Genomic DNA, 57,671 nt, shown 5'->3' on the forward strand with positions numbered 1-57,671 from the left:
CGTGCTTCCATCCCGTTCGGATGACCATGGAATCCCCTGATCGGAGAAGAGCGTTCGGCTGACTTTGCAAATCAACCCTTCCATCATCTGCCGATGGGGCTCGTTCTCGATTCCTATCTCATCCTTGTGCGCATAGAGGTTCGCTGCGAAGCGCATCAGCACTTTGCGCATGTCCTCCTCGTTGGCCGCAACGGCAAGGAAACCTCATGAAAGTTCGCCACGGTGTTCCTTCGCGGACAGAATGAAACCTACTGAAGTTTGGTCGGCTTGCTGGGATGCTGTTTAGCGTAGCGGATGCGCTCGCGGAGAGCCTTCAGGCTTTCGAGGGCATCGAAAATACCAGCCTTGTCGACGGCGGCCGCATCGTCGCTGTCGAAGATGTCGGACGTAGGGAACACGCCCTTGTCCACCTGCTGGAGCGCGTTCAGGAGGGAATCCAGATCGCTCACGCTCGCACCCAAGCGCGCCTGGGCATCGTAAGCGTCCAGGGCCAGCTCGAAATCGGGAATGGCCCGGTTGCAGAAATCGGCGATGCCCTGGGCCCCCGCCAGGGTGCAGGCCCTCTCATCGAAATCGTCGCCGTCAAGCTCGACCACGTACTTGTACTGGGAGGCCGTAAAAATTTGCTGGCTGAACTGGCTATATCCCAAGAGCAGGTTATTGAGTGCCACAATTAGATCTGGGATGGAAACCCTTTCGCCCAGCGCGCGGCGAACGGACGTCCGGGATTCCAACTCATAAGGCTTATCGGCCTCGACGCTCGCAGCAATACGCAGTACCAAAGAGCGCACGGCCTCGATATCGGTATCTTCCGAATAAGCGAGCACACAGCGAAGGAAATCGCTGTTATCGCTGGCAAAGGGCATTATTCCGAACTCGAGGCCGTTTGCCCCCTCACTCCGAATAGCCTGCTGAAAGACAAAGCACCGCGTGTTGACCGCTTCCACCTCGTCGCTCCAGACAAGCACAGGCCTCATAGCGCTGAGGCCGCTGTCATCGCTTCGACCGTAATAGGTTTGGAAAATAAGGGCACGCCTTATGCATTCGTGGGCATAGACCGCTCGCAGCTCCTCGCTCTCCACATCCCCGCCCATGGCGCTGTAGATAATGCGATCGCGCATGGAAACGGAGCTGGGATCGCCAAGCTCGCCTTCGATGAGGACGAAGGGGCGAATGGTCTCGATCATGCCGCCCTCTTCGTAGTCCTTCAGCACGGTCCAGCCGTCGGGAACCGCCACTTTGAAACGGCGTCCTTCGGCCATCCTTCCCTCGCTGAAGGTGATGTTTGACAGGTCAGCCGCCTGGTCACCGGGGGTGAAGTCGTTGATGCGCATAGCCAGGTCCTCGAGGTCGACAGTCTCGCCCTCGGCAGCGCGCTCCAGCTCGTCAAGGATACCCTGCGGATAGGACACGCCGCCCAATCCCGCCGCAAGCACCATCAGGTTGAGCAGGGCCAGCATCGAGTCGCGATCGGAGGTTTCCTCGTCGCCCTCGTCCTCCTCGCCTTCTTCTTTCTCAATGATTTCCAGATCGACCTCATCAACAACCTCGACAGCTTCCTCGGGCTTGGCCTCCCCAGCTTCGGCTTCCTCTTCTGCCGCAGGCTCTTACACGTCCGCCCCGAAGTCGCACATCTCTATATGGATGGACTCCACGACGGCGCCTTCCACTTCGCCGTCAAAATCATTCAGGTACTGGTCTGCATCGAAGCTGCGCGCATTGGCGAAAACGAGGATAAAACGCATTCTCCCTTTGCCGTTGTAGGCACGCATGTCCTCAACCATGCGCGCCACCAACTTGTAGAATCCAGGAATACCTCGGACAAGCCGCGGATCGACCATGACCGCCTCCACGTTTGCCATAGCCGACGGATGGTCGAGCAGCTGCCCGCAACCAGCCATTTCCAGCACAGACGCCTTGGCTGATTGATTGTCCTCATCCACGAAGAAGAAGGCACGACCGCAGGCCTGCAGATTAAACAGGGTGAGACCAGTAAGGTCACCCTCGCGGATGGCCTTGTGCAGCGCCGGATGAATCTTCTCGCGGGGGACGCGCAGCTTCTCGTCGTCCTCCAACGTCAAAAGCAGATCGCCGATACCCTGGAAGTACATGCCGGGATCCTTCATGAACTGCGGAATCTCGTCTGTACTCGCACCGTTAATCTGCGCTCCCGCGATGCCGTGATGCCGTCCGTCCCAGGTGATTTCACCGTCGTTAAAGAAAATGTGGTCCTGTGCGAACAACCACGCCACCGCCATCGCGTCGATGCATCCGTTCGCTCCCTTGTAGTTCGGTTCCATACGCTGCCCTTTCCTTCGGGGGCATGCCCACCGGCCGCCGCCGAGCATGCGATTCCCTGCCCCGTCTCTCAACGCCCTGAAACGGCGTTAGCAAAATTATTACCCGAAAATGAAGATTTTTGTTACGCAACTATTTGAACTGCTGGATTCCGTACCTTAACCGCGCATCACGCTTTCGGCTCTCCTACACACGCTGCAACGTCTTTACTGAACTGGATAGCCTGGCGCTCATCCATGCGCACGGCCAGAGCGTTAACCTTCTTTATGACGTCATTCAGCAAGTCATTACAATAGGCACCAAGCTCAAACAAATCAATTTTGACCAGGTTATTCGCGCTTTCCATCAGCTTTCGGAACCCATACCAGAAGGCATCTACGTGCACCTGAAAATCGTCGTCCAGAAAGCCGTCGTAGGGCATGCTGTTAAAGGTTGCCATACGTTCGATGGCACGCTTAATCGAATCGCCGCCCTCGTCCTCCTCGACAGAGGATGGGATACCCTCCTCGCTGCACGATCGAGCACTGCCACCCCCAAACACAGCGTAAAAATCGTCGAGATAATACCGGCCGTAGCCATACCTCCTGCAATTACCATAGTCTTTCTGCGAGGAAAACGCCGCATACAAGCCGTTGTCCTGAACCACTTGAGAGAAAGTCTTGAAAGACTTGTCAACCTGCACCGCAAGCTGCTGCAAAAGATCAAGATCCTGAAGTGGGGTAACGCCAACCTGCTTGGTGAACGCCGGCATGTCGTCCAGCACCAGAGCTTTTCCGGCTACCTCCTGCGCCAGCACCTGTCGATAGGAATCACCAGCCTGCATAGCCGCGTCGCAGGCACAGTTGATTCGCTTCCTGAGTGCCTCTTCGCGCTCTTTCTCGGACTCGTATGCCTCCATCGCCAAGCGTTCCTTCTCCGACATTTCCCCGAGGCTCCGAAGAAAGGTCTGCCGCATAAGCATGCCGAAATCCAAAGATGCAATCTCTTTTTTCACCGAAAGCTGTTCCGTTGACTCCTCGGTCGGAGAATCGGCTCGCCGATCGGGCTGGGCCACAATCAGGCCATCCAGAGCACATATGTTGCTACGAAACCCTTCGGCTACATCCAGTACAGCCGCTTGCACATCAATATGCTCCGCCTCCTTTAGCAAGGTGTTAGCAAGATCAAGCGTGCTTTTCAATAACGAGAGCATTTTGGACCTATCCTGCAGGCCCACAAGAGCTTTGTAACGTTCTTGATAGTTTATGGTCCGCGGCATGCGCGGGTCTTTCTGCAAGCTCTCCCACATGTTCGCTCGAGCGTTCGTGGAAACCTCCCTGACAGCCGCTCTAGTTGTCATGCAGATAGTTTCGCGCTCCCTTTCGAATGTGCGGATTGTACGCTCCAACGCGTTGCCAATCTGAGCGGCCTCTTCCTTCTGCCGCTCGAGATCCGCTTGCTCCCGAGCACGTTGGTCCTTTCGCAGCTCGCTCTCATCGAGGCCCTTGGCCAGGGCGCTTCCGATTGCGCTGCCCAGCATCTCAAAATCCAAATCAGTCATACCCGACATCCTTCCGCCCCTCCTACAGGATCAGCGCTTTCTTAGCGGCCGCGACGGCATCCCCCGTGGTGTAGAACTCGGGGCTCACGCTCTCCAACAGCGATTCCGGTATACCCTGCAAAGCGGAAATACAGCCAAGCGGTAGCAGCACTTTCTTCGCTCCGGCATTCTTCGCTACGCGCATAATATCCTCCAGATCGTGGATGTCATCCATTGTGCCCGACATGCGTATTACACCAGGAATGACCATGGAAGCGGCTACGGGACGGCTGCATGCAGCCGAGCACAATCCCACAAACTCAGCTAACGACAACTCTGCAGACATCCCCTTCTTCTGCAAGTCGTTGTAGAACAGCAAGTAATCGCGACTCTCAACATGCATTCCCGAAGCCACACGCCGTGCGTTGTTCCCAAAGAAAGTAAAAGCCGCCTCCATGCTCTCCTTCACTGACCGAGCTTGGCCAATCCCCTCGGTAACCAGCTTGAACTCGCCTGCAACAGCCTTGTTTTCTAGTTTGAAAACAGCCATCTCTCCATCCGTAGTCGCCCCAATGGCGAACACGTGACCCGCCATCAGCTCGACCTCCGGCACCAAAGTGTCGTTAGACTGCTCCGGTACGTAGACCACGTGGCTCTCCGAAGGATTGTCGGAATCGATATAACCCAGGTTCACGTCGATGAACTCCACGCCCGCCATGGTCTTGAGCTGCTCCTTCACACGACGCCGACCCTCGATGGCATAATCCAGCAGCATCCGCACATCATCTTTGGTCATCTTCTCATCAGGAAACAGCAGCTTAGCCATGCCGCTGAATGTCTTGCGCACACCAATCTCGTCACGACGATTGAAATCGCTGTTCAATCGAAAATAACGATCGATCAAGAACGTGTAGTCCCTCTTCCGCATCTCGTGACAGAATTCGCTCAAGCAATCAGTGATCAAGCCGTAATGATCGGTAAGCAAGTCGCTGCGCATCTTGGGGATTTCCCAGCCAGGTAGATACAGATGAACGCGATCGAAAAACGCCGAATCGTTGTTGAACTCCGGTGGGAACGGATCGAACAAGTGCGTAGTCTTGAGCACGTTGGCCACGGAGTCGTTAATATTGCCCTCTAGCACCATGGATGCATCGGCATTCATCTGGTCGTGACCGCGCGCAAACGAACCCGACGCCATATAGTCCTTCAAAATCTGGATGGCGTTCATGTCCTTGAAGCGCATACCCGCCACTTCGTCGAAGGTGATGCAGTCCCAATGCCCCACCAGGCCCGAACGCACCATCGAGTCGGCATAGCGACCTCCGTTCATACGTCCGAACAGGTTCGCCGTGGTAGTCTGGCCGCCGGACAGCAGGATGGAATAGGGGCTAACCTCCTTGTAAACATAGCTTTTTCCTGTACCGCGCGGCCCCAACTCGCACAGATTGTAATTACGCTCAATAAGCGGCACCATGCGAGCAATAAAATGGAGCTTTTGCTTCTCGGTGAGGGCGTCGGGCTCGTAGCCACAACTACGCAGCAAAAGGTCCATCCATTCCTGGGTCGTGAACTCTGCGCGCATGGCGAGCATTCCATCCAGGTTAAGATTCGGCATCTGAATGGGCTTCAGACTAACTACATGGAAAGGACTGTCCTCGGGGCCGCGCTTCTTGGATCCCCTCTTCTTCGCCTTGGGTTTCGGGTCCTCTTCGAAAACATCCGCCAGCGCATCCTCTTCCGAGTTGTCTACACTCAGGTACTCAATGCGCATGATGCACCAAATGCCACCCTGCAAAATCTTAGAGTAATCGCGCACGTACTCAGCTGGCATAACGAACGGCTCAATGGCCAAATTCGTAAGCGTGGCCACGTAGAAATCACCGTATTCGTCCAGCCGCGCGCTCACCTTGTCGATGACGGTATACTGCCCTAGCTCCTTAATCTTCGACTTGATGGTTTCGGACTCATCGGAGCGTACGTAGTTGTTGAGAAGAATCTTGCGAATGCGCTCGATACCCTGCTCGATCATTTCAGGATCGTCGGTAGAGCAGTACATACCCAGCAGGTACTCCAACACAAAGGTGGGCACATTGGCACCACGCTTCATCATTGCCGTCAAATCCTTGCGCACTACCTTACCAGGAAAACACTTCACGGCTTTACGATCGAGCTCGTCAGCGATCGGCGCAAACGTGCTTGCCGCGAAATCGCAAGCCTCCTCGGGAGAACCTGCTACCACAGCGTTCGACGCCGAGCCATTAGCCACCTCGCTCGGCTCGCGGTGTTCATGGGCACTTTCCGAGCCAAAAACTTCGGCCATCTCCTATTTCCTCCTTTACACGCGGCTTGCCACCGCTTCTTCCAACCAGACAGGCAAGTCCTACCAGTCGAATTCCTCCAAGGGCGCGAACGCAATCTCGATGCTGAATGCCTCGCGCCACACGATGCTTGATGTAGTCTTATCGCGGGCAACCAGGTAGTAGGTCGCCCGCGATTCCCATTCAATGCCGGACTTCAACGCAAAACGCACATGGGTTTGCCGCTCGCGCTCGTCGGCTCCCGTCCTGTCGGCTGGCACGGTACGCACGTCGCTCACCTCATTGCCCGACGCGTCGGTAAAACACAGTTCATAGGCTGTCGCCAAAACCTTGCCGCCCACCGCCTCGTTCTGGAAGAAATCCAGCGTGAAAATACTATTGGCGATGCGGCGGTTGGTGGACAGCAACTTAATCGTGGCCGACTGGGTGCTCACAAAGTCCTTCGCACCCGCCCGCGTGTTCCGGAAGCGGATGACGGGGACGCACAGCTCCTGCAAGCTGATGCCGCCATGCACGTAATGCCTGCTGCCAGGCGCCTTGATGCGCAGGCAGTTGCGCGCCGCCCACCAGGACCATTCCCCTCCGTCGAGCCCCTCCATGTTCATATGCAGCAGCAGTTCGGACTCGGCAGCAGCGTCGGAGCGCAGGAACCGGCGGTGCACCTCCAGCGGCTCGCCGCTCACACAGGCGCGCTCCACTGCGTCGAGGGCGGTTAGCCCCTGATGCGTGAACAGGAATCCGTGATCAGCCGTAATGAGCACTTGGCGCGCGCCCATATTGCGCACCGCCAGATCCACCAGGGCTTTCATGTCGCGGACCGCCTTCTCGCAGGCGTCGAACACCTCCGAGTTCGCCTCGTCGGAGTGGCCCGTCTTGTCGATAGTGTTCTGGTAGACGTACACCACGGCAACGCCCTCTGCGAAGGCCTTCTGCTCGGCGGGACGCATAGCCAAAAGGTCGGTCAGCTTGACGGCCTTGCTGTTCTGGCGAACCGACTGCAGCGCCTGCTGCCGGTCCTCGGTCGTGCGCGTGGACCGACCATCCACGAGCACGCTGCCAGTCGCCTCGTCGAAGGCCATGGTGCGGTTGGGCAGCAGCGCCGCCATGCCAAAAGCCGTCTCCGAGGGGAAGACTGCCTGCATGGCGCCCACCTCGGCGTTGCCCTTGGTCTCGCGCTCCAGGCACTCGGCCAGCTCGCAGCCAACACCGTAGCGCATGCCGTCGCAGATGCCCACCACCAGGCATTTGCCGTCCTCCAACGCAGGCAGCACCTCGTCCTGATAGAAGTGGCGCTGCTGAGGGATGCCTTCGACAAAGCCTCGCCCCTCCCACTGCGGAGCCGCAGCAGCCACCCAACAGTCGTTGGTCTGAGCCAGAAACCAGTTCGTGTAAACCTTATCCACCCATTCAGAGAGGTCTTTGGCGGTGTCATCCAATGAGCTTAGGTCGAGCACGCTTCTGCGATAGGCACCGCAGAAACTGCGGTAGGCTGCGTCCATGTGCCACCAATCCTCCAGATAGGCGTTCCACACGTCCACAGCCCGAGCCAGCTCGAAGCCCTGGGTATGCTCCCAGTAGAACGATTGGATGGCCTCGGCCGCCTCAAGACATTCGAAGTACACCTCAAAAGGCTGGGCCCACATCATCGAGCGACGCGTCTCGAGCACCAACCTCATGTCTTCGCGCCGGTCGGAACCGTGGGCTACCGAGCGGAACAGGTCGCGCAGCAACACCTCATTGATGCAGGGAAAGACATCGGCTCCCAGCAAATCGCCCAGGGACAACGCCTCGAAACGCTCCACCAGATTGCACTCCCGCTGCACTTCCTGGCACGCCTCGTACAGCGTCGAGGTCTTAGATTCCCCCGTCTGTCGATGCCATTCGCCAACGATGCGCAGGCAGAACTCGGCGTTGGGCAACGCCATGAACCGCTCCAGACCCCGCAGCTTCTCTGGGTCCATGGAGGCGGCCAGGGCGCTGATGAGCAGATGGCCCAGAAACGCACGGGCGTCGCCAGAATCACCAGAGAAGCCCGTCGTGCGCTTGAGCAACCGGTCAAGGGACTCACGGGCGCCGTACTTGTCCAGGTCGGCCATTAGCTCATCCAGCGAACCAGGCTCCTCCAGCTCGGCGGCGGCGCATTGGGCGTAGGCGCAGACCACCGCCGCGATGTCATCGGACTCCGCCTTCAACAACACGCACAGCACTCCCAGCGCGATATCTCGAGCTGTCTGCCCGCGGGTGAGCTTCGCTTTGAGCTTTGCAGTGCGCTCTTTTGAGCGAAGGAACGCCGAAAACCCTCGCAGCGCTTCGCGTATCTCTGCCGTGTCGGCCGCCTCCAGCTCGTCAATCAAAAGCGACAAATAATCAGCCTGGAAGTGATCGGCGTACAGCTCTACGTCCACCAGCCAATCGCCTTCCAAATCACCACGAGACCTTCTGCGGTACAGGAGCAGATCTTGGCCATCTGACTGACGGTTTATCAGCAGCTTCGTTGCGAACATGGCGCCATCGCGCACGTCAACGCAGCGTACGGGGTGGCCATCAAGCAAGGCTACGCCCTCCTGCCCCTCCGCTACCAACGAGGCAAAAACTTCTCCGAATTCCTCGTCGGGGTCGTGCCAGATCACGATGCGACGGTCCGAACATTCCGGCAATGGCTGGGAAAAACGCTGGGCGAGCAGCCCTATTATGTCGCGGTTAGCAGCCATCGCCACCACGGAGCCATACCCCTATTCCAGCCAGCTCAGCGTCTGATTTGCAGCATCCAGCCTGACGCTGCTTTCGTCGTTGTTCGCTGCGTATTCTGAAACGCCAACCCATCGAGTCCAGCAAATCAGACTCGGTAACGTAACCGAGTTCCCTCAGTCCGAACGCCAGCGTATCCCTGCTAATCTTTCTCAAATACCGCAAGTCAAGCTGCGCAACAACGCAACCGTTGTAGCTTGACTTCGTAACAGCCGTCGTCCCTACGAGTCGAGCAAGTGGCGAATCGGACGAATCGACCAACTCGGTCCCAAGAGTGCCGACCAATGGAACGCTAATTGCGCGAGCACCTCGAAGGTCAGCATAGGCCACCGCCCACCGGCTAGACAACCTCCTATCGTCGTAGCGAATGGGTAAACGGTCACCAACCTGAACCCGCTTAACGCCGCAATCCTGCGTGGCCATGAGCACGCTACAAAGCTCCACGCCGTTTTCCAAATCAAAGCCCACAACATTAGGTGGTAGTAGGCCCCGACAATAGTCCTCCCGCACCACGGTAGACTGAGGGAAAACGGAGCGGCACAGGTCAAGCAGACCCTCAGCACTTTCCGTTCGTATGCTCGACTGTTTGATCAGCGAACTTGTTGGCGCCAAAATACCCAAGAGTTGCAGAGTCCCCTTATTCACATAACCCTTCCACTTGCCGGCACTTATCACGTCGCTCAGCTCTGGGCAGACCTGCATCAACTCATCGATCGTCGAAGGCTTTCGGCAATTGGGCAAATCGCAGAATCGACGCCCGAGTTCGTCTATCGCAGCCTCTGCCTCTTCCTCGGTCACATCGATATATTTCTTCGACGCCGAAACAATACCGCGCTTAACAAGCACTTTCTTCGGGGTAGTCCCGTAAAGAGCCTTGCAACGAACGCCCAACGCCTTGATGGTCTCCTCATACGCGGGGTTGTCACATAAAAGCTCCTCGATAGTCGAAGGCTTTTCCGACGACCCCTCGTACTTTGCGGCCAGGTCATCAAGCATCGACCCAATGGCGTCATCCGAGGAACCATCGCCTGCCGAGCCTTTTCCGCCAGCCAGTAGACCACGTTTTTTTAGCTCCTTCGCAAGCGTTGTTCCAAACAGCTCATTCGCTTTGTTCTGCAGCGTCTTGATAGACCCTTTCAAATCAGGGTTATCAGCGATTATGTCACTGACTTTTTTTGGCAGAGGTTCCCCCTCGTACCGCGCCGCTATCTGTGCAAGCAGCTCCTCTCCGTCACACGCCACCGGCCGACCACCAGAAAACAAGCGAGAAAACCTAAAGCCGTACGCAGCGAAGAAATCATCACGCGAAGCGTAGCCGATTTCCTGCCACACTTCTCCTATTCGATTCGAAAGCCCCTTGTGGCGCGCATTCAAACTCTCTACGGTACCGTCCGGGTAATACTCTCGAAGCTGCACCACGATGCCATCGACCTTCCTTGCGAGGAGAGGGTCGACTATCTCAATCCTCCCTACCATGGCTACTCCTCTCCCTTCGAAAACATAGTTCGGTCTTCTAAGTTCTCAGACAGGAGTCTGCGAACCCCCTCCAAAACCTCTCCAACATCAATGGGCTCCAGATCGAAGCGCAGCGTGAAGTAGGCGGAATCGACGTACGAATCCCGCGATTTCCGAGGCTTCACCTCGGTAACCGATACCTTCAGATGAGGGAGCAAGCAGGCAAACAGCTGCGCAGATGCAAGAGGGCCTTCCCAAGAATTCAGAAACCGAGGAGTCGTTTCCACGCGAGCCAGCGCAACCCCTTCATCGTTGTTGGCGAAAATCGAGACACCCCCCACGCCCATAGGTTTCAGCCAGCGAGCGCAAACCCTAACCGAATCACCAGGAAGCATACGCTCGATGCACTCGATCCCCTCTGCAGACCAACCCATGCAATGGCAAAACCAGGGAAACTGATGCAGGTTGTTCAAAATCAGCCAATCTATATCCTTCAGATCTCGTTCTGTAAGATGCAGCCAATCCAAGCACGCATAACGCGAGTACCCTCCCCCTTCGAACCCCGACACGATTTCGCCCAAAACACTATTGGGCGACTCGTCCCCGTAGATACTCTCGTCGACGCCCTCGAAACCAGACTTGTGACAAATACCCCAAGCAAGGGCCGCCCCCGCGCGCGCTCTTTCGACCAGACCAGAAACCCGCGATGACCCAATAAACGCAAGTGATAATTGATAGGACCCGAGGTCGTCCCGGGACATACACTTATGTTTAATATCGCTGCAGCCCCACAGGGCATGGCCGCCACCATGATGAAGCCCCACGGCGGCATCGATCTTCTCGTATCCGTCAGACTCGTCGGCATCGTAGAACACAACGCCATAGAGCCCCTTCGGAAGACCCCGAAAAAAGGAGTCCAGGTCCTCGTGGTTTGCAACCCAAGCAGTTGAATATAAGACAGAAAGAACCCAAAATGATCCGCGGCGGCTCAAACGGACACATGCGGTATCGCTCATGTGACGCGCTGTAGGCTGGAGGATCATGCCGCTTATGTCCGGAGCAGAACAAGCATTGCCAGTAGATGACTTTATAGCCTCCGAAAGCAACTCCATTTGGGCCAGATACGCTTGGGCGGAATCCGCAGTAAGCCCCGAGTCAAAACCAGCAGCATCAACATCGTCCGGATCTGGAGTGCCCGCAAACGCATAGGGGTACTCGCTGTCGATGAATCCACCCAATTGCTGATACAGCTTACGCACATCATCTGTATAGCGTAAGTAACGAAGCTCAAGACCCGTCTTTTCATAATGAGCGTCAAAATTCGCTGCAAAGCGGATAAGCACCTTGCACATATCTTCGTCGTTGGCAGCTATGGCCAAACAGTTTTTATGAAAATTCGGCATCTGGATGGCTCCTTTCTACTTTACTTTCGCCAGCACATCTTGGAACTTCGCATAGTTCACCTTCACGCCGTCGTCCAGGTCTATCTCGATCATCTGGTCGGCCAGGTGGTGCACCTTCTCCTCGAAGGCGGTGGTCTCCGCTAGCTGCTCGCGCAGCTTTTTCAGTTGCTTCTCCATGCGCACCTTCTGGGTTCGGTCGGCGTCGAAGGAGGCCTCTTCCAGGTGTGCGATCTGGGTGCGGTAGCGTTCCTGCTGCTCGTGAATGTAGTCAGTGCGCAGGCGCGCCAGCAAATCGGGCTGATAACGATGCATGTAGGCGAGCGCCCTGAACCCGTTCTTCTTGCCAGAGTCGAACAGCCAATAGATAGGGCGCTTCTTGTAGGTCTGGCAGTGATCGCCGAAGAACTCCTTCACGAAGTAATCGCGGATGACCTGGCGTGCACTTCCACTGCCACCCAGGGCGTCGGCTATGTAGCGAAGGTTCTCCTCCAGCGTCTCCTCGCCGTAGGCGGCACGCACCCACTCGACGAAGGTTCCCACGATGTCGTCGTCGAAGTACTCGTCGTCGGTGATGGGCAGGATGTTGTCCTCGTCGGGCATGAAGGTGGGGACGGGGACGCGCGCCAGATACTCGGTAACGGTATCGCCCTGGTCGGCAAGGATGAGCCCGTCTTTGTCGAGCGAGTAGCGCCCGAACATGCAGCCCACGGCGTAGCTGATCAGCGACACGATCTCGTCTCGGCGGGTGCGCACGTACTTGTTGCCTTTGAACGACTCGGGGATCTCCTCGGCCGTGTCGAAGATGCGCGCCACCGACACGTACCTGTCCTCCACTTCGATAGGCACCTCCCCCACCATGCCGTAGATCTCCGCGAAGATGCGGTTGAGCTCCTCCTCATTGGCCTTCAGCTGGTCGAAGCGCGCGTTGGCCTCGGCCTTCCACGCCTCGTACTTGTCAGAGATCTTCGTCGCCATAGGAAAGGTCTCCTTCCTGACCGTCGGCCGAATCGCCATCGGAGGTCGCGCCCACCAGAGCAACACCTGCTCGCTTGCAGAGGGAGCGCAGCATGGGCAGCGCGATTTCCACCCCATGCTCCGTCAAAAGCCTGAGCCGTAAATCCTTCTCTCCAACCGGCCCCTCTTCCACCATGTACACCACAACATCGGGAGAGCTGAAGGGGCCCTGCTTCCTGCAGAACAAGGGAACGCCGCAGATGCTCGTCAGCTTCAGCCGCTCGCCGACGTAGCCCGTGGCTATGAGGGACCCGAAAAAGTAATCGCCGCCGCTCGGAAGGCGGTCGCGCAACAAGCTCACTTTGTGGCTGAAGCCCGCCTGGCGCAACGAGCGCACCGAATAAGGGACCCCCGGTTCCATGAAGTCGACGACCGCGTTCACGTAGTCGCGCAGGTCATCCTTTGACACAGGCACGGCTCCCCGCGACAGAACCGTATCCACCCTGAGAAAGCGGTCCTTCATATACTCGACCACGTCGAAGGAGCGAATGCGCTTGTTTAGGGCCGACCGGAACGACTCGTTGCGGAACACTTCAGGTCCGAATCCTCCGTCGTCCACGCCGAACGTATCGAAACGATCGATAAGCTGTCCGAATACGACAGCTTCGTCAACACCGTCGCGTATGGCCAAATCACCCGAGATGCGATACCCGACGCTCGCAAGGGCAGAAGCCCCCAGGAACACGTTATCGTCGGGGAAATCCTCGGCCATACAAGCTCTCAGACGCGCCAGCGCCATGTAGTCGCATCCATCAAGAGCCCGCTCGAGCCGCTGCTGCTGGTCGGCGGTCAGGCCGTTGCCGGCACAGCAGTACAGCCCATCGCTCTCGTAAATCTTGAAATCCCTCAGATATGAGCCGCGAAACGTCAGCGGGGCAACCCCATAGCGCTCGCTGTAAACCTCGGCCAAATCGTTCGCGTCAACCGGCCCAAGCTCCTGAATAAGGTCGAGCACCTGCTGGGACCGGTCGCCCTCGCCGAAGCGAACCATGGGGCGCTTGCGAACTTCCATGCCGGGGATGTCGCCCACACCACGCCGCAGCACGCTGTGCAGTTCGTATTCGTCCTGCAGACCCAAGTCGGCAGCAATGAGAGCGCCCTCGCTATCGCGCATAAGCATCGCAGCAGAGCATTCGATATCTTGCTGCGCCCAAGAGCGCAGATACTCACGCAGCGGCCCGAAATCTTTGCCGGCCCAATCGAAGTAGCGAATGTCACGGCGCACTCCATCGTCGTCAACGGGGCGCGAGGACACCATGGAGAACTCCCAGCGCTCAAGACAAGCCGAGATTGCCCTCGGCCCGCTATCGCAGAACGCCGACTCGTCGTCCATACCGTGCTCGTCGACGAATGCACGGTAATAGCCCAGCAGCTCGTCTAAGGACACGCTCTTGTCCGAGGCGTGCAACTTCAAAAGCGCCTCCATGACGGGCTGCCGTTTCAACTGCACGCGCGCGCCGTTCACGTAAACGAACCCCTCGTCGACAATGCTGCGAATACGCTCGCGCAGCCCCTCGTCAAGCGCTGCGTCGTCAAGGGCCGCCTCCAAAGGCGCCCGCTCGTCGCGCTTCGTTGCGGCCACCAGGCAGAGGTACTCGTAGCTTTCCGCTGGCTGGTCGGTCAGGGTGCGGAACTGGCCCTCGGTCATGAGATACGCCTCGAAGAACGGCAGGAAGGAGTCCTCGGCAAGAACCGGTCTGCCCTTGAGCGCCTTCGCCGTGATCTGGCGCACGCGCTCCCGGGTCACGCTCAGCTCTTTACCGCACTCCTCGAGCGTCTTGCCGGAAAGCCGCAGCTCCATCGCGATGCGCTGGTTGTCCTTGAGCGTCGCCGCCCACTCCGAGACCGTAGGTTTTACTACCGATATGCGCCTCGTGTCTCCGTCGAAGCACAATGAGGCGTCGTCGCCCACGATGTGATTCGCGGCAGTATCCCAGGCCTGGCCTGCAGGAACGCCTACGAAAAGGTCCTCACCGGCACCCCGCTTCTGGATGCGCTTCCTCAGCTTGCGAAGCTTTCGATCCAGCTCGATCTGGCAAGCGAGGACCAAGCACTCGCTGCCCTCAAGCTGGCCGAGCAGTGGTTCGAAAGCATGCTCCGCATCCGACGCCCCAAGGCGCTCAGCCGCCATCGGCAAAACCATGGCGACGAACGCGTCATGCTGAAGCGGGTAGGACCGCCCCGCCAGCGTCTGCTCCAAAAGTCCAGTGAGAAAAACAGCCTCCTGCGAATAAGAAGTCTCGAACGCGCTCACACTCAGGACCGAATCCTCATCGCAGCCCTCGCGACGCAAGCCCCGCTCCATCGCTTCCAAAACCAACCTGGTCTTGTTCTCGCCGAGGGAGCGCAAGGCAAGAAGCCCGTCCCTTCCCAGCCCGACGATATCACCAACCGTGCCTATGCCGCGCTCCTTGAGCAGGTTTACCAGCGCAGGCGAAAGAAACAGCCTCTCGATTGGGAGCATAGCCGAGGCGGGAGATTGCGGGTCGAACGGATCGCCCTCCCACTTTTCCTCCGTCTCGCTGGGTTCCAAACCCGTGCGGCATAGCACGCCGAACAGGTCGAAGACGTAGCTATCGGATTTGGCAAACCCGCGAAGCACCGCAAGCTGCTCGACGTCGATATCCCAAGGAAGGCCGACGGCTGCGTTCGCAAGGGCTTTCCGGGCTTCGCGGAAGCAGCGCTGATTGCCGTGGCTAAGCGTAGCCGAAGACCCGAAGGCAGCCACAAGCTCCTCTACCCGGTTGATGCCTTTTTCAATCAGACGAGTCGATGCATAATCGCTCAGTCCGAAACGCTTGATCGACGCGCCATAAGCAACAGGGGCCACCTGCTCGTTCGGCTCTTCTTGGCGCCCAGTTTCAACCCGCTCCGAAGGGGCAGGCGGCAAGACCGATTCACGATCAACGGAGCCTACCCCGAGTCCCAGGTTTTTTATGACCGAATCGATCTCGTCGGCAGACAGGTAGGTGTCCGAGTAGTCGCGAGGAGCGTCGACGCCCAGAAGCAGCGTCTCGCCGGTGATCTCGGGAGCCCATTCGGACTGGGACTCGGCAACAAGCTCGCTTTCCGCAGAAGGCTCCTCAAATTCAGGATCGCCATGAGACGCTACAGGCTCGAAGACGGCGGGGCCATCGCCTTCGAGTATACTGAGTTCTTCGGCCACCTCATGAAGTGCAGCAGACTCCGGCACATCCGATTCGGCAGCCTCCTGCTGCGGCAGCGACGCCCCAGCAGGCCCAAGAGTCGCAAGCCCACGCTCGCACAGCATCACCAGCGCCTGACACATCTCCGCATCGGAATACTCCGGGAACACCGCCCGCATAGACTCCCGGCTACGAGAGCCCTCGCAGATGCCAAGCAACGCATGGACCTTGGCCCCCAGCTCTTCTATCCTCTCGTTCATACACCATCCTCGTTCCCCTGCTTTCGATTAACGAATTCGTCGGCTTGATTACGTGCGTTTCGGATAACCAGCCTTTATTACTTTCATCCATGACAACAGGGTCTCTTCGCTTAGAACCGCCCGCCCTTTGAGCTTCCCTCTATCGCGCGATTCGAAGACGTAATATCTCCTTCTGTTGTATTCGCACACCAAAAAGCCTCCGTGCGCAAATCCGTTTCGGACAAGATAGAAAAGAGCCTCGGTCTTGTTCAGCCCGTTTTTGACGGTGCCATACCCTTCAACAGAAAGCGTATATACCGTCCACGCAACTGCTCCGGCAGCGCCGAGATAACGCGCCATATCCGAGACCGACACGTCGATTAACGCTGGCAAAACCAAACGCGTTCTCCAAGTCCAAATCAAAGGCAAGACGATAGATGTCAAAGCAACGACAAGGAAAACGCCGGCCACAATTGCTGTCTTGTTCTGGTTCCTCACTGTCTACCTCTGCCTCGAACTGACCTTTATCTCTTGAAGGTCCAACGTTGCTCCGCCGTGATAAACAGATGCCGCAGAAGCTACCAAGCTATCAGCGTTATTGCCGAGCGTACTAGACATCGAGACATGTATCCTCATCGTCTTAGTACTAGAATTTAGCTGGATAAACAGAGCGACCTTACCGATAAAGTACTGGTGAAGCTCGACGAAGTAAACCTGCTCGCCCACAACATCAACAACGAACAAGAAGAAGGGAACTGCTTTGCCTAGAGCATATCGAATTGTCTCCTTCGCCAGTTTAAAAGAGATCAGGTTGCCTCCATCAATGAGATAGTTTTCGATATGCCTTGTTCCCTTAATCTGAATCTCGATCTTCTTGCCGCGCCATTCTCCCTCCTCCGATAATTCAAGCTCGCAATCAGTGCCTACGTCATGCCCTGCAATGGTTTTGTAATCCCAGACCGATGAATCAATCTGGTAATGGACGATGGCGCACGCCCTTGAATCAGTGCGCCTTGAATCGATATCTCCTGGATACATCCCCATCTCAATCACCTAGACCAATGGATGGCGAACAAAGTCCCAAGAAGATTCAAAAGAATCATAATCTTTCTTCGAAAGGCGTACGCAGATATCTCCAAGCCCAATAACGGAGTCAAGCTCCCCTATCTCAACAGGTATTTGAGAGATTACGCCTGAATTAAAATCCAATGTTGGAGATAGGGCCTTACCGTATAAGTCAAATAGATTGGAGTTGTATAGTGCAAATATATAGTCTCCTATCTCGGTTTGGGAAAAGAAGCATTGCCCCTTAGCGTCAAAGATGAAGCCTCTTCCGAACTTTCGCATGCTCAGACGTGAAGACGACAGAGAGGACCAGGTATAGCCTGGGGAGAAGAATTTATCTTGTCCGCCGAGGACAAAGCCTAGATTCCCGTTTAAGTACGGATACTTAATATTGGATATTTTTTTGATCTCTTCCCCATCATTATACCAATTGACAACATAGTCATAATTGCCATACCAGCGCCTAAAAGACCCTCCCTTAAGATACGGGAACCATTTCGCTTGAAATGTATCTTCTGAGCATTTGGCGTCTCTCATACAGTTTGACGATGCGACTTCGAACCATTGCCGTAAAAACCGATTGTTATCTGAAGTGGACATTCCATGTTTAAAAAGACAATAGTCGGATGCTCTTTTTGAGCTAAACGAAGCGCAGAAAGATTCGCTTACCCAATAGGCTATTGGGGTGCCGGGGATGGCGGTGAAAGCTTCGGCGGAGCGGCGGTAGAACCAGCCGCAGGACGGGTTCGCTATCGCCTCAAGCGTACGGGGGGCCTGATTTACAGCGCCTACGAAATCCGAAAGACGAACATAGCCTCCTTGGTATTCGGAAATACAGCCTTTCTGGAGAGTGAAAGTGCAGATTGGAACAGTGGCTCCCGCGAATCCGGAGTACTCCAGCTGTACCAGAGAAGTAATCGTTGCTCCTTCGATAAGCTTATGACGCAGCTTCTCGTACGTACCAATGAACATCCAAACGTAAGGCGTCATGAAGCCAAGCTGGCCTCCCTCGCGGGATAAACCAAGATTACGCTCAATGAAGCACGAGAACAGGTCGCCCTTCACATCGGGATAGCATTTCTTCGCCCAATCAGACAGCCACTTATTCATATTCTTCGCACCCATGTACGGCGGGTTCGCAATCACTGCGTCGTATTCCCTGGCCAGAGGCTCGCAGTTCTCTATCATGCGAGCAACTACCTGCTGAGAGGCATGGGCGAAGAGGTCGCCCCGCTCCGCTCGCACCCCGAGCTCCTCGTGGGCGCGGTGCAGGGCCTCTATGTCCTCCGGCTCGGGGGCGAAGAGGCTGCCGCACTCGCCCATATGGGCCATGGCCTCCAGCAGCGCAGTCCGATCGGCCAGATAGGGCATAGCCTCCAGTTCGCCCTCGTCCAGGGCCGCCGGGCGCAGGCACACGATATCGGGTGACGGGCGGTCGTCCCGGCGCAGGTAGCGGGGGTCCCACTCGCAGGCGGTCATGGTCAGCGCGAAGGAGGCTATCTGGGCGGCGCGGGGGTCTATCTCGCAGCCGGTCAGGTTGTTCTCAAGAATCATCCTCGGGATGTCGCGACGGGCGTAGCCGGCCTCCTCATACATGGCGGCCAGCAGCCGGAAGGCGTAGACCAGGATATGGCCGCTGCCGCAGGCCGGGTCAATCACGCGAAGCAACTCGGGGCTCGCCGGGCTCGCCGCGGGAACCGCCGATGCGGGCCTATGCTCCCCCTCCGCGCCCAGGTCGTCGGGGACGTAGTAGGGCATCTGCGCCGGCAGGGGCGATCCTGGATGCGACCGCACCCACAGGCGCCCGAGCGAGTTCTGGACCAGGTACTGCACGATCCAGTCCGGCGTGAACAGCTGGGTGGCGGGCGCTATGGCGTCCGCCTCGGCCTTCTTCCCCTTCTTGAAGTCCGCGAACACCTCGTCCTTGCGCTCGCTCACGTAGTACTGGTACATCCAGCCCACGATCTCCACGCCCTGGCGCCAGTCCTCCTCGGGGATGCCATCCACCAGGCGCTGCACCACGCTGCCCTCGCGCAGAAGGCCCTTGGGCAGCAGCAGCTCCATCTCGGAGCCCACCGCCTCGAACACGCCGGGCATGCCCTGCGCAAGCTCGTTGCAGACGGCCAGCAGCAAGTAGCGGAACAGCGCCTCGTCGTCGGAGGACTGGACCAGCCGCAGCACCTCGCCGCGGTCGATACCAGCTATCTCCGCCTGCAGCGCGTCCCTGAGCACCTGGGGCGCGAAGGAACCGTCGTTGGCGGAGAGCACCCGCACGCCGCAGGGGACAAGGTCGTTGAGCTCCATGTAGCGGATAGCCATCAGGCGATTGAACCAGGTGTAGGCCGCGCGGTCCGCGAGCCCCTCCTCCCCCTCGGAGGCGAGCGCCTCCAGCAGGCGGGCGCGCTGAGAGCGCTCGCAGGGGGACAGCAGCCGGCCGTGCACGCTCTCGGCGGCGGGGTCGGCCCCCGGGCGCACGTCCCAGTCGGCCATGCGCCGGCGCACCTGGTCCAGCAGGTCGCGGCGCGCCCCCACGCAGAAGTTCTTGATAGCGGTATCGTTCATGGCGGTTTATTCCTTCATCAGGCGAACGGAGCCGTACTCGCGCACGGCGCTCAACAGCTGCTCGCGGATGCGCCGGACATAGTCCTCGACCTCCTGGTCGTTGGACAGCTTGGTGGGCGGGCACACGTCGCTGCGACGCAGCACCTTGGTCCTCGCAATCGGCTGCGGCGCAGGATCAGCAGCTCTCGCAACCGACGTGCGCACCTCTGAGGCAGCCGGAGCCGAACCGCTTTGGCTGGCTGGCACAACCTGGGTCGGCGCCGATGGGGGCGCAGCGGCGGACGCGGCCTGCGCCTTCTGGCGTTCCAGCGCGTCGTCCATGGCCACTACCATGTCGTCGCGGTACTTCCCCACCTGGGCGGTCAGCGCCTCCAGACGAACGATGCTCGCAGCCTTCGATGCATCCTCGCGCCGCCCGGTCATATCGCGCTCGATGCGGCCCGCAAAGTCGCCGGGGGCCCGGCGCTCCTCAACGTAGCCCAGCAGGTAGACGCGCGCCTCCTCTATGCGGTCGAGCAGCTCGCGTCGGTGTTGGGACAGTGCGGCGCCGTGGACGCTCCGCACCTTCTCCATCAGCTCGGGTAGGTCCTTGATGCGCTTGTAGGGGCTGTCCATGGCAACGATTTCGGCCACCTGGCGCAGCGCCTCTGCGGCCTCCGGGTCGTCCAGGTAGTCCGTCTCGCCCTCCATCGCCTTCACCAACCCCAGCGCATCGTCGTAGATGCGCTGCTGGTTAGGGAAGAAGCCCTGCACTTCCTGGTAGTCATCGGCGAAGTCCAGCAGGGCGTCCTTATGGGACAGGAACGCCTTTAGCAAGCTGTGGGGGTTGCCGCCGTGGCTGCCGATGTCGGTAGTCAGCCTCTCCCCTTCCTCCACCACGCCCTTGCCGGGGTACGCGGCATGACGGTACTCGTCAGCCAGCAGCGCCTTCAGCGTCTGGGCCGTGTCATCGAGGTAGCCCGCTACCGCACCCACCAGGCCGTCCTCGTCGTCGGGAATGGAGATCTGGCCCGTCAGGTCCTTCAGCAGCTTGCGCGCCGGAACCATGACCGCGTCGTCCAGCCGCTCGCGCTTGCGCACCTGCGTGGACTCGCGCTCGCCCGACTTCGTGAGCGCTGCCAGCATCTTCGGATCGCGCAGCCCCAGCTGCACGCCGCTGCGCTCGACGACGATCTTCTGGTCCAGAGCCAGCCGCGCCAGCAGCGCCGCAACGTCGATGTCGCGCCAACCGTAGGGCACCGCTATGTAGCGGCGCCTGACGTCGGCCACCGAGGTGGGGCTGTGGGTTTGGGCCTGGGCCTCCAGAAACTGCTCCATATCCTGCAGCGCCCGGTCGTTCGATCCCGCGATCGACTGCTGGTAGGACCCCAGCAGGATTGCCTTCACGTCGCCCTCGCCCTCCACCGGAGAGCCCACGTAATCGGCCTTCGTGTAGATGGCGCCGGTCAGGCGGGACAGCACCTCGTCGATGAAGGCGTCGGCCTTGCCGGCGCGCACCTCGGCCGGCTGGCCGTCCACCATGACCGCGGCGTTTACCAGGGCCGCCTCTATGATGCGCTGGGCCTCCCTGTCAGCGTTGGACGCCTCTCGGTTTTTCGCCTTGATGATGGCCTGCTTGGTTTCCGGCAGCTGGTTGATGTTCTGTGTCTTCACGTACTTCTCGATCTTCGCCGCGTTCGCCAGCACCTCGTAGTAGTCCTCGTCGCCAGCCAGGACCACCAGCGCCTGGCCGGGCGATTTCAGGGCCAGCGTGGCGCGGTCGGCTTTCGCCAGCTCGTGGGCCGCAGTGATGATGTTGAGCTTCATGCCGTCGGTCCCCTGGGCGTACAGGCTGTCGTCGACGTAGCGGTCGAAGGCGAAGTCGCTGCTGCCCACTCGGTAACGCCGCTTGCCCGCGTAGATGCCGTCAAAGACGATGCGCTTGATACGCTCAACCACGTTGGCGGCGTCAATGGCCGTCTCCTTGATCTCGCGCTCCACGTCTTGCTCCTCGTCGGTGAGGAACGTGTAGGTGTCGCCGTAGCGCGCGACGTAGTTCTCCCTGGCCAAACGCGCAAGCGAATCCTTCACCCGCTCGCGCAGCGCCACCTTGTCGACATCCATGGAGTCCACCGTCAGCGTGGCGATGTTGCCCAGCGTGGGGTAGACGTCCTTGATGTAGTGGATGAGGTAGAGCGTCTTCAGCACCGCCACGTCATGCGGCTGCAAGCCCAGACCGTCGGCGGCTGCCCGTTCCGCACGGTCGATGACCTGGCGTATCTCGTGGTCGAGCGACTTCGCCAGCGTGTCGTAGAAGTACCACAGCGGCACCAGCGCGGACAGGTCGCAACCCTCCACCTTCTGCGCCGACTCCTGGAAGCCCGAGAGCATGCTTCGCTCGCCACTGGCCAGGTGCTTTCCCGCATTACCGTGGCGACGAATCTCCGCGAACACCTTCGGCATGAGCTTGAACTGGTACGACACAAACGGGTAGCTCTGCTCGAACTCGTCGGGGCCGGCGTATCCCAGCAGGTCTGACTGAGAGTTTTCGAACGTGAACAAGTTCTTCAGCACGGAGCTGTTCTGGTCGTACTCACCCTTCAGCACCTGGGCTGCCTGAGGCGTCTTCTGCAGCACGCGCCGCTTGATGACCTCGTCAACCGAGCTGGAGCTCAAGGTCAAGCGCGTGTTGAAGCGGCCCTGAATCTTCGAGAAATCGTCGCCTGCTACCTTCACAACCTTGTCGATGGCCTCCTGGCTGGTAACCATCACCCACACCTTGCCCTGGCAGCGGGAGCCCAACTCCTCCACCAGGGTCTGCAGGTTCAGCATGAGGTTCACGTCGTCGCCGATGAACTGACCCACCTCGTCCACCATGAAGAGCAGGCGAAAGTCACCGCCGCATTCCTGACTGCGCCGGTCCACGTACTTCTTGATCTCGGTCACCAGCACGTCAGGGGCCAGCGCCTCGTCGGTGCTGCTGTCGAAGAAGCGCCTGGCCGCTTCCTCGCTCATGCCCAACACCTGGCCCAGAACCTCTACGATGTCGTCCTCCAGGAAGTCGTAGGACGCGCGCTCCTCCAACCAGTCGCCGCCATTCACCTGCGCGAACGCCTCGCGGAACTGCTCGGTCTTCCCCTTGGAGTCCGCGTATGCCTCAAGCCGCGCAAGCTTCAGGTCTTCGCCGAAGAAACCCAGATGCTCGTAGAACACGCGGGCGAAAGCGCGCAGCAGCGCGGTGCGGGCCGTGGTGCCTTCCTTCCACTGACCGGCCTTCGTGTCGATGTTGAACAGGATGGCCTCGGTAGGCACACCGACCGAACGCCGCATCATGTTGTAGACCATCGGGTCCTGCACCTTGCCGTCGAAATAGTCGATGGCGGGGGTCCCGTCCACCACGCGATTCGACAGCAGGTAGGAAAGCATCTTCAGAAAGTGCGATTTACCGCTGCCGAAGAAACCAGTGATCCACACACCTATCTTGTCGGTAGGCTGGTCGATAGCTGAGGAGTAGTTTTCGAAGAAGTCGGCGAAGTGGCGCGCCAGTTCGCGGGTGACCACGTACTCCGAGAGCTCCTGCTTGACCAGCGCCTCATCGTCCTGGCCCACCTTGATGACGCCGTTGATGGACCGGTTGATATCCTTCTCGAACAGCTGCTTGATCTCCACGATGGTCCCTTTCTAGATCAGGTCGAAGGCGCGGTAGTAGTTCCCGTCGTCCAGGCGGCCGAACAGCGACAGGCTCTGGCCGGTGAACTTCCCGGGATAGAAGACGATGACGGGCACCTCCGCGGCGAGGTGCTGGAGGTTGTCCAACAGCACGTGAGCGCGCAAAAACGGGTAGACCTCGCCGACGCCGGTGAGGAACACCACGTCGGTGGGCTGATGCGGGCTGTAGTCCACCGCCTTGGCGAACGCGTCGGCGGATGCCACCTTCTGCAGCTGCGTCCGAAGCGCCTCCTGGCCGCGGCGTTCCTCCTGCTGGGGGATGCGGTCGAGAATGCGGCGCTCGCGGCAGATGCCCAGCAGCGCGTCGTAAAGGTTGCGCTCGACGATGCGGCACGGCAAGCGCCCGCCCTCCGACTCGCCGACGAGCTGCGCCACCAGCTGGCGCACATACAGCTCCAGAGCGGGGTTGTAGCAGAAGGTGAAGAAGCCCACCTCGTTACCCAAGCCCCGGTTCTGCAGGAACTCCGGGTCGGCCAGGCGGTCCCGCAGCACCTGAGTACGTGCGTCCAGATCGGCAAGGGCCGAGCGCGGCGCGGCGCTGGAAGCGGCGGGCGCGGGCGGGTTCGTCGGGTTCTGCAGGTTCAGCACGGTCCCCCCCCTAGAAGCAGTTGAACGCGGCGAGCTCTTCCACAAGGCCCTTCGCGCGCATCTCTCGTTCGATCTCGAGGTCCAACATGACGGAGTGCAGCTCGTCGGAGCCCTTAGTCTGATAGCCGCCCTGAATCAGGCAGTTCGACAGCGTCCCCTTGACGCGCTTGACGGTGGCGTCGGTCCAATCGGCAGCTTGCGGGTTCTCAAGCTGGTATTCGGTCATGAACGCGGCCATGTTCATCGGCGTGAAGGTGTAGTCGAGCATGCGGAAGCGCCCGCCGATCGCGTCCACCATGAAATGCCACATGACGTCATACAGAAGCATCATCCCCAGGATGTTCACCTGCACCGCCTGGCTCGGCGTGCCGAACGCCGCCAGCCTGACGAGTTCGGGGCTATCCAGGGCGGCTAGGCGCGCACTGCACGCCTTCGCGATGCTGCGGCTCTCCTTGGTGGTGGGATATTGGAAGAGGTTTTCGCTGGCGGCCCGCTCGATGATGGACGCCTCGTCCTCACCGTCGCAAAGCAGGCCGGCGACCGTGCGCATTTCGTAGAGCAGGAACTTTTCGCGCGTCAGCGATCCGCCCGAGCGCGATCGGAAGCGAGCGCCGCTGGCAGCAGGCGTGCCGGCACCCTGGTCGATAGACAGTTCACGCATGGTAGACAGCCCCTCCTCGTCGGCGAAAGGAAGAGCGTCCCTTCCGGCGGCTCAGGTTCAACGGGTTGAAATTCAACTTCTCCTTTGATTGTCGCCGAAAAAACCCAGAATCTGTTACGCAACAAATCGGTTTCCCGCAATGAGACGACCCGATCCGAAGGGCTAAGGGAAGGGTAGCGCCGCCCAATTCCGAAACCCGATTTGTTACGCAACACATTCGCTGGTTTATCTGCAATAATGCATATGCGCCTGCATGGTTGCCACGTACGTCTTCGCGACATCCGAAAGCAGCGAAGTGCTCCTCGGCGGCCCGAGACGAACTGACGGGGCATCCCATTTTTATGCGGCGCGCAGAGGGCACGGGCTTTTTCCTTTCCGACGACAGCCTTTCGCTGAGACGGACGCCCGCGCAAGATGAGGAGGGTATCCGCCACAGTTACCACACTGCGTCGGCGCTCGCATGCAGCGAACCACCACAAGGCAGATACCCTCCTTATCGATGGTTCGGCCGCATACGCGAGAACAAGACCTGACTTCAGCCGGGCCTTTCGCTGCTATGAAATTGAAAGCGCCTCCCTCTCCGGGCAACGCAGTGTGGTACCGCGCATTGTACCACCAGCCGGCACCCCGCAACCCGCCTATTCGACGCTTGCAACCCCTCTATCGGCAACGTGAGCTATTCCACTTCGAACTGGCTCAGGTCGATGCCCAGCGACTCCGCTTTCCGGCAGAGCTCGTAGCCGTCCATCGACTCCACCTCCGCCAAATCGAGCAGCGCCGCCGGAAAGCCGCCGAACATCGCGGTGCCGCAGTAATCCACCAGGTATTCCCGCAAACGGTCCACATCGATAGTCGCCATGCCCGCCCCTTCCGCTACGCACGCAGCTGATTGATCGGCACCACCACGACGCCATCTTTCCGCGTGTACATGGGGCCGACGGCCGTAAGAACCATCCTGAACGCCGGGCTTCCCTCGCTGCTTTTCTGCGACACCTTCTCGGCCAGCCGATTAAGCGACGCCGCCCCTGCCTCGATTGCCTGCTCGCCGCCCAGCTTGACCTCGACAGCGCCCCACTTCCCGTTCGGCCAGCGAATCACCGCATCGCATTCCAGCCCCGTGTTGTCCCGGTAATGGAAAAGCTCCCCCCTGGTCACACCGCTGTAAACACGCAGGTCCCTCACCGCCATGTCTTCGAAGAACAGGCCGAACGCATTAAGGTCGCCCATCAGATCGGCCGGTTCGATTCCCAGCGCACAGCAGGCCAACGACGCATCCGCGAAATGACGCGTAGGCGTAGACCGAATAGAAGTTTTCGAGCGAATGTTGGGTGACCACGCCTCCATGTCCTCTATCACGAAAATGTCGCGCAGGGCCTCCAGATACGAATCCATGGTTTTGCGGTCGATGGCCCGCTCGTCTGATTGGCGCACGTCGTCCATCAGGGTCTTCACCGACGCCTCCGACGAAATGTTTCGCGCGTAGCTTCGCAGGATTGCACGGAACAAGTGGGGGCTTTTGCCGCGGAACTGCTCGTTCTCGTAATCTTCGAAGACGAACAGCCCGTCGTAATAGTTCCGCGTGACATCCAACGCAACCTGCCGATCGGAAAGAACGGAAATGGGCCACCCTCCCCGGCAGACGAGGTACGCCACCTCTTCGAGAGCAAAATCCTGGTTCAGATCGGTGGGGACGGCGGCGCCCTGTGCAATTTCACCCAGAGAAACAGCCCCCGTAGAATCGCCCGATTCATGCAGGGACATGGTTCGCATGGTCACGGGAACAATGCGCCCTGCGCCCGAGTGCTGGATCTGCTTCTTGTCTACCGGGGTACTGCTTCCCGTCAGAAGGTACTGGCCGAAGCGATACTCCTCGTCCAACTGGGCCTTGATGCAATCCCAAATCTCGGGGGCCTTCTGCCACTCGCCGATAAGACGAGGCTTCTCCCCCTGCAGAATGCCCTCGGGATCAATCCTGGCGAGCGAGATTACCTGGCTGTTGTTCAGCCTGACGAAGCTCTTCTGGAATCGCATGCACGTGGTGGTTTTGCCGCAAAACTTCGGGCCGGACACGAGAACGGCCCCCGAAGACGCAAGGGCGCGCTCGATAGTGCTTTCGATGTAGCGAGACCGATACATGGACTGCCTCCTTCATTCTGGAGTCATCATAGCCTATTCCCGCTATTTTCGGTATCTTATTCCCACTTTTTTCAATGGTTCATTCCCACATTTTTCAGCGATTCATTCCCACTTTTTTCAGTCTGAGAACCACACTTCTCGCGTTTTCCCTGATAAGCACGAAATATCGCCCCTGTGCGCAGCGGCTACTTCGCTCTGCCGGCTACGGCTACGAAGCGGGTGTTAGCAGCGAAGACGAGCTCGTCGCCGGGACGGAAGGGCACCGGGGCGCTTTGCCAGCCCTCGCGCTCTTGCGCCGGCGGCTCCACCACCATGCGCTCGCGGGTGGCACCGTCCACCAGCACGGTTCCGTTGCGCGACTCCAGCCCCTCCACGTACCAGACGCCGTCGTCGCCGCGCCAGATGCGCGCGTGACGGCCCGACACGTCAACGCCCACGTCGCGCAGGGACCCTTCCTGCTCGGCCAGGGCGCCCACCACGGTTTCCGCGCCCGGCTCCGCAGCCAGCCAGAAGGGCGCACCCACCACGTAGCCGTCCACGATGCGCAGCAGGCCCATGGTTGCCACGTCCGCAAGACGCTCGGCCGCCTCCGCCATCCCCTGCCCGGCCGAGCCCGTCGGCGCAGACGGCGTCACCACCTCGGCGCCGTGCAGCGAGCGGATGTAGTCGATAGTGTAGGAGGCCGCTTGGGTGGCATCGGCGCTGCACCCGGCGGCTACCAGCAGCGTCAGCGCCACCTCGGCCCGCTGCGATTCCGTAAGTCCGTCAACCGTGCCCAGGCGCCCCAGCACGTTGCGGAACAGCGACGTGTCCTGCCCGCATTCCGAAAGCGCACGCTCCATGGAAACACCCGCTGACCCGCACACCTCGTCAAGAATCTGCTGGTTGGTGAAGGCGCGCTTGGCCCGCGAGCGCAGCACCGACGCCACCTTCACGGCGCTTTCCCCGTAATCGGCGAAGTAGGCGGTCTGCAGCGTCTCCACAGGCGCATGCACCACGTAGCGCGACAGCCACACCCGGTCGTTCGCGCGGCTGGCAGGACTCACGCCGTTGGCCAGCGTGCGGTTCGACAGCACGCGAAGCGCCAGATCGCGATGGCTGATGCCGCCCCACCGTTTCATGATGTCGAACAGCTCCCCCGCGGGGGTGCGCACAGCGGCCATGCCTCTTCCGCCCTTCCTTTAGCTTCAGCCGGAATCGCCCATGCAAAACCGGCTTGCTGGTTTTCCAGAAGTCTAGCGCATCGGCGCCGCCAGCAGCGGGCGCATCGGCCGGCGCCACAGGTTAAACGCTACCGCCTTTCCCGGAAACACCCTGTGCGGGCCGCTTCGCCGTCGCCCATACCGAAGGCGCGCTCATCGAGTACTCCAGCACCATGCCGCACCAGGCCGCCGACGAGCACGCAAGGGGAGCAACGCCGAGCAGTCCCTTCATCGCCGCCGGATCGACGGTAGCGCTAAGCACGAACGCTTCCACAGCCACAGCCACCACGGCCAGCGCCACGCTCCCCCGAACAAGACCCGAACGCTTCCGCCCGCCGCGCCAGCGCACCAGGTAGCCCGCAGCCGCCGGCGCCAACGCCAGCGCGGCCACCAGCGGAAAGCCCCATTCCAGAGAACAAGGAAGCGAGCCCACGGCCGTCACGCGCACCCCCGAGCACAGCGCAGCCGCCGCGCACCCAAGCCCCAGGGCAACAACCACGGCCGCCCAGCGCGCAAGGCGAGCCCCCGCCCTACGGCGAGCTTCAAGTCCGCCGGCCTTGCGGCGCTCGTCGAACGACCAGTCCTGGAAAAGCGGCTCGCCCTGAAGCGCCGCGACCACGTTTGCCGGGTACGCCTCCACGAAGCCCGCCAGCCCCTCGCGCATCTCCGCAGCGGACGGCCGATGCCGCTGATCGGGCTCCAAAGCAGCCAGCACCACTTCGCCAACACGCTTGTCGACGCAGGCCAGAGCTTCCTTCAGATCCTGATTGCTTGGGGAGAGCCGCTCGTCGGCCAGCGCTTTGCGCACCGCGGCCACCGCCTCCCCCTCGCGATCCAGCGCCACCGTCACATCGGCGCTCTCGCCATGGGCAGCGCGCACCGGCAGAGGCAGCTCGGTGGTCTTGCGTAGGTAGTCCGAGGCCACCTCGGCACCCTCGCCGCCAGTCGACGAGCCGCCCAGTTGAAACGGCGGGCGTCCGCACAGCAGCAGGTACACCACGCTGGCCGCGGCGTACACGTCCACCGCCGGGCTCTTCCGCATGTCGGCCACCCGCGCCACGTCCGCAGTCAGCATCTCGGGGGCCGCGTAGTCGGGCGTGGCGCCCTGGGGCGCGCCGTAGCGCACGGTCAGCGACGACGCCCGCGCTGGGAGCACGGTGGAGCCGAAGTCCACCAGCACCAGGTCGAACTTTCCCTGGGCCGCCTGCTCTTCCACCGAAGTGCGCTGCGTGCGGATCATCACGTTGGACGGCGAGATGTCCCGATGCACCAGGCCGCCGTCCACCAGCTCCATGCGGGATAGCAAATCGAACAGGTCGCGCCCTATGGCGGCAGCCACCAGGGGCGACAGCCGTCCGTCGTCGTCCACCGACAGCCGACGACGCGCCTCCTCCAGCGTCTGGCCCTCCACCCATTCCATAATCAAGGCAGGCTGGCCGTCGATGCGCCCCTGGCCGAACAGCGTGGGGAAGCCGGCGATGCCTGTGAGCAGCCGGCTGGACTCGTACTCCCGACGAAAGGCCGCCTCGCGCCGAGACGCCAGCGCCTGCTGCTCTTCTTCGGTCAGGTCGGCGCCCTCTTCGGCCGTCAGCACCTTCACGGCCAACCGGTCGCCCCAGGCGTTCTCGGCGTACAGCACGCGCCCGAGGCCGCCCTTGCGCGTACGCCCATCAACCACGAACAGCGTGGAGTAACGGCGCACTGCAGAGGCGCGGTCATCGTCGTCCAGGAAGGCGACCGGCTTGAAATCTTCCAGCACGACCATGCGCCGACCAGCCGTTTCCGGCGGCGGCTCCAACGGCATCGCCGATGCCTCAGTTTTCTCTTCTGCTACCACGAGAATGATTCCTCCACACAAACGGGCAACCCGACGCCGCTTACAGGCGGCTTGCGGCTTCCGCTGCCGCTTCTAGATAGTCCAGCTTGCCGCCGTACCATCCGCCTCCGACGGGAACCGACCAGGTATGCCCGCTCAGAACCGACGTGTAGCAGTCGGTGCACGTCCATTCCCAATCGTTGGGATTCGCTCGGTCGGGGCAGTTCAGGTAGTTGCTGCAGAACGTGGAAAGCAAGCTGGCGGCGTTGCGCAGGTTCTGCCAGCGCTCGGCCCACACGGCCGCCTGGGGCGCCAGATCGGGGAACTCGTCGGCACCGTAGTCGGCCAGGTAGGCGTCGCATGTGGCAATGCAGCTGTTCGCGTCGGCAAGGGCGTACGAGGCGTCTCCCCACGTGGCTATGCCCTCCGTGGTGAAACCGCCGTCGTACCACGACACGGGCAGGCTTGCGAACACGTTCGACAGCACGGCGGCCACATTGGCGGACGCCGAGGGCATCTCCTGCATCCTCGTCCACGCGTTGGAATGCCGCGCGTCGTAGGCTTCCTGTTCCGGATCGGCGGCCGGCGGCTCGGCGCTGGCTTCGGCATTACCGCCTCCGCTGCCGCCGCTGCTGCCTTCCGAATTCGACGGGGAATCAGCCGAAGACCCGTCGGATGCCCCCGACGCGCCAGGCTGCGCAGACGATGGCGCCGAAGCGTACTGGCGCGCCGTCACCGAAGGAGAAGACGACGCGGGCGCGCCTTCGCCGGCTGCGTCGCCCTTGCCGTCATCGGCCTGGCCGTCGCCTTCGGCCTCGTCTGTCTTCGGCTGGCCGGCAGCGTCCTCCGCCGACTTCGCAGCGGATTCGCTCCCGCTCTGCGGATTGGGTTGCTGCGCTTCGTTACGCGCCGCAGGGGAAGCGCTGGACGCCGCAGGCTCTCCCTCGGTCGAATCGTCGCTTTCCTGGGGAAGGGCCGCGTCGGCCGCCAGGGAATCGAAGGCCGTGCGGGCGTCGAGTGCCGGGGGAACGGCGAAGGCGAAGCCGACTGTCGAGCACAAAGCAGCCGTCAACGAACCCGCAACCAGCAGGCCATGACCCCGCGAAAACCCCGTCAGCATTTTCGATATACCCGCCATTATGAATACCGCACCTTTGCGCTTCGCGTCCCTGCCCCTTGTCCTGCCTCGGTGCGACCGTCCCTTGCTCGTCGCACCCTTTCAGGAACGCAGCGATTCTAGCACACCCCGCCCCCGGGCTGCAGCATGGCGCTTGGGGCGCGCCGCCCACGCGGACCGGCGGCCTTGGCGCGCTTTGCCGAGCGACGCCCAACGCCCGACACGCAAAGCGGCCCGAGCTTGGAACGCCCGGGCCGCGCATCGATGACTGCCAAAGCCTTCGCAGCCGCCAGGCGGCCACGCGAGCAGCGGCTATTCCATGCCCATTTCCTTCTTCAGGCGCGCCAGGTCGTCGTCGACCGCGGCGGTCATGCCGGCCTGCTCGTACTTCTTCTCAAGCTCGGCAGCGGGGTCGGCCGGAGCGGCGGTCAGATCGGCCTTCGCGTTGCTGCGGTCGAGCATCTCGTCGGCCTTGCGCTCCATGCGGTCGAACGCCGCGCGGGCGCCTTCGCTCTTCGTGCCGGCACCCACTACCTCGTTGACCTTGTCCTGGGTCTTCGCCACGGCAGCCTTGGCCTTGATGGTCTCCTTGCGGGCGTTGAGCTCCTGGATGTCGGCCACCAGCTTGTCGTGCATGGTGCGCATCTTGTCGGCGTTGTTCTTCGCGCCCTCGTAGGCGATCTGCAGCCCGTCGGTGCGGCCGGCCAGCTCCTGCTTCTTCTGCAAGAACACGCGGGCGTCTTCCTCGTTGCCGGCGGAAAGGGCCTTGCGTGCCAGGTCCTCGTAGCGGTCCATCTCGGCCTTGTTCTCGTCCACCAGCCGCTTGCAGCGGGTCTCCTCGGCCATGACGCCGGCCGTGGCCTCGCGCACCTCGGCCAGCTCCTCGGTCAGCTCGCGCAGGTACTGGTCCACCATCTTCTGCGGGTCCTCCGCCTTGTCCAGCAGCTCGTTGATGTTGGCCTTCACGATGCTCGTGAATCGCTCCAGTATGTTCGCCATGCCAGTGTTCCTTTCTCTATGGTCTCCGAACAGCCCTTTGACTTCCGGACCTTCCCTTTGCTTGCGACGGCCGACGAAGGACGCGCCGGCCGCTCCGCCACGCGCCGGTCGCCACGTCTGTGACAGTCCTGCCGCGCAGCTGCCCCGCCGTTTACTTCCCGCCGGTGGTATCCACCGGTTCGTACTTCTTCGCTCGCTCCTCCACGTCCTTGTCGCCGAACTGCTCCAGCGGCGTGCTCAGAATCTGCTGCATGCGTTCGGCCTCGCGCTTCTTCGCCTGGGCCCTGACCAGCACCAGCACGCACACTCCGGCGACCACTACGATAACAACAAACCCTATCACCACGGGCACCACCGGAGAAGGCGTTACCGACATGATGCGCTCGCCGGTTTGCGCGAAGGCGTTGCTGAAGAACGAGTTCTCGTCGTTGTCGGCGACCCACTCCTGCCGCAGATACGCCTCGAAGATGCCCAGCGCCTCCTCGTCCAGAATGGTACGCGTTTCGCTGCCCGCCCAGTAGGCCCAATAGAAGCCGTCGTCGCGGGAGTCGTAGCAGAAAGCCATGAGGAAATGGGCATCGTCGGTGAACAGCTGGCTGTACAGCTGCTGGGCGCGCGATTGAAGCTCCGCCGCCGAGCGTATCGAGTCGTTCGGGAAGATGTAGACGTAGGGCTGGATGCCCGTGAGCTGGAAGAACTCGCGCAAGCCCTTCTCGAGCGTGGCCGGCGAGGTGATCCAGTCGCCGTCCTCGTCGGTGTAGTAGCCGGTTTCGTTCACGCTGTTCGCGGGGAGCGCCTGGCGATCCTTGGTGGATTCGGGGATGCCGCTGCTCGAGCAGTCGAGCAAGCCGAACGACGCCGCCAGCAGCAAAACCAGCGCCAGCGCGGCAATGATGATGCCCACGGTGGCGCAGCCGCCCGAGCTGCCGGAAGGCGCTGGGGATCCGCCGGGGGTGGGGTTGCCCGGGCCGTTTGAGCCGCCAGGAGTAGGGCCGCCTTGGCCGCCCGATCCGTAAGGGTTGGCGGGCGGCATGGAGGGGCCGGGGGTGCCGTTGTTGATGGTGACGCGGGGCATGAAGATGGAGGGAAAGCCGAACACCGGGCCGCCGATGCCGCCGCCATGGCTGCCGTGGCTGCCTCCGCCGAAGGAACCGCCGGTGCGACCGCCGCGACCGCCGATATGGCCACCCCCGCCGAAGCCGCCCCCAAAGGAGCCGCCGCCTCCGCCGAAGCCGCCTCCGCCGCCGAAACTACCGCCCGACCTGCCCATAGCGACCCTCGCTCTCGCCGTCGAATCCGAATTGCGCCGACCAGCCGCAGCCAAACAGCGCTATCGTTTCATTATCGACGAATTCGCTCGGCGTTCGGCTCCCCTTCCGCCTCCGACAGAAAACCGATACCTTCCTAAAGCCGTGACCGCTTCCGCACCCGCGCGACAACCTCGCGACCTGCGGCAGGAGGATGCGTCACCACATCCACACCTACGGCGCGCAGCACCCCATGTGCAAGCGCAGCAGGCGAACGCACGCGCCCGCAGCGGGCGGCCGCACGGCCTAGATGGAGTCGGCGATGGCCTCGTCTTCGGGCAGGTCGGCGGCCTCTTCGGCACGCTCCAGCTTCGGGGAGATGCCGCCGTCCTTCGGGCCCTTGTCCTTGCCGTGGCCGTGACCGCCTTTCGAACCGGTGCTGCGCGGGATGCCCGCTTCGCCCACCTCTTCCAGATAGCGCTCCATGCTGAACCGCGCGATGTCGGAGCGGTTGATAACGCCCACAATGTGCCCGTCGTCGAGCACCGGCACCTTCTTCAGGTGGTTCTCGCCCAGCACGCGGCACACTTCCGGCAAGTCGGCATGCACGTCCACGCCGATGATGCCCTTCGCGCCGATACTCTTCGCCGGCATGCCCATGAGCTCGTCCAGCTTGCGCTTGAAGTCCGAGTTCGAGCCGTCGGCGTCCACCGTGCGCATGATGAGCACCACCGGGTCCATCACCACGGTAGAGCGTTTCGCCAGGTAGCGCATGATGTCGCCGTCCGACACGAAGCCCACGGCCTCGCCCGCATCGTTCACCAGCGGGATGGCGCTCACGCCCTTGTCCACCAACATCTCCACCGCTTCGGCCACCGTGGCGTTCTCGGGCAGCGTGTACACGTCGCGCTTCATGATGGACTCCAGCACGGTGCGGCGCTCGTTGCCCACATCGCGGGTTTTGGCGTCGCCCGGCTTGTCCTTCACCAAGGCGATCACCATGCCGAAGCAGATGATGCATAGCAGGGCCGACACGGCGAAGGACACGTCCACACCGAAGAAGCCGGCCGCAACAGGACCCATGGCGGGCTCGGCCAGGTTCGTCGACACGGTCATGGCCGACACGATCACGGCCGTGCCCAGCGAGCCTGCCACCTGGCGCAGCGTGTTGTTCACCGAGGTGCCGTGGTTGACCAGGTCGTTAGGCAGGGCGTTCATGCCCCAGGTGGTGATGGGCATGTTCACCAGCGACAAGCTGAACAGGCGCACCGTGTACAGGATGGTCAGCCACACAAGGCCGGTGTCGGGGCCCAGGAAGCAGAAGCACAAGGTGGTGGCCGCCAGCACGCCCGTGCCCACCAGCGACAGCACGCGCGGTCCGTGGCGGTCGAACAGGCGCCCGGCGATGGGGCCCATGGCACCCATAACGATGGCGCCGGGCAGCAGCACCAGGCCCGACGTGGTGGCCGAGTAGCCCATCATGGTCTGCAGGTAGATGGGCACCACGATACCGGCCGCCAGCAGAGCCGCCTGCACGATCATGCCCAGCACCGTGGCGATCAGGAACTTCTTGTTCTGCAGCACACGCACCTGCAGCATGGGGTGCTCCATGGAAAGCTGCCGGCGGAAGAACAGCACCAGCGCCACCACGCCCGCCACGCTGCCCACGGCCGCGTCGATGGAGACGCCGTAGCTGCCGATGAGCGAAAGCCCGTACAGCAAGCCGCCGAAGCCCAAGGTGGACAGGATGACCGAGGGCACATCCAGCTTCGCGTCCTTGTCGGTCTTGCCGCCGTGATCCAGCACGAACAAGCCGATAACCACCACAGCCACCGACAGCCCCGCGATGATGGCGAACATGTCGTGCCAGGTAGCGCGATCGATGATGATGCCGGCCGCCGTAGGGCCGATGGCCGGGCCGAACGCCACCACAATGCCGAAGAGTCCCATGGCCGTGCCGCGCTTATCGACGGGGAACGTCCACATGAGCACCGTCATGACCAGCGGCATCAATATGCCTGCGCCCATAGCCTGCACCAAACGGCCCACCAGCAGCACGGCAAAGTTGGGGCCCCAGCTGGCCAAGCCGCTGCCCACCGTGAAGATGGCCATGGCCACCAGGAACAGGTTGCGCGTGGTGAAGCGGTCGATCAGGAATGCGGTGATGGGAATCATGATGGCGTTGACCAGCGTGAATCCGGTGGTAAGCCACTGGGCCGTGGCTGCGTCGACGCTCATCTCCTCCATGACCGACGGCAGCACCGGGGCCACCACCGTCTGGTTCAGCACCGTAACGAACGTGCCAAACACCAGCACGGCCAACATCATGATCTGCTTGCGAGTAAGTCCCATGAAAATGCCTTCCAACCTGCTATTTCGCGCTTATGTCGGCAAGGATTCAAAATTCTTGCCGCCGATGTATGTCCTATAGAGTCAACGCTTTAGCATACGCCTGTGAGCGCATAGAAGGCGGCCATCCGCAAGAGCTTCGCGGAAGCGGCACCATTTCGCCACCTAAGCGCAACGGGAGAGGAGCGGGCGGCGGCGGGCGGCGGGCGGCAAGCCGCGGGGCCCCTGGCGGCCCGAAGCGGGCCGCCAGGCTGCAGAAGCTTTGACGGGCCGGGGGCTGGCGGACGGGAACGGGCGAATCCCGCAAAATCGTATGTTTGCGCAGCTTTTCCTGCGCAAGGTGCCGATTGTGCGGGATTGCGCCCCTCGCGGCTGCAGAGGCAGAGCGCTCCGGGCGAGCCGGCAGCTAGTGGGCGGCGGCCAGGAGCTCTCGGGCGTGGGCGAGCGACGCCTCGGTGGCGGAACCGGACAGCATGCGGGCGATTTCGGCAGGGCGGTCTTCGGCGTCCAGCAGCGAAAGCGTGGTTTCGGGCACGCCTTCGGACTCGCTCTTGCGAACCAGGTAGTGGGCGTCGGCCCGCACGGCCACCTGGGCCAGATGGGTCACCACGATCACCTGGTGGGTGCGCGCCAGGTCGGCCAGCACGTCGGCCAGAGCCACAGCAACCGAACCTCCCACGCCGGCGTCCACCTCGTCGAAGACCAGGGTATCCACCGCGTCTGCCTCGCCGAGCACCACTTTCACCGCCAGCATGACGCGGCTCACCTCGCCGCCGGACGCGATGCGGGCAAGCGGGCGCTCCTGCATCCCGGCGCCGGGCTTGAACAGGAACTCAACGCTGTCGGGGCCGGCTTGCGTCCACTGCTCGCGCGGAAGGGGGCTCACCTGGCATACCAGCGACGAGCTGCCCATTTCCAAACGGCCCATCTGCTCGCTTACCGCCTCAGCGAACCGCGGGGCGGCATCACCTCGCGCAGCGCGCAGCTCATCGGCTGCGGCGGCCAGGGCCTGCTCCGCCTGATCCACGGCCTTGCGCGCCTGCTTCTCCAACCATTCCGCATCGTCCACCAGCGCCACCGCCTCGGCAGCGGCCTCGCGAGCAGAGAACACGTCTTCCATGCGCGGACCGAAGGCGCGGAGCAAGCCTTGCAGGGCCGCCATGCGCTCTTGCTGCTGCTGAAGCTCGTCGGGGTCGAACTCGATTCCGTCTCCGTAGGACGCCACGTCGCGCGACACGTCTTCCAGCACGTAGCCCACCTCGCGCAAGGAATCGGCGTAGGGCTGCAGCGTTTCGTCGAAGCGGGCACCGGCCTCCAGCGCGCTTACGGCGTCGCTGAGCGCGTCCATGGCGCCGCCGTCGTCGGCCAGCGCACCGTGAGCTCGCAGCGCGGCCGTGGCCAGGGATTCCGCATGCTCGGCCCGGGCCAGGTCGGCGGAAAGGCGCTCGTACTCGCCAGGCTGGGGGGACACCTCGTCGATGCGCTTCAAGGCGAACCGCGCGTCGTCTAGCTTCGCGGTGGACGCCTGGCCGGCCTGCAGCACGCGGTCGAGCTGGGCCTGGGCCTGGGCGGCGGCGCGGAATGCCTCGCGATAGGCGGCAAGCGGAGCCTGCACGCTTTCGGCAGCCCAAGCGTCCAGCAGCACGCCATGGGTATGGGGGCGCAGCAGCTGCTGATGCTCGTGCTGGCCGCACAGGTCGATGGTGGGCGCAACGGCCTGCGTCAGCTCGGCCACGCTGGCCATGGCGCCGTTGATGGTAGCCCGCGAGCGTCCCTCGGCCGTCACCTTGCGCGTGACCACCAGCTCCTCAGGCTCGACATCGGCGGCGACTACGGCCCCCTCGCCCGCGCCCGCATCCTCGCACGCGGGATTCCGCACGAAAATCCGGCCACTCACCGTCAGGCTCGGCGCGCCGTCGCGAACCGCCGTTTTATCAGCGCGCTCGCCCATGAGCAACTTCAATGCCGAAAGCAGCGCCGTCTTGCCGGCACCGGTCTCGCCCGTGAGCACCGTCAGCCCCGCGCACGGCTCCAACGCCGCCCGACGGATAAGCGCAACGTTCTCAACCTGTATCTCGTCGATCATGAGCTTCGCTCGTTTCGTCAATCAGAGGGCTTCGCTTCGCCAGTGCACTATAGCAGAGCGACGCTCCCTCTACAGCCCTTCCGCACAGGCATCCCATGCCCTGTCCGCAGCTGCATGCCGCACGGCCGCCTGCCGCTCTTCGCTTTAGAAAGCTGCGTCCAGCGGCTCACTCACCACCACATTCTGCGCACCTCGCTCCAGTTCCGTGAGCTTTTGGAGGAAGGGAGGCTGTGTGCCGTCCAGCATACGCAGGTGCAGGGTGACCGCGTCGGCGAAGGAGCTGTCGAGCACTTTTGCCCCGGTGTCGGACGCAATACGCAGCAGCGACTCGTAGTTGGCGTAGGACGTGCGCACGGTAAGGTCGATGCAGCGCGACACCACCACCAGCTCGGCCGCCTGCACCGCCGCCTGGGTTGCCTGGGTGTACGCGCGAACTAGGCCGCCGGTACCCAGCAACACGCCGCCGAAGTAGCGGGTGACCACGGCAACGACGTCGGTAAGACCTGCGTGCTGCAGCACTTGGAGCGTGGGCAGACCGGCCGTCTTCTGGGGCTCGCCATCGTCGGAGTAGCGCACGCGCGGCGTGGGGATAGCAACCCGCCGCGTACCTTCGCTAGCCGCCGTGCTGGCAACGGCCCCGCTGACAACAGCCTCACCAACAGCAGCCCCCGCCGACCGCAAGCCCTCGCCGCCGGCAATGGCGGCCGACGATTCCCCAGCCCCCTCGGCAACGGACGCCCCCGCCTTGCCGCTGCCCACAACGTCGGGCGCCGCCCGCAGCGCTCCTTCGGCATCGCGCAAGATGTAGGCGTACACGTTGTGACGGGCCATACGGTTCGCCGCGCGGATCTCTTCCAGGAAGGCCAGCGCCTCAGCCTCGGTTTCCACGTGGGCCAGGCTGGCGATGAACCGGCTCTTCTTTTCCTCGTACTCCCCCACCGCGCGCCCGGCAATAGTGGTGTAGCCCGCAGCCGCAGCGGAATGTCCGGCCCCTATGTTCGCCTTCTCTTTCATAGGCAGCAGCATAACACGAATTCGACGCTACCAGCCGACGCGCTTCCCCGCCGGCTGGTGCAGTTACCGCGCTTGCAGGGGAGGACTAACGGCTTAGGGCCAACCCTGCACTTGCGGAAAAGTCGATGCCAAGGAACGACGAGGCCCTAGGCCTGCGGCGCCTCCTTAAGCGCGTGAGAGAACATGATCTCCATGGCCAGGTCGCTTGCGCCTTTCGCCACTAGCAACGCGCCCAACACCATGACCAGCGCCACCGTGGTACCGAACGGGTTGATCACCACAATCACGCCGCCGACAGTCACCAGCGCCGCCACCACCAGCATGGGAATCCAGCCACTACCCGGGTAGGCACGCATCTCGACGGAGCGCACGATGTTCACCAGGCCGCCGATCACCATGAGAATGCCCAGCAAAAACGAGAACACGCTTGCGATCGGCTGCGGGAATACGAAGACGACCAGCGCCGCCACCAGATATCCGATGCCCACGATAAGCACGTTGCCCGCCAGCGAACGAGCGTCGCCCAACCGCGCGTACTGGAACAGAGTGAACGCGCCCATGACCACGCAGTACGCGCCCATCACGTACACGCAGGTGAGCGTTGCGGTTTGCGGCATCAGCAGCAGAAGCAGGCCAAGCGCAATCAACAGCACGGCCTGCAAAAGAGTGCTCGACCTTACTTTCTGGAAAAACGCCTTCGCAGACAGCGGATTGGTTTTGTCGTTCTTCTTTGCCATGGTTCTCTCCTCGGTTCGTTCGGGGCCTCGCTCGGGCGAGGGTCGGACTGCGATTCTGGTGAGCATGCTACTAATCGTTTACGTTGCTGCGGCGGCAGAGTGGTTTCCCCTCGTCAACAGCTTCGCAACAAGCAAAAGGAAGAGCGGCGGCGAAGGGGCGAACAGCATCGCAGCCCGCCCCGTTCGCGCCCGCACCCCGCCCGCCGACCGCCCGTCGCTGCTCACGCCCCGCCGCAGGCGCCCCCGCGCTCGCCTCGCCGCAGGCGCCGCCGCACGGCCGTCGTCTATTCACGAGAGTTGCTGGCCGGCGCCCGTCAGCCTGCGGCCGCTCGGAGCACCCTTCCTCCGCCTGCAAGGAACAAAAGCCCGCACAATCGGCACCTTGCGCAGGAAAAACTACGCAACCATACGATTCTGCGGGCTTTCCGCCCCCCGCTCAGCTGATATCAGTCCGTCCGTCGCCGCACCCGCTCACTCCCCCCTTCGCACCTACCGCCCACGCTGCCTGTCTCCGCAAGCAAAACGGGCGACATCGGAAGAGATGGGCGGAGACGGCGTAAGGGACAAAAATGAAGATAGCGGGAGAAACGAAGGAGCCGACGAACGAACGAGTCGGACGCCGGCATGTCCAGCAGGACTCGCACAACAAGCTGGACAGCATGAAAGCAAGCTGCATACAAGGCTGCCCACAAGCGGCGAAGGTCAGGCCGGACTCAGCCAGACCCCGTCGGGCTCGATCGGTGCTTCTGCGTTGGGAGCCAAGCGGCTATCGAACAGCTGAGCGCCACAGAGCAAATGTGCTCAAACGATGATGACTAAATCCGCTGCAAGATTATGCTTGCACAATGCCAGCCAGCAGCGTATTATTCACTGTTGCAGCTTTTCTTGGCGAGCATTTGAAAAGCAGCCCACAGTGCGGGATGGAGCAGTCTGGTAGCTCGCCGGGCTCATAACCCGGAGGTCGTTGGTTCAAATCCAGCTCCCGCGACCAAACTTTCAGCCACCTTCGGGTGGCTTTTTGTTGGGTTATAGGACACTGCATATTGCTGGGGTTATGTTTCAGTTTTCGTTGACGGCGGCGGCGACAAGACCAGACACGCCCAGTAATTCATTTTGACGCTCGTCATGCACGACCAGAGCGAAGATATTGCTCGCAATATAAGCATTTACGAACAGACTCTTACGGTTGCCGACATTCCAAGTATTCCGTTTCATTCAGAACCGTTGCTCAATGGCCACGGTGATTATGCAGGCTTAACCCTTGCACAAAGAAAGAAGATTCTGGCGGCATTTGCTTCTTTGGTCAGATTCCTTTCAATCGAGCACAAGTCTTTCGTATACAAAAAGTCGCACCTTGACAGCATAGAAAAGCTCGCCAACCGCATGAAGCGTGACTTATCATCGGCGTTTACAGAGAACCTGGAATTCCTTCAGTCTTTCGAGCACGTGAAAAACTATTACGACAATGGGCAAGAGCTCGTCAAACGTGCCCTCTATGGGCCAATTGAGCTCGTACTCTCGAAGCAAGCCATCGAGAGAAAACGCACCACCATGACCGAGTGCAGATTGGCCCAAGTCGCCGACTATCTCTGCACAATCGAGCTTGCCGCTGCAAGATACGCTATCAAAGAAGACGGAGGAACTTACGAAAAGTTCTTCGGCGACATTGGCTCGTTTAAGAAGAACTGGTTGAGGCAAGCCACGCGAAAGACCATCGGGTAGGTTATTCAATACGAGCGAAGCATGAGTGGATGCGATAAACCACCTAATCGAACGGCTGCTTGAACGCATCCCGCTGTCACCCCGACACGACTCAAAGGAGGTATGCTCATCAGCTCGTTGGCGAGAGCGGATAAATGCAGCACCGAGGTCTCGATGCGCCGATGCGGGACTTCTCGCTCATCCACGAGAGCGCGGAAAAGGCGTTCCGCGAGATTGTGGATATAGCCAGACGGCTTCTACAGCGAAGCCTTTATCGCCCGCACCGAACGCCGGACCTCGTATGCGCCGACAAGCGAGGCAGCATGGCAAATAGGACGGCCGCGCATAGGGCGCGCGGCAAAGCAAAACTCGACCGGAGCCTGCCCTCGTATTCTGTTTGCTTTGCGGACGCGGTTGGTCTGTATTTTGCCAGCTAAGGAAGCATCCGTTTCTCTATCGCCAAAGCAAAGCCGCTTGACTGATTCATGTAGCCAAATCACTTGATGATATATAGGTATAGACCTATAATATCGCTTATACTGCTATATTTGTATTTGATGGAGGCGACATGCCGTCAGAAGCTCAAAAGAGGGCGGACCGAAAGTACAAGCACGACAAAACGCGCCAGCTCTGTCTGCGCTTCTACCCGGCAGAGGCCGAGATATGGTCATTCCTATCAGCGCATGAGAATAAGCAAGGATTCCTCAAAGAGCTTATCAGCTCTGCAATGGAATCTGCTTCCCCTGGAAATGAGAGCAGCTTCTCCAAACCGGATATAAGCAGATCAGAGCATGCTTCTTCACGACGCGGAGTATCAGCGAATGGTTCCGCTCGCAATGGAGGATTGGATACGGTTGAAAGGGCGCATTTATAATGATGCAGGTAGACAAGTCTTCGGTCATCCAGCCGGAAACCATACTGGACTTCATTGATGGTACTACTCAGCGCAAGGACACGCCTGAGGAGCGCGTACGTCAGGAGATCCTGAAGTCGCTTGTTCGCGAGTACGGTTACAAGAAGGACCAGATAGAGGTCGAGTACTCCATCAAGTTCGGGAGCAGTCGCAAAGCTGTGGACGCCGCTATCTGGAAACCGGGACAAGCGCACACGCAAGAAGGCATTTACATCATTGTGGAGTGCAAGGACCCCAAAACCAAGAGCCGCGGCAGGAAGGACGGCGTGGACCAGCTGCACTCCTATGCCTCCGCTTGTATGAACTCGACCTACGGTATGTGGACGAATGGCGACGAGCTGCTCACCTTCCGCTATGTCATAGACAAAAGCGACAAGCGGGTTCCCGACCCCGTCCCCGACCTTCCCCATGCTGGCGGCGAGGTGCCCAATGACGCCCCAAGATTCGATCAATTGCGCCCCGCCGCCAGCGACTCGCTTCTCTACTCGTTCCGTCGCTGCCACAACTACATCGCGGGCAACCAGGGCATCCAGAAGGCCGAGGCATTCCTCGAGCTGCTAAAAATCATCTTCTGCAAGATTCAGGATGAGCGTGATTCATCGTCGCCTACCTTCTACATCACGCCGGCCGAACGGCAGGGCGCTGCCGGCAAGAAGAAGTGCCGCAAGCGCATCGAGAAGCTGTTCGAGAGCGTAAAGCAGTCCTACGAAACCATCTTCAAGGGCGACGAGCAGATTGGCCTGACAGATGACGTTCTCGCCTATATAGTCTCTCGGCTCCAGATGTACTCGCTGCTTGAAAGCGACGTCGATGTGAAGGGCCATGCCTACGAGACCATTGTCGGATCGAATCTTCGCGGCGACAAGGGCCAGTTCTTCACGCCTCGCAACATGTGCCAGATGATGGTGCGCATGGTCGACCCCGACGAAGATGATGTTATCCTGGACCCGGCTATGGGGACCTGCGGTTTTTTGGTCACCGGCATGAATTACGTGCTCGAAAAGATTGGCGAGTCAGTCGAAGCTAGCGGCCGTAGCAAGGAGGGCAAGAAGCAGGCGCTCGACGGGCGCAAGAAGAACTTCCTCGCACGTCATATTGTCGGCATCGACTTTGACCCCATCCTAGTGCGTGCTTCCAAGATGAATATGGTCATGAACAACGACGGCACTGGGCAGCTGTTCCACGCCAACTCGCTCGAACCATTCTCGTTCTTCTCGCCCGAGCTTCAAAAGGCGCTCCGCCTCGACGCACAGGACGTGAAAGAGAACAAGGCGTTGCAGGAGGGGCATGGCGTTACGGCAATCATGACCAACCCGCCGTTCGGCTCCAAAATTCCCATCGAGGACCCTGTCATTCTTGAGACCTTCGACCTCGGCCACTCGTGGTCTTACGTCGAGGACGACCTCGAATGGGTAATGGACAGCAAGCTCGTATCGCGTCCGCCCGAGATCCTTTTCATCGAGCGGTGCATTCGCCTGTTGGAGCCCGGCGTCGGCGTGGCAGCCCTCGTCATCCCGAACGGCATCCTGGGCAACCCTGGCCTCGGCTACGTGCGCCAATGGATACTGCGCCATGCGAAGATTCTCGGCTCCATCGACATGCACCCTGACGCCTTCCAGCCTAACGTCGGCGTCCAGACGTCCGTGCTTGTGCTGCGACGCTGGGACCGCGACGAGGAAGCCTATTGCAAGGACGGCACGTTCCAAGATTACAAGATATTCATGGCCATCTGTGACCATGTTGGCCACGACAAGCGCGGCCAGACCACCTATGTGCGCGACGACGAGGGCTATCCCATCGTGCGCGAGCAGACCACAGCGGTCACCGGCATCGTTGCCTCCGACGAGGAGAACGAACACGCCTCGAAGGAGCGCGTAATCGACGACGAGACGATGGCGATTGCCAATGCCTTTCTTGAGTGGAGGCGAGATCAGTGACAAGCGGTCCTTTGGTGAAGAGCGTTCGCCTGTCCACCATCCTCGGAGGCGACACGCGGCTTGAAGCGTCGACCTACCTGCGCGACGGGTACGGATTTGTGCGCCTTGCCAACCAGTGCAAGAACCACGTGAGGCTGGGCGACCTCGCCGACATTTGGCAGCCGAGCAGGTTGACAGGATATACCATGCCTGATGGCAAGGGACTGCCTTTCTTTACGGCGGGGCAAGTTTTCGAAGACTTTCCAAGGGTGCGCAAATGGTTAGCCGCGCCGTTCGTGCCGCAGGCGGACACCCGATACGTCAAGCAAGACTGGCTGTTACTCTCGTGCTCTGGCGTCGTTGGCAACATTATCGCAGTGTACCCGCATCACCTGGACAAGATCATCACGCATGACCTTCTGCGCATTGTTCCAAAAGACGCAAGCGAGTACGGCTGGCTTTACGCCTACATGAAGACCAATTTCTTTAAGCAGATTGCGCAGGCCGCGCAGTACGGCCACATGATTAAACACATTGAGGTATCGCATGCAAGCGAGTTCCCAATTATCATGCCCGAAAATGACGTCCGCGAGACCATAGGTGAAACCGCAAGGCGGGCGGTACTGCTAAGGTCGAAATCTTGGAAGATGCGCGATGAGGCATTCTTGACACTCGAGAAACACGTAGGTGTATGCCGTGACAGCGCGACGCAAGCGCAGGCGGCCAGTCAGGGTGAGGTTAGCCTTGCTGCCGTCTTGCAGAACAGACTGAGGCTTGATGCGGATAGCTTTGTCGGCGCAATCAAAGACGTCGACGAGATAATTGACGCCTGCAATTGGGACTACCTTGGCATTTTGACCAGCGATGTAGTAGAGCCTACGCGTTTCAAACGGTTCTACGGAGAGTCGGACGTACCTTTCGTTGGCATTTCTGAGTTGTTTGATGTCAATGCTCAGCCTACCAAACACGTTTATCCCAAGCTCATCAAGGGCTATCAGCAGTTCATGCTTGAACCGGGCACACTCGTAATGGCACGCTCGGGGCAAAAATACGGAATACTTGGACGCGCACTCAAGATTACTGAGAATCATCGTGGCATGATGGGCAGCGACCACCTAACGAGAATCTACCCAGACGAAACGAAACTGCTCTCAGGGTATCTTCTTGCATTCCTCAACGATCCGCTTATCGGAAGGCCATCCGTCATTCGGCATGCGTTTGGCACTTCAATCCCAGAGCTTGCACCTACCGATATCAAGCGAATCAGAATTCCCCGGCTCGGAGACGCCAACGAGAAATCTATTGCCGACCTGATGGACGAGTCAGTGAGGATGTCAGCGGAGGCAGATAGACTTGAGAATGAAGCGACACGGTTGGCGCAAGAACAAATCGATCTGGCTATAGCCCAGCTCTCAGATGACAAGTGAATCGCGTACGCGCGTTAGTAGTGTTAAGTAGTTAAGGAGACAAGACGGTGGCAGGCTCAATCTACACGCCGATACCTCTGGCAATCGGCAACATCCTGAAAGATGTCCTCACTGGCAAGATTGGTCTGCCCGACCTACAGCGGCCGTTCGTGTGGAAGAATGATAAGGTCCGTGATCTGCTCGACTCCATGCTCAAGGGCTACCCCATCGGGTACATCATGTTGTGGGAGGCTCCTGGTGACACTGACGACAAGACCGCCTTCATCGGCACCGGCGAAAAGGCGTACAAGGCTCCCAAGGAGCTCGTCATCGATGGCCAGCAACGCCTGACTGCGCTGCTCAGCGTGTTCTACGGCGAGAAGGTGAAGGACAAGAGCTACCGCGAGCGCGTCATCCGCATTGCCTACGATCCGATTGAGCGGGTGTTCAAGAATGCCGACGCCGCTACCGACCGTGACCCGCGCTATGTCTCGTCGGTCACCGAGGTGTTCCAGGCCGACCGCGATAAGACTTACTACGACTACCTAGACGCGTTCTACGAGAAGATCAACGAGTCGAACGCGAAGAAGGGCGAGGAGCCCATCACCAACGAGGAGAAGTACGCCATCCGGCGCGACTTCGACGACCTGCTGGCGCTTGAGAACTACATTACGCCGACACTTTCCATCACAAGCCAGGCTGACGAGGAAATGGTGGCCGACATCTTCGTGCGCGTGAACTCGAAGGGCCAGGCTCTCGGCCAGGATGACTTCATCATGACGTTGCTCTCGGTGTACGAGCCCGAGATGCGCGAGCGCATCGAAGCTTTCTGCGCCGACAGCCACGTGGCCGCACAGGGCACATCGTACAACCCGCTCATCACGGTATCGCCTACGCACATCATCCGCGCGACCGTCGGCCTCGGCTTCAAGCGCGGGCGCCTGCGCTACGCTTACCAGATCATGCGCGGCCGCGACCTCAAGACCAAGGAGACGAGCGCCAAGACGCGTTCCGAGAACTTCGAGACGTTCGGCAACGCACTGGACAAAGTGCTAGACCTGAACAACTGGCACGCCTACATCAACATCCTCGCGCAGGCTGGTTATATCAGCTCGACGCAGGTGACCTCGGCGAACGCGCTATTCTTCTGCTACGCCTTCTACCTCATCGGAAAGTACGAATTCAAGATGGAGACGCTGCCACTACAGAAGCTCACCCGCCGATGGTTCTACGCCTCGGCGCTCACAGCGTTCTACGTGGGATCGTTCGAGTCCGATTTCGAGCGGCAGCTGAATGATGTCTCCGCCCTGAACACTGCCGATGAGTATGTGGCCTACTTCGAGCGCGAGATTAATGCGATGCTCACCGACGACTACTTCCGCGTGACATTGCCGCTTAACTACGACGCCAACGAGGCTACCGGCCCCTCGTGGCAGGGTTTCGTAGCCGCTCAGATCGTCCTCGGCGTGAAGGTACTATTCTCCACAGCGCCACTCGCACAGCTGCTCACCATGGGGTCCTCCGGCAAGAAGAACGCGCTCGACAAGCACCATCTGTTCCCTGACCACTACCTCAAGGAACAGGGGTACTTCTCGAACCGCAGCAACAGGGCGAACTTCACCTACCTGGACTACCAGAACAACATCTACATCCAAGACGATGCGCCGGAAGACTACGTGCCACGCTACCGCGATGCGATTGGAGAAGACGAATTCAAGCGGTGCTGCCGCGAGCATGCGCTTCCTGAGGGCTTCGAGAGCATGGATTACGAGGAGTTCCTGGCGCAGCGTTGCGTGCTGATGGCGCAGCTGGTGAAAGATGGATTCGAGAAGCTGTAGGAAATGAGCAGAGGCGAAGCATACATCCACGACGAACGGCGCGAGTATCTTGCCCATGTTTTTTCCCGCACCAAGCGCAAGGACTACGAGAACTACGTCGTGAATGCGGTTTGGCAACGTCTTGCCGACCCCTACCTGCAGCCCGAAACCCAACGTTACGTGCGCCGCGACAACGGCTACGCACTGATTGACCTCTACTTCCCAGCGGTGAATGTGGGTGTCGAGTGTGACGAGGCGTACCATCTGGGCGACTGGCAGCGCAAGAGCGACAAGGCACGCGAGGAGGAAATCGCTGCTCGGTTGAATTCCGTTGACGGCGCAGGCGGCTACCTTGCATGTCACGTGCGCGCCTTTGGGACCTTCGAGCAGATGGAGCATGACATTGACCAGGCCGTGAAGCTCATTAACAGGCGCAAGCGCGAGATCCGGCCTAAGCCTTGGATGCCTGGCGTGCCGCCATGGGAAACCGCGATTGAACAGGGCTGCATCCGGGTGGGTGACGGCTTGGCGCTTCACTCGATTGCCGACGTCTGCAGGTGCTTTGGCAGGAATCCCAAGCGCATGCAGAGATGCTACTTCTCGCTGCAGCACGAACGCTACTACCTGTGGTGCCCGAAGCTCGGAATCGAGATGCCGGACGGCACGGTTGCGTCTGCCGCCTTCGGGATCACCAATACACTGTCCTACGATGGGAAGACGTTGTACCAGACAACCGATAAGTACAAAGCCGGGCCTGCCGACGACATCCTTCGCATCACTTTTGCCCGTGGCAGGGACGAGCTCGGCAGGACGGCGTATCGCCTCATTGGTGTGTTCAGGCACGATGGGCCCAAAGAGGACGATCCGTGGACCGGCATTGATGTGAAGGTTGCCGACGAGATCGACCTCTCGCCTTGGAACTAGCGACGCGTCTGCCATGGTGGGCATAAGAAAAGCCCGACGCATCGGGCTTTCCCAGACGTCGGCCGAAGCCTTTCGCCGCTATTGCCTGTATTCTACCACGCCCGTCAAGCTTTTAGACCCCGCTCAGCCATTGCTCACAAACTGACGGAGAGCGGTCAACTTGCCCCTCGCCGTGGTCTTGATGATCCTCGAGAACACGTTGAAAGGAAGCTCCGCGCGATAACGCTCGATGATGGTCTCGTATCCGGTAATGAGCTGCTTGCATTCCGTCTTGGTGAAGCCCATGCGGCGCATGAGGTAGACGAGCAGAACGACGTAGTCGGTAATATCGGTGAAGTCGACCTTGCCCACTCCCGTCTCCTGCTTGAGCAGCTGCGAGACACCCGTGTTGATCGCGCCGGATTGGAAGCGCACGTCGAGCACCACGCCGTTGTGCGCTATCGCGTTGCGAAAGTCCTTGAGCGCGAAGATGGTGTCCTTGAGACGTAGCTCAGAATCGAGATTGGTGGGCATGCCTAGGTCGCGCACGATTTCCGTCTTCACGCGGCGGTCGAGGCAGTCATAGAAAGATCCGAAGTTCCCCAAGGTCATGACCTCGAAGATGGCCCAGATGGGAATGTCCTTGTCGGCGTCGCGGAAATGTCCTATGACGTCGCGGCTCTTGTGGTTGTGAAAGATAATGCCGTCAATCTCGCCGCGCAGACGCTGCCGCCTGTCCCATGCGCTCTTGTAAGCCCTTCCGGTGTAGCTGCGGTAGTCGGTGAGGCTCTTCCGCCATATGTCCTCGAACACGCCCGACCTTGCATCCTTTATTACGGCCTCCAGGGTATAGTTCTTGAGCGCCGTCTCGATTGACATGACGCGGGGATAGAACAGCGCCTTTAGCTGCGTGTCGAAATCGTAGAGGGCGGCAACCTGCGAAAAGTCTGTGAGCGGGAGTCTGTTGGCAGCAGTGCCAGCGAAACGATAGCCCTTGTAACCGTGGTAGTAGCCGATATTCTTGAGACGGCGCTTCTGCGTGGAACCGTTTATGTTGATGCCGCCGTCGCGGAGGTGCTTCATGAGCGAGTTCAGTGTCTTAGGCAATTAACGCTCCTGTGTAGTCGAAGTTCAGCCGCACTATTTTACCGCAGGGTATTTGCGCTTGGATGGCGCATGCACTGATCTGATTGAACACACTGTGCGATGGCTGGCTTACGCCGCACTTTGTGACGCACAAATAGCCTTGTACTCGTAAGAATCAGACGCAGGCTGCCTTGAGCTGTCTGCCGAAGAGAAAGGCAGGCCAACATGGCGGGTGATAACCATGGCATCGAGGAGACGCAAGCCACGCAAGCCCAGGAAGACCTCGGGCAGCAGCAGACGACGCAAGACCAGCCGCAGGTGAGCGACACCGACTGGGGGAAGGCCGTCGCCGAGCGCGACGAGAAGATTGCGGCGCTTGAGGCGCAGGTGGCCGAGGCTGCCAAGAATGCCGAAGCCGCCGAGCGACTGCGTGGCGAGATTGCGGAGCTGAAGGCCCAGGGTGAATCCGATCGCATCGACTTCAGGCTGCAGCTCGCGGGCGTGCGCAACGTGAAGGCAGCGCGTGCGATTCTGGCAGACCACGGCGGCGACGTCGACGCGCTCAAGGAGGCAGAGCCGTGGCTGTTCGCCGACGTGCCCGCCAAACAGCAGGGTGGCAAGACCGGGCTTCCCAACGCCGGCACCAGTACGGACGCCGGCAAGACCATGAGACGCTGGCGCAAGCTCGCCGGCCTGGACGATTCCAACGACAACGCATAGGAGGGCAGAGGCATGGCCAACAGCATCGAGTTCGCGAAGAACTACACCGGAATCCTCGACGAGGTCTACCAGAGGGCGGCGGTGTCTCGCTGCCTGAACAGCGGCGGGCGCATGGTCCGCGCGGGCCGCAACGCCAAGGAGATCCTCATCCCCAAGATCTCCGTGACGGGGCTCGGGGACTACACCCGAAGCGTCGGCCACAAGACGGGCTCCATCACCTACGAGTACGAGACGCACAGCTTCGGCTACGACCGGGCTATCCGCCTGTTCGCCGACGTCATGGACGTCGAGGAAAGCGGCGTGCTCGACTGCTTCGTCGAGGCGGGCGCGGAGCTGCAGCGCACGCAGGTCGCGCCGGAGGGCGATGCGTACACGTTCAGTTAGATCGCGTCCACCGAGGGCGTGACCGTGAAGGGCGAGGGCCTCTCCGAGGCCGAGGCGGGCGACATCCTGGCGGCGCTTCGCGCCGTGACCAACGGTATGGACGAGAAGCAGGTCTCGACGGGCAGCCGCATCCTCTTCATCACGCCCGCGCTGCGCGGCGTCCTTGACGACTTCTCGCTGGCGAATCCGACGCGATCCAACCGCGTGCTCAAGCGTTTTAGCCGCATCGTTGAGGTGCCGCAGGTGCGCTTCTACACGGCCATCGACCCGCTCTCGGGAGACGAGGACCAGTTCGGCTATCGGAAAGCCGAGGGCAGCTACGAGAAGACGGCCGACACCAAGGTCGACTCCTCGAAGACCTACTATACCGAGAGCGGCGGGGTGTACACGGCGGTGGCGTCCCCCACCAAGAGCGGACTCGCCAACTACTACGAGCTCGTGGGCGCTGGCGCAGACATCAACTTCATGGTGGTGGAGAAGTCGGCCGTGATCAAGTACGACAAGCACGTGGCGTCGCGCGTGTTCAGCCCCGACGAGCTGGAGGCGCTGGACTCCTACATGCTCAAGTACCGCAAATACGGCATCGTGAGCGTGCTGGAGAACAAGCTCGACGGCGCGTACGTGAGCGCGAGCACGGAGTAGCGGGCGTGGCCGCTGCGGTGACATACGAGTTCTATTCGCAGGTTTACGGGGGCGGGCTTTCGGAGTCCGCCTTCGGACTTGCGCTGCCGGCGGCATCGCGCCACGTGCGGTGGCTGGTGGACGGATGCGAGCCTACCGAGGACGAGCTTGAGAGCTACCAGCGGGCCGTGTGCGCCGCCGTGAACGCCTTCGCTGAGTTCGGCGAAGGGCAGGTCGGCGGGTTCTCGCTCGGGGACTTCAAGGCGACCCACTACGAGGACGAGGGCACGACCGGCGAGGAGATCGCCACCGCCGACGCGCTCAAGGAGCTTGTGGGGACCTCGCTGGCGTTTAGCGGGGTGAGATGATGAGGGGCCTGCGGCCGATACCGTTGCGGCTGCTGGCCGATGACGCCGTGGTGAGGGTGCCGGATGGTGCTGGCGGCTATGCCGAGGGCGTGGCCGTGTCTCACGTGCGGTTCGGGCGGACGCAGTCGGTCGTGGATGACGGACATCGCTCAGCCGATGCGGGCAGCGGCAAGGTCTACGTCGACGCGATTAACAGCGGCGGTGCCTTCGAAGTGCCTGCGGGGTCTTGCATCGACTTCGACGGACATTCCTATTACGTGGCCGAGTGCAGGCGGTGCGAGGGCTTCAACGGCCACGTGCACCACTGGGAGCTGGGGGTGAGATGAGCTGTGCGGAGTCGATTAAGAAACTGCTGGTAGATGCCCACTTCACAAGTTGCTTCACAAAAGTTCTGCCATCGGCGCTTGACTGCGCTGAGCCCATCGTCGTCGTTGAAGGCGCATTCTCGCGCGAGTCGCGGATGGCCGAAGAGGAGCGCGGGGCCGTTGCCGTAACGGTGATGGTGGTGCGCGAGGTCGCGGCCGATGCGGAGTCCGTCGCAGTTGACGCCGAGCTGGCGGTGCGCAGGGCCGACTGGGAGCCTTACGCGGACGCTGGGACCTATCGGATCGTGGGTGTCGACACCACGGCACCCGCGTTCAGGGAACGCGACTCAAGCGGACGGTACGTGCGGGCGTTCAACATGGCGTGCACGGTGGTGGGGTCGCTGTGAGTGACAAGGCTGATGACAAGTGGAGGAGTAACCGCGATAACGAATTGCGGAAACTCGCTGAATCCATGGCGCAAAAACCCAAAAGGGCCAGCGCCATCGACGAGATGAGCCTGGAGTCGCGAAGGCGTGCCATCGCCTACTGACGAGCGAGGGGCAACGCATGAGGTCGATCGTCTACAACGGGGTCGACCTGTCGGAGTGGAGCTCGGCCGAGGTCGTCGAGAAGGCCGCTCTGCCCGTGGTGCCCGACACGATGGTGGTGCCGGGACGTGCGGGCGCTCTTCTCGTCTCCGGCCGCATACCGCCCAGGCTCGTGCGTGTGCGGCTGTACATGGACACCGGATTCAAGCCCGGGACCAACGGGTTGGCCGACATCCGGCACAGGGCCTACGCGGCGTTCTGCTCCACCGTCGGCGGGACGCTGCGGCTGCCCGACGAGCTGGAGCTCGAGTACCGCGATGCCGTGTGCACCGATGCGGGCTCGTGGTCTTCGCTCTTCGAGGACGGCAAGGGCGAGGTTTCGTTTGCGCTGCTCGACCCCGTGGCCTACGGGCTGGCGCGCTCCGAAGCCGGCACGTCGTTCGAGACCGGCGGGTCGTGGCCCACTTGGCCGGCATTCGAGCTGGTCGCCTGCCTGTTCTGCCGTGCAGGTCGGCTGCGGTGACGCGTTCGTGCGCGTGGAGCATGCCTTCTCAGGTGGTGAGATGGTGCACATCGACTGCGAGAGCGAGGGTGTGACCGTCGACGGCGTCGATGCTCGTGTCGACGTGACGCTGGCGAGTGACTTCTTCTCGCTTTCTCCTGGCAGCTGCGAGCTGAACTTCACGGGATGTTCCTCCCATACGACCAGCTTCCGCGAGAGGTGGCTGTGATGGCGGGCTTCGTTCCCACGGTCTTCTGGTTCGACCGCTTCGACGAGCGCATCGGGATACTCCCCGTCGTCGGCGAGCTGGTCCACACCGATGAGCTCAACGGCGAAGACACGCTGGAGTTCGAGTGCCGCGAGGTGCCCGCCAAGGGCGACAGGCTGCTATGGCGGGACGTCGACGTGTGGCGCGAGCACGTCGTAGTGCGCACGGACGAACCGCTAGAGGGGCTGTGCTCGGTGTATGCGGAGTCTTCCCTCTGCGAGCTTTTGGACGACTTCATCGAGGAGCAGCACCTCGTCTCGAAGACGGCGCGGCAGGCTCTGGCGGTCGTGCTCGCACCCACGCGCTGGACGATCGCGTCGTGCGGCGTGGCCGGCACTGCTGGCTGCGTGCTCTACCACGTGAACGCGCTCTGGGCGCTGCGGAGGGTCGCCGAAGTCTGGGACAGCGAGGTCGAGCCCGTGATAACGGTGGCGGGCAGACGGGCGGCGTCGCGGTCAATACGCTTCAGGCAGCGGCTCGGCAGCTGGCGCGGGCTTCGCTTCACCTACGGCAAGAACATGGCGGAGTGCACGCGCACGGTCCTGGAGCAGGACGTCTACGCGGCGCTCTACGGGTTCGGCGCGGGGCTTCCCGTGACCGACAAGGACGGGCGCTACACGGGCGGCTACCGCAAGAAGCTGACCTTCGGCGAGGTCAACGGCGGCGTCAACTGGGTCGGCGACGAGCAGGCGCGCCTGGTGTGGGGGCGCTGGAACGCGGACAGGACGGCCAAGGTGCACAGCTTCGGACAGGTGACCTTCTCGGAGTGCGACGACCCGGCCAGGCTGCTCGCGCTGACGAGGAAGGCGCTTGTGGACGCGGTTCAGCCGAAGGTGAGCTACGAGCTTGCCGACCTCGACTTCTGACGCCGGGGTTGTGACGCGGGCATACCCTGAGCGGAGACTCTAGAAGGTGCCTCGTACTCGACGGATACGGACTTCACAAGCTAGTTTGGGACGCTGCGGACGAGCGGTTCGGCGACGTGCTGGTGGCTTCGCCGGCCGATGCCGGAGGGCGCGGGATCTCGCTGAGCGTTCGCCAAGATGGAGCAGCCGCCAACCTGACGGGCGCGACCGTCTACTTCGCGTGGAAGCACAAGGTTACCGGCGAGCGCGGGACGGAGCCCTTCACGGTAGTCGACGCCTCAGCCGGCACGTTCGAGGTCTACTACCCGGCCGCGATGCAGGAAGCCGAGGGCGCCGTGCTGGCGCAGGTAATGGTCTCGCGTGGTGACGGCGCCTACATCAGCTCGCGCGTGTTCACCATCCGCGTGGAGCCCGTGGTGGTGGGTGACGAGGAGCGCGAGGACGGGTTCACGCTGTTCTTGGACGCTATCAACGCGTACGAGCACGCGACGGAGATTACGACCGATGCAGCGACGGCGGCGAACGCTGCGGCTGCGCTTGCGAACACAGCACGCGAAAACCTGACCGCTGCGGCCGAGCGCGGCGACTTCGACGGTGCCGACGGTGTGGACGGGTTCAGCCCAACGGCCACCGCGACGCAGACCGCCGATGGCGCGACAATCACAATCACCGACAAGAACGGCACGACCACTGCCGATGTTGCCAGGGGAATGAAGGGTGACAAGGGCGATACGGGCGACGTCGGTCCGCAAGGCCCAAAAGGCGACACCGGCAAGCAAGGTCCGCAGGGAATCCAGGGCGAGGCTGGCCCGCAAGGTCCGAAGGGCGATACGGGTGAAACCGGCCCGCAAGGGCCGCAGGGCATCCAGGGAGAGACGGGTGCCACGGGCGCTACTGGTCCCCAGGGTCCCAAGGGCGACACGGGGCCGCAGGGTGCGACTGGCCCTTCCGGCGCTGACGGCGTCTCCCGCACGCACTCATGGAACGGCTCGGCGCTATTCGTCGCGAGCACGTCGGGTACGAGCTCAGCTGATTTGCGCGGACCGCAGGGCATCCAAGGCATCCAGGGCGAGACGGGACCGCGGGGCGAGACCGGAGCGACCGGTGCCACGGGACCGCAAGGGCCGAAGGGCGACACAAGCGATGACGGCGCGGACGCGACCATCACCGGCGCCTCCGCCACTGTCGACTCTTCCACCGGCACGCCTTCCGTCAACGTCACTTTGGGCGGCACGGCATCTGCCAGGACGTTCGCGTTCCACAACCTCAAGGGCGAGACAGGCGCGACGGGGCCGACCGGGCCGCAGGGGCCGGCGGGCACGACGCCTGACCTGTCTGCCTACGCGACCAAGCAGTATGTGGACGCCGCCATCGCCGCGCTCGCCAACCTCGAAGAGGAGGAGTTCTGATGGCCGTAGGCACCGTCTCCACGAGCATCCTCACCGACATAGCCAACGCGATCCGCTACCAGGCGGGCGTGGCAACGTTGTACAAGCCGCGCGAGATGGCCGCTGCGGTGGCCGCGCTCGACGGAACGGACGCCGGCAACTATCAGGCTCAGCCCAACATGGCGCTTGAGTCGGGCGTGCTTCCAGAGTCGGTCTTCTCGGACATCGCAGCCGCCATCCGCGGGCAGAACGGCGAGAGCAAGCTCTACGCGCCTGGCGACATGGCAGCCGCCATCCTGGCGCTCGAGTGGGACGTGGGCTACAAGATTCGTGCGCTCCTCCTGGACGACGGCACCCTGGAGATCAACTACTACGAGCGGCGCACGTCGGTCACCGGCGGGCGCATCGTGCAGGTCTTCGAGGTCGACCCGGCAGGCTACTCTTCCGCGAGCGCGAGGTCGTACGGCTCCATCAAGCTGCTCGTGAAGAAGGTCTACATCGACTCGACCATCGGGGCGCTGGGGCTCACCAACTGCAACTACTGGTTCAATGCGTTCGCCAACTGCACGGAGATACGCGGGTTCGAGAACCTGTCCGGCATGACGAGCGCCAACCAGATGTTCACGAGCTGCGGGAGCCCGGAGACGATCTACGCCACGAGCTTCAGCAACTCGGGGCTCTCGGGCTCGCTCATGTTCAACAGCTGCAACCGCCTGGTGGGCGGCACCGACGGCTTCGTGCCATCCACGACAAGCGGCGCGAGCGTCTGCAAGCTGGGAGCGGGCGGAGTGCTGACCGACCCGAACGACGACCGGCGCACCTGGTTCTGGGCGCACTTCTACGCGGACAGCGAGGGCGTGTTGACGGCCTCTTCGACCCCTGACGCCACGCGTGAGCTCGTGGCATCGAACAGGATCTGCACAATCGGCAAGTACGTGGGGCTCGGGTTCACGCCCTGGGACGGCGTCACGGGACCGACCCATCGCCAGCACCTCACGAGCGCGACGATCGCTTCGGACATGGCGGGCTTCTCGTATCTGAACTTCAACTACCTGTTCTACTCGTGCACGAGCCTCGCGAGCGTGAATGGCCTGAGCAACCTGTCCGGTGTGCGCGCGATGCGCTACACGTTCAGCTCCTGCGCCTTCACCACAATCGACTTCCGAGGCTTCGACCCATTGACGCTCACGGACCTGTTTTACACGTTCTCGAGGTGCTCGCACGTGACGACGATCTACGCGGACTCCACCTGGGCGATTCCTTCGAGCGGAATCACGGGCTCGCAGTGCTTCTACTCGTGCTCCACGTCGCTTGTTGGCGGCAACGGCACCACATGGGCCAGCGGCAAGACGGCCTACACCTACTTCCGCATCGACGCGGCGAGCACGCCAGGGTACATCACAGCGAGTTAGCGGATGCGGGAAGCATCAGGATGCGACCGTCTGTTACCTCTTCGAAAAGTAGGTCGATATCCTCGTAGACGCCCTGCAGCTCAGTGTCGATGGTGTCGAGTACAAACCTGTCCCGTAGAGCCGGCCTCGTTACAAGGCCCCACTTGAGCTGCTGGTACGAGTACTTTGCAAAAGCGATCCACTGAGGATAGTTGATTGCCATGGGGTTCTCCGTGAAGACCACCTTGCCTGCATTGATGGCGGTAGCCGCGGAATGGGCGGTGAAGAGCATCGTCCCGAGCTTTGGCATCTTTTCGTGATTCGTGCTGATGGGAATCGCGTCCTTAACAGCAGACCCCTCTTTAATCCGCTTAATGGCATAGCCCATCCGCACGACGACCTCTATGAGCATCGCGCTCACCGACATCGAGCAGAAGTGGATGAAGTCGTACCCCTCGTAGTACATGCCCTGAACAATCTCGGTGACCGTCTGCTCATACTCGCCGATGCTGCCGAACTGCAGCAGGTTGAACAGTCCCATCATGGGCGCGGGCAGCCCCATCGAGGTTGTCATATCGGACTTGAGATGCGCCACCTGCTTCGCCAAGGCGGCAAATATGTCCGCCTCGGTGCGGTCTGCATAGTTCTCCATTACCTGCGAGACGAATTTGCCGGCCTTGTCTATGGTGGTCATCCTGCCCGTGAGGATGTCGGCCACACCGAACACAAAACCGAGCAGGGGGTCATGGCCGAGGGACAGCAGCCTGTGGTAGTAGGCAGAAAGCCCTTCGACCCACTCGGCAGTGTTGCGGTTATCCTGTGCGTCAAATGGAACCTTGCTGACCTTCGAGTTGGCCAGCTTCTCCATCTCCTCGGGTGGGAACCTTCGGTCGAATGCATCGCGGATATAGTTGGAAAGCGGCCCGGCTTTGAGCCCATCGTGCGTCTTCTGCGGGATGCCAACGAGCAGGATGTCCACGGCTCCTGCAAGCAGTCCTGCGGCGACGGCAATCGCAATATCGAACTTGTCCAGCTTATGGATCTGGTTGTATTCGAAGTTGAGCCTTCGTATGGCGAGGGCGTTCTCCTTGAGCTCCTCTGCGGTGAACAGGTCCTCAATCTCCACTTCGTAGCTGATGGC

General features: G+C 61.1%; 44 protein-coding genes and 1 tRNA gene (1 of these 45 running past the window's edge). 17 read left to right on the forward strand and 28 right to left on the reverse strand.

Annotated elements, in window-relative coordinates; genetic code table 11:
- Nucleotides 1–248: 248 nt before the first annotated feature.
- The 26 genes from NFR41_RS09510 to NFR41_RS09635 all read right to left on the reverse strand — a co-directional run bounded on the left by NFR41_RS09510 (nt 249) and on the right by NFR41_RS09635 (nt 39,427).
- The gene (locus NFR41_RS09510) at nt 249–1,334 is read right to left on the reverse strand and encodes a hypothetical protein (RefSeq protein WP_251231657.1); all 1,086 of its coding nucleotides are present in this window, start codon (nt 1,332–1,334) and stop codon (nt 249–251) included.
- 273 nt (nt 1,335–1,607) lie between these two features.
- Nucleotides 1,608–2,300, reverse strand: a complete 693-nt coding sequence (locus NFR41_RS09515) for a hypothetical protein (protein ID WP_251231658.1) — start codon at nt 2,298–2,300, stop codon at nt 1,608–1,610.
- 167 nt (nt 2,301–2,467) lie between these two features.
- Entirely contained in the window at nt 2,468–3,838 is a 1,371-nt protein-coding gene (locus tag NFR41_RS09520) for a hypothetical protein (RefSeq protein WP_251231659.1), read from the reverse strand.
- 22 nt (nt 3,839–3,860) lie between these two features.
- A complete protein-coding gene (brxL, locus tag NFR41_RS09525; RefSeq protein ID WP_251231660.1) occupies nt 3,861–6,137 on the reverse strand; it encodes a protease Lon-related BREX system protein BrxL in 2,277 nt (758 codons plus the stop codon).
- Nucleotides 6,138–6,197: 60 nt separating this feature from the next.
- Nucleotides 6,198–8,846, reverse strand: a complete 2,649-nt coding sequence (pglZ, locus tag NFR41_RS09530) for a BREX-1 system phosphatase PglZ type A (RefSeq protein WP_251231661.1) — start codon at nt 8,844–8,846, stop codon at nt 6,198–6,200.
- Nucleotides 8,836–10,359 (reverse strand): hypothetical protein, encoded by a 1,524-nt coding sequence (locus NFR41_RS09535; RefSeq protein ID WP_251231662.1) that lies wholly within the window; start codon nt 10,357–10,359, stop codon nt 8,836–8,838. The genes pglZ and NFR41_RS09535 overlap by 11 nt, the downstream gene beginning before the upstream one ends.
- A 2-nt stretch (nt 10,360–10,361) precedes the next feature.
- The gene (locus NFR41_RS09540; protein ID WP_251231663.1) at nt 10,362–11,741 is read right to left on the reverse strand and encodes a hypothetical protein; all 1,380 of its coding nucleotides are present in this window, start codon (nt 11,739–11,741) and stop codon (nt 10,362–10,364) included.
- A gap of 15 nt (nt 11,742–11,756) precedes the next feature.
- Entirely contained in the window at nt 11,757–12,716 is a 960-nt protein-coding gene (locus tag NFR41_RS09545) for a BREX-1 system adenine-specific DNA-methyltransferase PglX (protein ID WP_251231664.1), read from the reverse strand.
- Nucleotides 12,697–16,161, reverse strand: a complete 3,465-nt coding sequence (locus NFR41_RS09550; protein ID WP_251231665.1) for a sigma factor-like helix-turn-helix DNA-binding protein — start codon at nt 16,159–16,161, stop codon at nt 12,697–12,699. The genes NFR41_RS09545 and NFR41_RS09550 overlap by 20 nt, the downstream gene beginning before the upstream one ends.
- Before the next feature lie 48 nt (nt 16,162–16,209).
- Nucleotides 16,210–16,638 (reverse strand): hypothetical protein, encoded by a 429-nt coding sequence (locus tag NFR41_RS09555; protein WP_251231666.1) that lies wholly within the window; start codon nt 16,636–16,638, stop codon nt 16,210–16,212.
- A 3-nt stretch (nt 16,639–16,641) separates the two neighbouring features.
- Nucleotides 16,642–17,184 (reverse strand): DUF4365 domain-containing protein, encoded by a 543-nt coding sequence (locus NFR41_RS09560; protein ID WP_251231667.1) that lies wholly within the window; start codon nt 17,182–17,184, stop codon nt 16,642–16,644.
- A gap of 9 nt (nt 17,185–17,193) precedes the next feature.
- Nucleotides 17,194–19,767 carry a BREX-1 system adenine-specific DNA-methyltransferase PglX gene (gene pglX / locus NFR41_RS09565; protein WP_251231668.1) on the reverse strand — a complete coding sequence of 858 codons (2,574 nt, stop codon included), beginning with the start codon at nt 19,765–19,767 and terminating at the stop codon, nt 17,194–17,196.
- A gap of 6 nt (nt 19,768–19,773) precedes the next feature.
- On the reverse strand, nt 19,774–23,415 hold the full coding sequence (gene brxC, locus NFR41_RS09570) for a BREX system P-loop protein BrxC (RefSeq protein WP_251231669.1): 3,642 nt from the start codon (nt 23,413–23,415) through the stop codon (nt 19,774–19,776).
- Between the two features lie 12 nt (nt 23,416–23,427).
- Complete coding sequence (locus tag NFR41_RS09575; RefSeq protein WP_251231670.1) at nt 23,428–24,063, reverse strand: DUF1788 domain-containing protein; 636 nt, start codon at nt 24,061–24,063, stop codon at nt 23,428–23,430.
- Between the two features lie 10 nt (nt 24,064–24,073).
- Complete coding sequence (locus NFR41_RS09580) at nt 24,074–24,724, reverse strand: DUF1819 family protein (protein ID WP_251231671.1); 651 nt, start codon at nt 24,722–24,724, stop codon at nt 24,074–24,076.
- A 676-nt stretch (nt 24,725–25,400) separates the two neighbouring features.
- The gene (locus NFR41_RS09585; RefSeq protein ID WP_251231672.1) at nt 25,401–25,583 is read right to left on the reverse strand and encodes a hypothetical protein; all 183 of its coding nucleotides are present in this window, start codon (nt 25,581–25,583) and stop codon (nt 25,401–25,403) included.
- Between the two features lie 14 nt (nt 25,584–25,597).
- Complete coding sequence (locus NFR41_RS09590) at nt 25,598–26,860, reverse strand: ATP-binding protein (protein WP_251231673.1); 1,263 nt, start codon at nt 26,858–26,860, stop codon at nt 25,598–25,600.
- Between the two features lie 185 nt (nt 26,861–27,045).
- Nucleotides 27,046–28,023 carry an FHA domain-containing protein gene (locus NFR41_RS09595; RefSeq protein ID WP_251231674.1) on the reverse strand — a complete coding sequence of 326 codons (978 nt, stop codon included), beginning with the start codon at nt 28,021–28,023 and terminating at the stop codon, nt 27,046–27,048.
- Between the two features lie 121 nt (nt 28,024–28,144).
- The gene (locus NFR41_RS09600; RefSeq protein ID WP_251231675.1) at nt 28,145–29,899 is read right to left on the reverse strand and encodes a protein kinase domain-containing protein; all 1,755 of its coding nucleotides are present in this window, start codon (nt 29,897–29,899) and stop codon (nt 28,145–28,147) included.
- 40 nt (nt 29,900–29,939) lie between these two features.
- Nucleotides 29,940–31,016 carry a hypothetical protein gene (locus NFR41_RS09605; RefSeq protein WP_251231676.1) on the reverse strand — a complete coding sequence of 359 codons (1,077 nt, stop codon included), beginning with the start codon at nt 31,014–31,016 and terminating at the stop codon, nt 29,940–29,942.
- Nucleotides 31,017–31,307: 291 nt separating this feature from the next.
- Nucleotides 31,308–31,994 (reverse strand): PspA/IM30 family protein, encoded by a 687-nt coding sequence (locus NFR41_RS09610; protein WP_160213434.1) that lies wholly within the window; start codon nt 31,992–31,994, stop codon nt 31,308–31,310.
- Nucleotides 31,995–32,145: 151 nt separating this feature from the next.
- Nucleotides 32,146–33,264 (reverse strand): hypothetical protein, encoded by a 1,119-nt coding sequence (locus tag NFR41_RS09615; protein ID WP_251231677.1) that lies wholly within the window; start codon nt 33,262–33,264, stop codon nt 32,146–32,148.
- A 283-nt stretch (nt 33,265–33,547) separates the two neighbouring features.
- Nucleotides 33,548–35,593: an MDR family MFS transporter gene (locus NFR41_RS09620; protein ID WP_251231678.1), complete on the reverse strand. Its 2,046-nt coding sequence runs from the start codon at nt 35,591–35,593 to the stop codon at nt 33,548–33,550.
- Between the two features lie 403 nt (nt 35,594–35,996).
- Nucleotides 35,997–37,676: a DNA repair protein RecN gene (recN, locus tag NFR41_RS09625; RefSeq protein WP_251231679.1), complete on the reverse strand. Its 1,680-nt coding sequence runs from the start codon at nt 37,674–37,676 to the stop codon at nt 35,997–35,999.
- Nucleotides 37,677–37,820: 144 nt separating this feature from the next.
- Nucleotides 37,821–38,690 (reverse strand): IMPACT family protein, encoded by an 870-nt coding sequence (locus NFR41_RS09630; protein ID WP_251231680.1) that lies wholly within the window; start codon nt 38,688–38,690, stop codon nt 37,821–37,823.
- Nucleotides 38,691–38,836: 146 nt separating this feature from the next.
- A complete protein-coding gene (locus NFR41_RS09635) occupies nt 38,837–39,427 on the reverse strand; it encodes an HdeD family acid-resistance protein (RefSeq protein ID WP_251231681.1) in 591 nt (196 codons plus the stop codon).
- A gap of 914 nt (nt 39,428–40,341) precedes the next feature.
- On the opposite strand from NFR41_RS09635, the gene NFR41_RS09640 reads away from it, so the two are divergent.
- The 6 genes from NFR41_RS09640 (at nt 40,342) to NFR41_RS09665 (ending at nt 48,104) form a co-directional block, all read left to right on the forward strand.
- Nucleotides 40,342–40,418: transfer RNA gene (locus NFR41_RS09640), tRNA-Met, on the forward strand.
- 134 nt (nt 40,419–40,552) lie between these two features.
- A complete protein-coding gene (locus NFR41_RS09645; RefSeq protein WP_251231682.1) occupies nt 40,553–41,149 on the forward strand; it encodes an ABC transporter in 597 nt (198 codons plus the stop codon).
- A gap of 852 nt (nt 41,150–42,001) precedes the next feature.
- Nucleotides 42,002–43,978: a type I restriction-modification system subunit M gene (locus tag NFR41_RS09650; protein ID WP_251231683.1), complete on the forward strand. Its 1,977-nt coding sequence runs from the start codon at nt 42,002–42,004 to the stop codon at nt 43,976–43,978.
- A gap of 11 nt (nt 43,979–43,989) precedes the next feature.
- Complete coding sequence (locus NFR41_RS09655) at nt 43,990–45,384, forward strand: restriction endonuclease subunit S domain-containing protein (protein ID WP_251231684.1); 1,395 nt, start codon at nt 43,990–43,992, stop codon at nt 45,382–45,384.
- A 47-nt stretch (nt 45,385–45,431) separates the two neighbouring features.
- Nucleotides 45,432–47,201 (forward strand): GmrSD restriction endonuclease domain-containing protein, encoded by a 1,770-nt coding sequence (locus tag NFR41_RS09660; protein WP_251231685.1) that lies wholly within the window; start codon nt 45,432–45,434, stop codon nt 47,199–47,201.
- A gap of 3 nt (nt 47,202–47,204) precedes the next feature.
- On the forward strand, nt 47,205–48,104 hold the full coding sequence (locus NFR41_RS09665) for an AbaSI family restriction endonuclease (RefSeq protein WP_251231686.1): 900 nt from the start codon (nt 47,205–47,207) through the stop codon (nt 48,102–48,104).
- 123 nt (nt 48,105–48,227) lie between these two features.
- Here the strand turns inward: NFR41_RS09665 and NFR41_RS09670 are convergent, their stop codons facing one another.
- Entirely contained in the window at nt 48,228–49,190 is a 963-nt protein-coding gene (locus NFR41_RS09670; RefSeq protein ID WP_251231687.1) for an Abi family protein, read from the reverse strand.
- Nucleotides 49,191–49,394: 204 nt separating this feature from the next.
- On the opposite strand from NFR41_RS09670, the gene NFR41_RS09675 reads away from it, so the two are divergent.
- The 11 genes from NFR41_RS09675 to NFR41_RS09725 all read left to right on the forward strand — a co-directional run bounded on the left by NFR41_RS09675 (nt 49,395) and on the right by NFR41_RS09725 (nt 56,551).
- Complete coding sequence (locus NFR41_RS09675; RefSeq protein ID WP_251231688.1) at nt 49,395–49,889, forward strand: hypothetical protein; 495 nt, start codon at nt 49,395–49,397, stop codon at nt 49,887–49,889.
- Between the two features lie 12 nt (nt 49,890–49,901).
- Complete coding sequence (locus NFR41_RS09680) at nt 49,902–50,273, forward strand: hypothetical protein (RefSeq protein ID WP_251231689.1); 372 nt, start codon at nt 49,902–49,904, stop codon at nt 50,271–50,273.
- Nucleotides 50,274–50,297: 24 nt separating this feature from the next.
- Nucleotides 50,298–50,915 (forward strand): hypothetical protein, encoded by a 618-nt coding sequence (locus NFR41_RS09685; RefSeq protein WP_251231690.1) that lies wholly within the window; start codon nt 50,298–50,300, stop codon nt 50,913–50,915.
- A gap of 5 nt (nt 50,916–50,920) precedes the next feature.
- Nucleotides 50,921–51,262, forward strand: a complete 342-nt coding sequence (locus NFR41_RS09690) for a hypothetical protein (RefSeq protein ID WP_251231691.1) — start codon at nt 50,921–50,923, stop codon at nt 51,260–51,262.
- A complete protein-coding gene (locus NFR41_RS09695; RefSeq protein WP_251231692.1) occupies nt 51,259–51,588 on the forward strand; it encodes a putative minor capsid protein in 330 nt (109 codons plus the stop codon). Before NFR41_RS09690 ends, NFR41_RS09695 begins: the two co-directional genes overlap by 4 nt.
- Nucleotides 51,585–51,974: a hypothetical protein gene (locus NFR41_RS09700; RefSeq protein ID WP_251231693.1), complete on the forward strand. Its 390-nt coding sequence runs from the start codon at nt 51,585–51,587 to the stop codon at nt 51,972–51,974. The genes NFR41_RS09695 and NFR41_RS09700 overlap by 4 nt, the downstream gene beginning before the upstream one ends.
- A gap of 160 nt (nt 51,975–52,134) precedes the next feature.
- Nucleotides 52,135–52,638, forward strand: a complete 504-nt coding sequence (locus tag NFR41_RS09705; protein ID WP_251231694.1) for a phage tail family protein — start codon at nt 52,135–52,137, stop codon at nt 52,636–52,638.
- Between the two features lie 40 nt (nt 52,639–52,678).
- On the forward strand, nt 52,679–52,846 hold the full coding sequence (locus NFR41_RS09710) for a phage tail family protein (RefSeq protein ID WP_251231695.1): 168 nt from the start codon (nt 52,679–52,681) through the stop codon (nt 52,844–52,846).
- Nucleotides 52,846–53,751 (forward strand): phage tail spike protein, encoded by a 906-nt coding sequence (locus tag NFR41_RS09715; RefSeq protein WP_251231696.1) that lies wholly within the window; start codon nt 52,846–52,848, stop codon nt 53,749–53,751. Before NFR41_RS09710 ends, NFR41_RS09715 begins: the two co-directional genes overlap by 1 nt.
- Before the next feature lie 116 nt (nt 53,752–53,867).
- Nucleotides 53,868–55,160, forward strand: a complete 1,293-nt coding sequence (locus tag NFR41_RS09720; protein WP_251231697.1) for a BppU family phage baseplate upper protein — start codon at nt 53,868–53,870, stop codon at nt 55,158–55,160.
- Nucleotides 55,160–56,551: a leucine-rich repeat domain-containing protein gene (locus NFR41_RS09725; protein WP_251231698.1), complete on the forward strand. Its 1,392-nt coding sequence runs from the start codon at nt 55,160–55,162 to the stop codon at nt 56,549–56,551. The genes NFR41_RS09720 and NFR41_RS09725 overlap by 1 nt, the downstream gene beginning before the upstream one ends.
- On the opposite strand, the gene NFR41_RS09730 is transcribed toward NFR41_RS09725, so the two are convergent.
- A protein-coding gene (locus NFR41_RS09730; RefSeq protein ID WP_251231699.1) for a hypothetical protein crosses the window boundary here: on the reverse strand, nt 56,538–57,671 show its 3' portion. Its footprint extends 228 nt past the window's final position; 1,134 of the gene's 1,362 nt are visible here — the last part of the coding sequence; its start codon lies off the right edge, out of view; its stop codon occupies nt 56,538–56,540. The genes NFR41_RS09725 and NFR41_RS09730 overlap by 14 nt on opposite strands.

The sequence above is a fragment of the Adlercreutzia aquisgranensis genome (assembly GCF_943193145.1).
GTDB lineage: Bacteria > Actinomycetota > Coriobacteriia > Coriobacteriales > Eggerthellaceae > Xiamenia > Xiamenia aquisgranensis.

Bases quoted from the DNA above. Each gene is read 5' to 3' on its own strand.
- NFR41_RS09595 (WP_251231674.1), bottom strand. From the start codon at position 28,023: ATGGCCGCTGTGCGCACCCCCGCGGGGGAGCTGTTCGACATCATGAAA.
- NFR41_RS09520 (WP_251231659.1), bottom strand. From the start codon at position 3,838: ATGACTGATTTGGATTTTGAGATGCTGGGCAGCGCAATCGGAAGCGCC.
- NFR41_RS09610 (WP_160213434.1), bottom strand. From the start codon at position 31,994: ATGGCGAACATACTGGAGCGATTCACGAGCATCGTGAAGGCCAACATC.
- NFR41_RS09605 (WP_251231676.1), bottom strand. From the start codon at position 31,016: ATGGCGGGTATATCGAAAATGCTGACGGGGTTTTCGCGGGGTCATGGC.
- NFR41_RS09585 (WP_251231672.1), bottom strand. From the start codon at position 25,583: ATGGCGACTATCGATGTGGACCGTTTGCGGGAATACCTGGTGGATTAC.
- NFR41_RS09715 (WP_251231696.1), top strand. From the start codon at position 52,846: ATGGCGGGCTTCGTTCCCACGGTCTTCTGGTTCGACCGCTTCGACGAG.
- NFR41_RS09710 (WP_251231695.1), top strand. From the start codon at position 52,679: ATGGTGCACATCGACTGCGAGAGCGAGGGTGTGACCGTCGACGGCGTC.
- NFR41_RS09645 (WP_251231682.1), top strand. From the start codon at position 40,553: ATGCACGACCAGAGCGAAGATATTGCTCGCAATATAAGCATTTACGAA.
- NFR41_RS09590 (WP_251231673.1), bottom strand. From the start codon at position 26,860: ATGTATCGGTCTCGCTACATCGAAAGCACTATCGAGCGCGCCCTTGCG.
- NFR41_RS09510 (WP_251231657.1), bottom strand. From the start codon at position 1,334: ATGCGCATCAACGACTTCACCCCCGGTGACCAGGCGGCTGACCTGTCA.
- NFR41_RS09620 (WP_251231678.1), bottom strand. From the start codon at position 35,593: ATGGGACTTACTCGCAAGCAGATCATGATGTTGGCCGTGCTGGTGTTT.
- NFR41_RS09675 (WP_251231688.1), top strand. From the start codon at position 49,395: ATGGCGGGTGATAACCATGGCATCGAGGAGACGCAAGCCACGCAAGCC.
- NFR41_RS09665 (WP_251231686.1), top strand. From the start codon at position 47,205: ATGAGCAGAGGCGAAGCATACATCCACGACGAACGGCGCGAGTATCTT.
- brxL (WP_251231660.1), bottom strand. From the start codon at position 6,137: ATGGCCGAAGTTTTTGGCTCGGAAAGTGCCCATGAACACCGCGAGCCG.
- pglX (WP_251231668.1), bottom strand. From the start codon at position 19,767: ATGAACGATACCGCTATCAAGAACTTCTGCGTGGGGGCGCGCCGCGAC.
- pglZ (WP_251231661.1), bottom strand. From the start codon at position 8,846: ATGGCTGCTAACCGCGACATAATAGGGCTGCTCGCCCAGCGTTTTTCC.
- recN (WP_251231679.1), bottom strand. From the start codon at position 37,676: ATGATCGACGAGATACAGGTTGAGAACGTTGCGCTTATCCGTCGGGCG.
- NFR41_RS09545 (WP_251231664.1), bottom strand. From the start codon at position 12,716: ATGGCGACGAAGATCTCTGACAAGTACGAGGCGTGGAAGGCCGAGGCC.
- NFR41_RS09700 (WP_251231693.1), top strand. From the start codon at position 51,585: ATGAGCTGTGCGGAGTCGATTAAGAAACTGCTGGTAGATGCCCACTTC.
- NFR41_RS09550 (WP_251231665.1), bottom strand. From the start codon at position 16,161: ATGAACGAGAGGATAGAAGAGCTGGGGGCCAAGGTCCATGCGTTGCTT.
- NFR41_RS09680 (WP_251231689.1), top strand. From the start codon at position 49,902: ATGGCCAACAGCATCGAGTTCGCGAAGAACTACACCGGAATCCTCGAC.
- NFR41_RS09515 (WP_251231658.1), bottom strand. From the start codon at position 2,300: ATGGAACCGAACTACAAGGGAGCGAACGGATGCATCGACGCGATGGCG.
- NFR41_RS09725 (WP_251231698.1), top strand. From the start codon at position 55,160: ATGGCCGTAGGCACCGTCTCCACGAGCATCCTCACCGACATAGCCAAC.
- NFR41_RS09540 (WP_251231663.1), bottom strand. From the start codon at position 11,741: ATGCCGAATTTTCATAAAAACTGTTTGGCCATAGCTGCCAACGACGAA.
- NFR41_RS09580 (WP_251231671.1), bottom strand. From the start codon at position 24,724: ATGCGTGAACTGTCTATCGACCAGGGTGCCGGCACGCCTGCTGCCAGC.
- NFR41_RS09705 (WP_251231694.1), top strand. From the start codon at position 52,135: ATGAGGTCGATCGTCTACAACGGGGTCGACCTGTCGGAGTGGAGCTCG.
- NFR41_RS09535 (WP_251231662.1), bottom strand. From the start codon at position 10,359: ATGGTAGGGAGGATTGAGATAGTCGACCCTCTCCTCGCAAGGAAGGTC.
- NFR41_RS09560 (WP_251231667.1), bottom strand. From the start codon at position 17,184: ATGGGGATGTATCCAGGAGATATCGATTCAAGGCGCACTGATTCAAGG.
- NFR41_RS09615 (WP_251231677.1), bottom strand. From the start codon at position 33,264: ATGGGCAGGTCGGGCGGTAGTTTCGGCGGCGGAGGCGGCTTCGGCGGA.
- NFR41_RS09695 (WP_251231692.1), top strand. From the start codon at position 51,259: ATGATGAGGGGCCTGCGGCCGATACCGTTGCGGCTGCTGGCCGATGAC.
- NFR41_RS09650 (WP_251231683.1), top strand. From the start codon at position 42,002: ATGATGCAGGTAGACAAGTCTTCGGTCATCCAGCCGGAAACCATACTG.
- NFR41_RS09635 (WP_251231681.1), bottom strand. From the start codon at position 39,427: ATGGCAAAGAAGAACGACAAAACCAATCCGCTGTCTGCGAAGGCGTTT.
- NFR41_RS09630 (WP_251231680.1), bottom strand. From the start codon at position 38,690: ATGAAAGAGAAGGCGAACATAGGGGCCGGACATTCCGCTGCGGCTGCG.